Origin of the sequence: Amycolatopsis sp. cmx-11-51 (genome assembly GCF_047608665.1) — a bacterium.
GTDB lineage: Bacteria > Actinomycetota > Actinomycetes > Mycobacteriales > Pseudonocardiaceae > Amycolatopsis.
On record NZ_JADNQO010000008.1, the window covers coordinates 55,746 to 113,416 of the forward strand.

The following is a 57,671-nucleotide window of genomic DNA, read 5'->3' on the forward strand; positions in this document are numbered from 1 at the left end:
GTGGAACGAATCTTCACCGACTGGGCGACAGGGCTCGGTGTCCGGATCCACACGGGCCACGAAGTCGTCGATGTCGTTCAGGAGGACGACGCGGTCCGGGCCGTGCTCGCCGACGGTCGTTCCGAGCGGGCCGCCTATCTGGTGGGGTGCGACGGCGGTCGTAGCGTCGTGCGGAAACGGACCGGGATCGCGTTCCCCGGTACGGACGCGACGATGACCGGGCGAGTCGCCGCGGCCCAGCTCGCCGATCCCGGTGCGGTGAAGTCGTCCATGCACGGTCCCGGCGGAATGGTGCACCTGTCGCCGGTGCCGGGGGAGATCTCCACCATGGAGTTCGACGGCGGACCGGGCGACCGGGACACGCCACTGACGGCCGAGGAGATGCAAGCGAGCATCAGTCGCGCCAGCGGACTCGACGTGACGGTCACCCGGCTGGACGGCGGAATCCGCTTCAGTGACAACACGCGCCAAGCGGCCACTTATCGGCAGGGACGGGTGCTCCTGGCGGGCGACGCCGCGCACGTGCACTCGCCGATCGGTGGTCAAGGGCTGAATCTCGGTCTCCAGGACGCGATGAACCTCGGTTGGAAACTGGGCCTGGTGGCACAAGGTGCGGCGCCTGAGTCCTTATTGGACACGTACACCGCCGAACGGCATCCCGTGGGCGAGCGCGTGCTGCGCAACACCCGGGCTCAGGTCGCCCTGATGCGTCCCGGCCCACAGATCGCCGCGCTCCGCGAGGTGCTGGAGGAGACGCTGGAGATCCCGGCGGCCAAACGGCATTTCCTCGCGATGGGCAACGGGGTCGACATCGACTACGCGCCGGACGCCACCCATCCGCTCGTCGGCCGGTTCGCTCCGCTGCCGCTGGTGTCCGAAGACGGCCGTTCGATCTTGGTGGCCGGCTCCGAAGAGATCCTGGGCGCGGTGAACGGCCGGGTCCGGACCGTCGAGACGGACTCCGAGCCGTCCTTCCTGATGCGTCCGGACGGGTATGTCGCGTGGGCCGCCTCCGGCGGTGATCCGGCTGGACTGACCGAAGCACTCCGTCTCGTTGTGGGTTCCGGTCAAGCGCGTGTATAAAGTGAAACGAGTGTTCAAAATATAACGACTGTTCAAGTTTTGGAGTGTGTCGTGGCCAACCTGTACCGCGCGTTGTTCTCCGCGAAGGGCTCGATCGCCTTCACCGCGGCGGGCTTGGTCGCGCGGATCCCGGTCCCCATGATGGGGATCGGGATCATCACCATGCTGGCTCAGACACGCGGCGACTATGGCCTCGCCGGGCTGGTCTCGGCGGCGTTCACGCTGTCCATGGCGCTGCTCGGACCGCAGGTCTCGCGGCTGGTCGATCGCCGGGGGCAGGGCCGGATCCTCCTGCCGGTGACGGGGATCAGCGTGATGGCGCTCGGCGCGCTGCTGCTCTGCGCCCGGTTCGGGGCTCCCGCCTGGACGCTGTACGTGTGCGCGATCCTCGCCGGGTTCATGCCCAGCATGGCGGCGATGGTCCGGGCCCGCTGGTCACAGCTGTACCGCGACTCGCCCCGGCTGCATACGGCGTTCGCGCTGGAATCGGTGATCGACGAACTGACGTTCGTCATCGGGCCCGCGCTGTCGGTGGCGTTGTGCACCACCGTCTTTCCCGAAGCGGGACCGCTGGTCGCCGTGGTGTTCCTCGCCGTCGGAGTGCTGCTGTTCGTCGCGCAGCGCGAGACGGAACCGCCTGTCCTGCCCACGAGCGGACCGGCCGGCCGGTCGGCGATCCGGCTGGGCGCGGTACGGGTGCTGGTGCTGACGCTGATGGCGGGCGGTGTCATCGTCGGCACGGTCGACGTCGTCAGCGTGGCTTTCGCCGAGCACGTCGGGTCCCCGGCGGCCGCGGGCATCGTCGTGTCGGTCTACGCGGTGGGCTCCGCGATCTCCGGACTGGCTTTCGGGACGGTCAAGATGACCATGGCGCCGCCCCGGTTGCTCCTGATCGGCACCGCGGGCACGGCCGCGAGTGCGGTGCCGCTGCTGATCGTGGACGGCATCGCGAGCCTGTGCGTCGTGGTCTTCGTCGCCGGATTGTTCTTCTCTCCCACGATGATCGTCGTGATGGGAATGATCGAGAAAATCGTCCCGGCCGAGAAACTGACCGAGGGGATGACCTGGGCGATCACCGGCCTCAGCATCGGGGTCGCCCTCGGTGCCGCGGTGTCGGGCGAGGCTGTCGACCGCTTCGGGCCGGACGGTGGGTTCACCGTCGCGGTCGTCGCGGGCGGTTCGATCATCCTGATCGCCCTGCTCTCGTATCCTCTGTTGAGCACCGGGGTGCGTGAGAGAGCGGAGGCGGCACGCTGAACGAACCGATCACCGACGGCCGCCTTGCCAAGGGCGAACAACGGAAACGAGAGCTGATCGAGGCCACCCTGCGCATCGTCGCGAGGGAAGGGGTGTCGGGGGTCAGCCACCGTACGGTCGCGCGCGAAGCCGGCCTCCCCGCGACGGCGGCCGCGTACCACTTCCGGGGGATCGAAGACCTGCTGACCGCCGCGCTGACCCGATGCATGGACGAAGACGCCGAGCGGATGCGCGTCCTCGCCGCGGAAACCGGCGAAGACGCCTTGCCGAAATTCGCCGCCCTGCTGGCTTGGGTGGCGAGGGAACCAGGGCATCTGCTGGCGGAGTACGAGCTGTACCTGCTGGCGGCGCGGGAGCCGAAACTCCGCGAGTCGACCGATCGCTGGATGGCGGCCTTGGCGGACTTCGCGCGACGGCACACCGACGATCCGGTGCGGGTCGAGATGCTGGTCGGGCTGGTGGACGGGTTGCTGCTGCAGGCTTTACTGCGTGATGAACCGCCGACCACGGAACGGTTCGAGGCCATCTTGCGGGCCGCGCTGGGTTCGTGAAGGGTGATTCAGCCGAAGAAGCACGACTTTCGCACCTTCCGGTACATGAAGGCCTCCCTCCTTGCGCTAGTGTCGCGTGATCCTGCTTGTTTGACGTTTGGTTTCGTTCCTCGGACGGCGATCTCGCGTGATCAGACGGCGGTTACGCGTGATCAGACGGCGATCTCGCGTGATTGGACGGCGATCTCCGGAGATCGCCGTCTGATCACGGGTAAGACCTGCAGGATCACGCGACACTTGGCGCAGGGCCCGGCAAAGTCGAGGTCTTGCAGGTCAGGCGTTATTCGTCGCGGGAACACACCGGTCGCGGAGCTTGATCAACAGAGGTTCAGGGACATGCCCCTCCGGCACACGCCCGAGCGGGGAGGATTTCGGACGTTGAACGTCCGAAATCCTCCCCGCTCGACCCTTACAGGCACTAGCGATGCCAAACCCGGACTACCATCAGCAGCGCAGACCAGCTCTGCGACTTTGCCGGGACCCTGCCGCTAGTCGCAAGGCAGGGGGGCCTTCATGTACTTCAGGCAACACGGATCCGTCGCCTCAGGTAATCGCGGGTGGTGACCAGGTCAGCCGCGGATCCGTCTGTACGAAGCTACCCAGCAGCTGATCGACCTGGGTCAGCACATCGAGGTCCAGCGCCACCCCGGACGCCTTCGCGTTCTCGGTCACCTGGGCGGCGTTGCTCGCCCCGGTCACCACCGAGGCGACGGTGTTGTGCTGCAACGTCCACGCGAGCGCCAGCTGGGCCATGGTCAGCCCGGCCTCGTCGGCGACGCCACGCAGCATGCCGACGCGTTCGAGGAGGTCGGGCAGGAGCAGCGGCCGGGCCTCGCGCGAGGTCGCGGCCCGCGAGTCCGGCGGGATGTCGCCCGGCCGGTATTTGCCGGTCAGTACGCCCTGCGCGAGGGCGACCGACGCGAACTGGCCGATCCCGGCGCGTTCGCACACCGGCATCACCTGCGCCTCGGCGACCCGCCAGAGCATCGAGTAGTGCGGCTGGTTGGCGATGAGCGGGACGCCGTGCCGATCGGCGATCGGCTTGGCCTCCAGCAACTGTTCGGCCGTCCACTCCGCGGTGCCGGCGTAGAGGATCTTCCCCTGCCGCACCAGATCCGACAGCGCGAGGAACGTCTCTTCCAGTGGGGTGCGGTAGTCGAACCGCAGCAACTGGTAGACGTCGACGTAGTCGGTGCGCAGGCGCCGCAGCGATCCGTGCAGTGACGTGGTCAGATGCTTGCGGCTGAGGCCGGCGTCGTTGACACCGGGGCCTTCGGGCCAGAACACGCCGGTGCACAGCACGAGATCGTCGCGGCGCGCGTGGGCAAGTGCCGCGGCGAGGTTCTCTTCGGCGGCACCGCCGTCCCAGGCCGCGGCGGTGTGGAAGGTTGTGATGCCCGCGTCGAGCGCGGCTTGGACGCATGCCGCGCCGTCGGGGTGCGTGAGCCAGTTGCCGTAGGAGATCTCGCTGACGGACAGCCCGCTCGCGCCGAGCCTGCGGTAGTCCATGCTCACCTCTTCCGAGCGCCGGTTTCCAGGATGGTGCGGTCGATCCATTCGTCGAGACCCGCCGCCTTGCGCGCGTAGGTCTCCCGTACCGATTCGTGCGGCAGGATCAGGAACTCCTCCGACGCCAGGCCGTGCACGACGGATTCCGCGACTTCCTCCGGTTCCAGCAGTGGTGCCGCGGCGGCGATCGCGAGCGCGGCGGGGTGCCCGGCGGCGATCCCCGGTTCCAGCAACGCGGTCCGCACCCCGAGCGGGCACAGCGCGCTGACCCGGACCCCGCGCGGCCGGTAGGTGATGGCCAGCCATTCGGCGAGCCCGACGGCCGCGTGTTTGGTCACCGAGTAGGGCGCGTCGCCAGGGGTGCCGAGCAGACCGGCTCCCGAGGCCGTGATCAGCAGGTATCCCTGACCACGGCTCAACATCGCGGGGAGCGCGACCTGCGCGGCGTGCACATGCTGCATGACGTTGATCGCCCACGACTTCGACCATTGTTCGTCGGCGGCGTGCACGCCCGTCCCGAACGCGGCGCCGGCGTTGGAACAGAACAGGTCCACCGGCCCGAATTCCGTCCGCGCCTCGGTCACCAGCATCTTCAAGTCCTCTTTGGACGATGCGTCGGCGTGGCGCGCGATCGCGGCACCGCCCGAGGCCGTGATTCCGGCGGCGACCTTCTCGGCCGCGTCGAGATCGAGGTCGGAGACCACCACTCCGGCGGCGCCCTCGGCGGCGAACCGCCGGGCCATCGCGGCACCGATACCGTGTGCCGCGCCGGTCAGCACGACGACTCGTCCTGTCACTTCCACATGCGCTCCATGGTTATTGTTTCTGCTTTCGATGACGATTCGCCTGTTTTGTTACGCCGGTGAGCGACGCGGTGTCAAAATCTGGAATGCGAGTGATAAAAGTGCAGGTCAAAGGCTTGTTCTGGCGTTGTCGACATATTTGTTTCCGGCGCCGGACTTTAGCACGCGTTCCCTTGTTTTCCGAGTTTTCATGCGGGAGTATTGCGCTCTCTGCGGCAAGTAGGTTATTTCTTGGGAATCCCGCTGAAGATCGCCGAACCCGGCGAGGTTCGACCAGCCCCAGCCGAACAGGAGGTCCGCCGGTGAGTCTTGCGACGGCGCGCACGCGGGTACTGGGCGTCAACCCGCTCGGACGTCCGGATGCCGGACTGGCGGCCGCCGTCGCCAGGGGAGGTGGCCTCGGCGTACTGGACCTCGCGGGCAAGGGGTCCATAGTGGACGGAGGGTTCCCTTTCGGTATCCGGATCCCCGAGGACCGCCACGTGCGGTCCGAAGAGGTACGGGAGAGCGGCGCGGGGCTCGTCCTGCTGGCCGAAGGGGCAGTTTGGCAGGGCAGGGCCGACGTCCCCGTGCTGGCCGAGGTGACCGGTGTCGAGCAGGCCGTCCGGATGCTCGGCACCGGCGCCTCTGGTCTGGTCGCGAAAGGCTCCGAAGCAGGCGGCTCGGACCTCACCACGTTCGTCCTGCTGCAGCGGTTGCTGGAGCGGTTCGGTGAGGACGTCCCGGTGTGGGCGTACGGCGGCATCGGGCCGCGGACGGCGGTGGCCGCGATCACGGGAGGCGCGGCAGGCGTGGTGCTCGATGGACTCGGCCTGTTCCCGGAGGCCGACGTGCCCGAGGCGAAGAGGAACGAACTCGCCAGGGCCGACGATGGACTCGCGAAGTTGTTCGAGAATCGCTTCGAGGACGCGGAAAGCGCTGTCCGATCGGTCGTGCGCTCACTCGCCACGCCGCCGTCGGCGAGTCCCCTTGACCAAGGCGCCCGGCTGTGCCGGACGTTGGGGACCCGCCTCCCGGTCGTGCAGGGACCGATGACGCGGGTGAGTGACCAACCCGGTTTCGCCGCCGCCGTCGCCGCGCACGACGGGTTCCCGTTCGTCGCGGTGGCCACCGCGAACGGCGCCAAGACCGCCGAACTGCTCGGCCGCACCGCCGAAGCGCTCGGCGAACGGCCATGGGGCGCGGGCATCCTCGGCTTCGTCCCGGAGGCCCTGCGCGCCGAACAACTCGCGGCGGTCCGGGCCGCGCGCCCGCGCTGCGTGCTGATCGCGGGCGGGAAGCCCGCGCAGGCCAAGGCACTCGAAGCCGACGGGATCGCGACCTTCCTGCATGTGCCGTCGCCGATCCTGCTGCGGCAGTTCCTCGACGCCGGGATCCGCCGGTTCGTCTTCGAGGGCGCCGAATGCGGTGGACACGTCGGCCCGCGGTCGAGTTTCGTGCTGTGGGAGCAGCAACTGGACGTCTTGGGTGAACACGGCGCCAAGGACGTCGAAGTGTTGTTCGCGGGCGGTGTGCACGACGCCCGGTCCGCCGCCATGGTCGCCGCGATGGCGGAGACACTGGAGGGCGGCGGGATCGGTGTCCTGATGGGCACCGCGTACCTGTTCACCGAGGAAGCCGTGGCCCACGGCGCCATCACCGAGGTCTTCCAGGACCGGGTGCTCGGCGCCGGGTCCACGGTCACCCTGGAGACCGCGCCCGGACATCTCACCCGCTGCCTGCCCAGCCCGTACACCGACGAGTTCGCCGCGCTGAAGGCCGGGCTCCACGCGGACGGTGTCCCGCCGCAGGAGAGCTGGCAACGGCTGGAGGAGCTGAACACCGGACGGCTGCGGATCGCGAGCAAGGGGATCCGGCGCGACGGAGACGCTCTCGTCGAGGTGGACGCCGATGGTCAGCTCGCCGAGGGTATGTACATGGCTGGACAGGTGACGGTTCTGCGGGAACAGGGCACCGATATCGCCACGTTGCACCGCGAAGTCACCGAGGGTGCGGCTGAACTGCTCGCCTCCCGCGCGCTACCCGAAGAATCCGTTGTGGACGGTGACGTCGCCATTGTCGGCATGGCTTGTGTGTTTCCCGGGGCCCCCGACCTCCCGGCCTTCTGGTCCAACGTCCTGCGCGGCGCGGACGCCGTCACCGAGGTGCCGGATCAGCGCTGGGACAAGCAGGTCTACGCGGATCAGTCGACGTCCAAGTGGGGCGGTTTCCTGCCACCGGTGGACTTCGATCCGCTCGCGTACGGCATTCCCCCGAAGTCGATGGGCAGTATCGACCCCGCCCAGCTGGTGTCGTTGCAGACCGCGCGGCGCGCGCTGGAAGACGCGGGCTACGGCGACGGCGGTTTCGACCGTGAGCGCACCAGCGTCATCTTCGGCGCCGAAGCCGGGGGTGACCTGGCGAACGCCGGGGTCCTGCGCGCGCTGCTGCCCAGCTATCTCGAAGACGTCCCGGAAGAACTGCTCGCGCAGTTGCCGGAACTGACCGAGGACTCGTTCCCCGGTACACTCGCCAACGTCATCTCCGGCCGGATCGCCAACCGGCTCGACCTCGGCGGCACCAACTACACCGTGGACGCCGCGTGCGGCTCCTCACTGGCGGCGCTGGACCTCGCGGTGAAGGAACTGCGGGCGGGCACGAGCGCGATGGTCCTGTGCGGTGCGGTCGACCTGCACAACGGCGTCAACGACTACCTCATGTTCACCTCCGCGGGCGCGCTGTCGCCGACCGGCCGGTGTCGTCCGTTCGACGCGGCGGCGGACGGGATCGCGCTCGGCGAGGGCGTGGCGTGCCTCGTGCTCAAGCGGCGGGCCGACGCCGAACGTGACGGCGACCGGGTCTACGCCGTGGTCAAGGGTGTCGGCGCCGCCAGCGACGGCAAGGCGCTCGGCCTCACCGCGCCCCGGCCCGAGGGACAACGGCGAGCGCTCGAACGGGCCTACCGCGACGCCGGGGTGTCCCCGGCGGACGTCTCGCTGGTGGAGGCGCACGGCACCGGCACGGTCGTCGGCGACGCCACCGAACTGACCACGCTCACCGAGTTCTTCCTCGACGCGGGAGCCGAGGCAGGCACGTGCGCGCTGGGTTCGGTGAAAAGCCAGATCGGGCACACGAAATGCGCCGCGGGACTGGCGGGCCTGATGAAGGCGGCGCTGGCGCTGTGGCACGAGGTCGTGCCGCCCACGCTGCACCTGAGCAGGCCGAACCCCGCCTGGGACGCCCAGAGCAGTCCCTTCACCTTCTCCACCGGTGCCCGGCCGTCGCCGGTTCCACCCGGACGTGAGTTCGCGGGCGTGAGCGCGTTCGGGTTCGGTGGGACCAATTTCCACGCGGTGCTGGCCGCACCGGGAGTGCCGCCCGCCCGGCGGCACGGGCCGCGCGACTGGGACGCCGAGCTGGTCATGGTCCGCGGTTCCGATGTGGACGGTGCCCGCGCCGCGTTGCGCGAGCTCCTGTCGATGAACAAAGGTCGTCCGCTGCGGGAAATCGCCGCTCTCGCCGCCGAGCGGGGCAGGCCGGAGCCAGTGCGGCTCGCGGTCGTCGCGAGTGATCTCGCGGAACTGTGCGAGGCCGCCGAGAACGGGGGCGGGCTCACCGCGGGGAACACCGACTCCGGTGCGGTCGCGTTCCTGTTTCCCGGGCAGGGCAGTCAACGGACCGGCATGCTGACGGACCTGTTCGTGCACTTCCCGGAACTGGCCGACGTCCTGCGGCTCGCCCCCGACGTCGCCGCGACCACGTTCCCGTCGCGTGCCTTCGCCGAGGAAACACGCGCGGCGCGGGATGAGGCGCTCAAGGACACGCGGGTCGCGCAGCCCGCGCTCGGGCTCGTCGAGTCGGCCGTGTGCCGGTTGCTCGCCGACCTCGGCGTCCGGCCGGATCTGCTGGCGGGCCACAGCTACGGCGAACTGGCCGCGCTGTCGGTCGCCGGTGCCTTCGACACCCCGACCCTGGTGGCACTCAGCCGGGCCAGGGCCCGCTCGATCGCCGAGGTCGCGGGCAGCGACCCGGGGGCGATGGCCGCGGTGAAGGCGTCCCGCGAGGAACTGGCCGCCGCCCTCGACCGGTCCGACGTCGTGCTGGCCAACCACAACGCACCCGGGCAGACCGTCCTTTCCGGACCGACCGCGGCCATCGAAGACGCCGTCCGCGCGCTGCGGGAGCAGGGGATCGGGGCCAAGCGGATCCCCGTCGCCTGCGCCTTCCACAGCCCGCTGGTGGCCGGGGCGAGTGACGTGTTCGCCGTCGACCTCGACAACGCCGAGATCGACGAGCCGGGCTTGCCGGTGTGGTCGAACCGCACCGCCCGGCCCTACGAGCCCGGGAAGGTGCGCGCCGAACTGGCCGATCAGATCGGATCGCCGGTGCGCTTCGTCGATCTGATCGAGGACATGTACGCGGCGGGCGCGCGCACGTTCGTCGAGGCGGGCCCAGGGCAGGTGCTTTCCCGGCTCGCCGAGGACATCCTCGGCGACCGGCCGCACACCGTGATCGCCTGTGATCCCGGTGGCCCAGGCCTGCGAGGGTTCCTCACCGCGCTCGCGCGTTTGGCGCTCACGGGCGTCGACGTGCGCACCGAACGGCTCTTCCGTGGCCGAGTTCGCGTCGGCCCGCTTCCCACGCCGGCTTGGACCGTGGACGGCCAGACCGTCCGCGCGCCCGGTGGCGAGGTCCCCGCCCATGGGCTCGTGCCCGCCCGACGAATCCCGAGGACGACCATGAACCAGCCCGCGCCCGGTCGTGACCAGGCCGTCGTCGAATTCCTCCGCACCAGCCGCGAACTGCTGGCCGCGCAGCGGGACGTGATGCTGGGGTACCTCGGCACCGCGCCCCTCGCCGCCGCTCCGGCACCGGCCCCGGTCGCACCGGTGCTGCTTCCCCCGGTCGAGGCCCCGGCGGTGATCGTGCCCGTCATCGCGCCGGAGCCCGTCGCCGAGACCGCCGTCACGGACGTCCTGGCCACCGTCATCGGCGCGATCAGCGAACGCACCGGCTACCCGGCCGAGATGATCGACGACGATCTCGACCTCGAAGCGGATCTTTCCATCGACTCGATCAAACGCACCGAAATCGCGGGCTCGCTGCTGGCGAAACTCGGCCTCTCCGGACGGGTGCACGACGACGCCCAGGACCAGCTCAGCCGCGACCGGACGGCGAGCGCGCTCGCCGCACGGCTGCGGAAGTGGCTCGAACCGGCGGCTCCGGTCGCCGTGACACCGGCCCCCGCCGAGGCTCCGGCAGGCCGCGCGCCCGGCCGGTACCTGCTCAGCCGGGTAGCCGCGCCGCTCGGGACACCGGACCTCGCCCGGGTGGGCGGCAAAACCATCGCGGTGAGTTTCGAACCCGGTCAGGAGGAGTTGGCCGAGTCGGTCCGCGCGGTGTTCGCCGAGGCGGGCGCCGTACCGGGAGCGCTGGACGACACGGACATCCTGCTCGTGCTGAATCCGTTGTCGGAAAACGAAGAACCGGCCGCGACGCAGGTCTTCTCCTTGCTCAAAGGTGCCAAGGGCGCGGTGATCGTGGTCGCGAGGCCGGGGGCCGGGCACACCGCCGGGCTGCGTGGCCTTGTCCGCGCCGCGGCGCGGGAACGGAGCGAGCCGACGAGACTGGTCGAACTGGAGTCCACGGTGGACCTCGCGCGGATAGCGCTGGAGGAGGCGATCGCCGAAGGGCCCGCCGCCGTTCGGTACGACACCGCCGGTCGCGCCGCTTTCGAGCCGTCCGCGGGCTCTCTCGGTTCGGTCGCCTACGCGGGCGCGGGTCCCGGCGGTGGCGAGACCACCGCACTCGGGCTCGGGCCGGATTCGGTGTTGCTGCTGATCGGTGGTGCTCGCGGGATCACCGCGCGGGCGGCGGTCGCGCTGGCGGCGAGCGGCTGCCGGATCGAACTGGCCGGGCGCACCCCGTGGCCCGCCGAACCCGGCGACGAGGACTTGCCCGGCGACGCGCCGGGAATGCGGTCGGCCTTGGCCGCGCGCGGCGGTTCGCTGGTGGACATCGAACGCCGGGTGCGTACCGTGCTGGCCCAGCGTGAGATCGACAGGACGCTCGACCAGATCACCGCGGCCGGTGGTACCGCGGCCTACCGGTCGCTCGACGTGCGGGACGGCGCCGCGGTCCGGCAGGTGGTCAAAGACCTGCACACCCGCTACGGGCGCATCGACGGTGTCGTCCACGCGGCCGGGGTGATCGACGACAAGCTGATGGCGGACAAGGACGAGCACTCGTTCCGTACGGTTTACGGGACCAAAGTGGACGGTGCCCGCGCGTTGCTCGACGCTTTGGAGCACTTCGGCGTGCGGCCCGGGTTCGTGGCCTTCTTCGGCAGTATCGCCGCCGTACTGGGCAACCGGGGCCAGACCGACTACGCGGCGGCGAACGACGCACTGGAGACCCTTGGTGAGCAGTGGGCGGACCGCACCGGCTGCCGGGCGCTGACCGTCCATTGGGGACCGTGGGCGCCGTCGGACGACCACGCCGGCATGGTGTCACCGGAACTGGCGCGCGAGTACGAACGCCGGGAGGTCGCGCTGATCGACCCGGACGAAGGCACCGCCGCCCTCTTGCGTGAACTGGCCTACGGCCCGGCCGATGTCCGCTCGGTGCTGTACACGGCATCGCTGTGGTGAATCAGGAGCCGGTCGCGATCGTCGGCATGGGCGTGTTCCTCCCCGGATCGTCCACTGTGGACGAGTACTGGCGGAACATCGTCTCCGGTACCGACGCGATCACCGAGATCCCGCCGCACCGCTGGGACCCGAGCTTCCACGACGGTGACGGTCGCACCCCCGACCGCACCTACGGGCGGCGCGGCGGGTTCGTCGCCGACAGCCTGGACTTCGACGCGACGGGTCTCGGCATCGCCCCCAGTTCGGTCGCCGGGATGGAGCCCGACCAGCTGGTCGCGCTGGCCGTCGCCGCTTCCGCGGTCGACGACGCGGGCGGCCTGCGGCGGCTGGGCGATCTCGAACGCGTGGGCGTGATCCTCGGCAGGGGCGGCTATCTGTCGCCCGGGCTCCAGCGGTTCGACCAGCGGGTCCGGTCGGTCCGGCAGATCACCGGCGCCGTCCGGGAACTGCTCCCGTCGGCGCGGCCGGAGATGCTCGACAAGCTGCGGGACGCGTTGCTGGAACCGCTCGGCGAGTTCCGGCCCGACACCGCGATCGGGCTGGTGCCGAACCTCGCCGCGTCACGGGTGGCCAACCGCTTGGACCTCGGCGGCCCCGCGTACACGGTGGACGCCGCCTGCGCTTCTTCGCTGCTCGCCGTGGATCAGGCGATCGGTGAACTCGTCCGGCGCCGCTGCGACGTCGTGCTGGCGGGTGGGGTGCACCATTGCCATGACGACACGCTCTGGTCGATGTTCACCCAGCTCGGCGCTCTGTCCCCGAGCCAGCGGATCAGCCCGTTCTCGCGGGAGGCGGACGGTTTGCTGATCGGCGAGGGCACGGCGATCGTCGTGCTGAAACGGTTCTACGACGCGCGCCGCGACGGCGACCGGGTCTACGCGGTGCTGCGCGGGTCCGGGACGTCCAGCGACGGCAAGGGCGCTAGCCTGCTCAGCCCGGCCGTGGCGGGCCAGACCCTGGCACTGCGCCGCGCGTGGGCGTCGGCGGGCCTCGATCCCACCGCACCCGGCGCACTCGGCCTGCTGGAAGCACACGGGACCGCGACGCCGATCGGGGACGCGGCCGAACTGGCCACGCTCGCCGAGGTGTTCGGCCCGCCGGATGGACCGCGTGCGGCGATCGGCGCGGTGAAGGCGATGATCGGGCACACCATGCCCACCGCCGGTGCCGCCGGCCTGATCAAGGCGGCGCTCGCGCTGCACCACGCCGTCCTGCCGCCCACCCTGAACTGCGCCGATCCGAGTCCGCTGCTGGACAAGACCCGGTTCCGGACCTTGGCGACGGCCGAGCGATGGTTCGCCGGTGACGTGCCACGCCGGGCGGCGGTCAACGCCTTCGGTTTCGGCGGCGTCAACGCGCATGTGGTGCTGGAAGAGGCCGACCCGGCGCCCACGCGTCCGCGCCGGGCGAAGGTGACCGAGGAGCCGGAGCGGATCCTGTTGCTCGCGGCGTCCACTCCGGACGAACTGCGCGCGCTGCTGGACGGCCCGGACCCGGAATCCGGCGGACGGGGCCCGTGCCGCATCGGGATCGTCGGACCGACCGAAAAGCGGCTCGAAGTCGCGCGAAGGGTGCTCGCCAAGGTCGCGGCGGAGGGCAAGTCCTGGCACGGACCCAACGACATCTGGTGCAGTACGGCGCCTTTGCTGGAGCAGGACGGCGCGAAGACCGCGTTCGTCTACCCGGGGCTGGAGGCGGACGCGGAACCGCGCTGCGCCGACGTCGCCCGGCACTTCGGCCTGGAGCGGCCCGAGTGGTCGACGACGAGTGTCCTGTCCCGAGCGTCGAGTGTGTCCCAGGTCGGGCTGCTGCTCGACACCGCGCTACGGCGGCTCGCCATCACCCCGGACCTGCTCGCCGGGCACAGCGTCGGCGAGTGGACCGCGATGCAGGCCGCCGGGATGTACCCGAGTCGGTCCACAGAAGACATGTTGAGCCGGTACTGGCCGCGGGGATTCACCCTGCCCGACGCCGAATTCCTGGTACTCGGCTGTTCCGCGGAACGAGCGTCCGCGCTGCTCGCCGCCGAGCCGGAATTGATGATCTCCCACGAGAACGCGCCACGGCAGACGATCGTATGCGGTGACCCGGCGGCCGCGGCCCGGCTCGCCCGCCTGTGCACCCAGCACGGCGTCGTCGCACGGACGCTGCCGTTCCGGTCCGGGTTCCACACCCCGCTGATGCGCTCCCGGCTCGGACCGTTCACCCTGCTCGCGGCGGAACTGGACTTGAAGACACCGCGGATCCCGGTCTGGTCGGCGACCACGGCCCGGCCGTATCCCGAGGACCCGGTGGAGGTCCGCGAGCTGTACCTGGCCCACCTGGTGCGCAAGGTCCGGTTCCGGGAACTCATCGACGCGCTCCACGCCGACGGCGCCCGCGTTTTCGTGCAGGCGGGTGCCGGTCAGGTCGGTTCGTTCGTGGCCGACACGCTGGGGGAGCGGCCGCATCTGGTCATCGCGGCGTCGTCCGGCACGAAGCCCGGTCTCGCCCAGCTGCGCCGGGTGGCCACCGCGGTCTGGGTGGAGGGTGGGCGGCCCGCGTTCGACGTACTGGAGCCGCGCCGCACCCGGATCGACACGGCGGGCGGCCTGCTCTCGGTCGACGGCGACGCCAAGGGCATGTTCGACGACACGGTTCCCGAACTGGCCGACGGCGTGCCGGACGCGATCGTCGCCGAGTTCACCGCGCTGCTCGCCGAGACCAGGCAGGCCGCCGCGAGTGTCGTCAACGCGGCCGCCCGGCGCACCGACGAGTCCACTGTGGACGTCTCGCTCGCGGCGATGCCGTACTTGGCGGATCACCGCTTCTTCCGTCAACGCGGGGACTGGCCCGATGAAGCGGACTTCCGCCCCACCGTCCCCGCCACGACGCTGGTCGACCTCGCCTGCCGGGCGGCGGAACGGGCCTGGCCGGAGATGATCGCGACCGGCGTGCGCAACGCGGCCTTCTCCCGGTGGCTGATCGCCGCCCCCGCGCGGCGCGTGCCGCTTTCGATGACCCGTGAGGGCGACCGGATCAGTGTCCAAATCGGACCGCACGCCAGTATGGACGTCCAGCTGACATCGCGGTATCCCACGGCTCCCCGGCCGTCCCCGCTGCCTGGACCGGAAACCGCGCCCCCGCTGAGCGCCGCCGAGATCTACTCGCGCCGTGAGATGTTCCACGGCCCCGCGTACCGAGGGCTCGCCAGGCTCACCGGGCTCGGCGAACGGCACATCCGCGGCGACCTCGTCGTGCCGACGGCGCCCGGCGCGCTGCTGGACAACGTCGGACAGCTGCTGGGCTGCTGGCTGATGGCCACCAAGGCGGACGCGCTGCTGGCGTTCCCGACGTCGATGGGCCGGATCACCTGGTACGGCCCGGAACCGGCGCCGGGCACGTCGCTCCAGTGCGTCGTCCGGGTCCGGCTGCCGCGGCCGGACGTGCTGGAGATGGACGCCGAACTGGTGCGCGACGGCGCCGTACTGGCCCGGATCGAACAATGGCGGGACATCCGGTTCCCGTGCGACCGGCCCGCTCACCGGGTCTACGCCTTCCCTGACCGGTACCGGCTTTCCGAGGACCACCCCGGTGGCTGGACGCTGGTCACCGACCGGTGGCCGAGCCCGGCCGCGCGCGACATCTACGCCGGCGTCCACCTCGGTTCGGCGGAACGCGCCGAATTCGCCGCCTGCGCGCCCCGACGGCAGCGCGGCTGGCTGCTGGAACGGATCGCGATCAAGGACGCCGTGCGCGCGAAACTCGGGCTGGACGGCGTTTACCCGGCCGAAATCCGGGTCAGCGCCGACGGGACCACGGTGACCGGTCTTCACGGCCGGGAACTGCCGGACCTGGCGGTGGCCGTCGCGACGATCAAAGACGTGGCGGTCGCCCTCGTCCGGGAACGGGGCGCGACGCCGCCCCGGATCGCGATCCGGGCCGAGGGTGATTCGGCCGGGCTGGCCGAGGAGATCGGCGCGGGGATGGAGTTCGCCGGGATACCGGGGCACGTGGTGGCCTGGAACCGCGGGTAGGAACGGTGGGCGGAGCTGAGATGTCCTTGGGCAAAGGACCAGACGCGTGGACCCGCCCTGCCCGCCCGCCGGACGTGGTCTCCCTGGCCGCGCCCTGCCGACGTCGATCGCGGCCGCGGGTTCACCGCAAACATTGAGGAACAGGAGCAGACATGACGATCGAACAGCAGAGCCCGGCGTCGGTCTTCGGCACCGTGGCCGAATTGCTGAGAGAACTGGTGGGGGACGTCGACGTCCTCGGCATCGAGATCACCCCGCAGACCACTTTCCACGAGGATCTCCAGCTGGAGAGCATCGACCTGGTGACGTTCGCGAGCATCCTCGCCGAGTTCTTCGGTGCGGACGTCAATCTCGCGGAGTTCCTGGCGGAGAAGGATCTCGACGACGTGATCGAACTGCGGGTCGGCGACATCGCCGACTACGTGGCCGCCCGCCTCGGCGAACGGGGCTGAGACGGTGCCGACGATGACCGTCAACGGGCTGCGCACGAACGTGCACCTCGTGCCCGGCGGGGGTACCGAGACCGTGGTGTTCCTGCACGGCATGGGCACCGACAGCCTGGCGAGCTTCTACCTCACACTGGCCCCGCCGGTCGCCGCCGCCGGGGTGGACGTGATCAGCTACGACCTGCGCGGGCACGGCAAGACCGAACGTCCCGAGCGCGGGTACACGATCGCGGACTTCATCGCCGACCTCGACGACCTGCTCGCCCAGCTCGACCTCGACCGGCCGGTGCACCTGGTGGGCAACAGTTTCGGCGGCACCCTCGCGTACAGCTACGCCGTCGCGAATCCGGAGCGCGTGCGCAGCATCGTGTGCATCGAGTCGGAGCCCGCCACCGAACTGTGGGCGGACAAGATGGCGCAGATCCTCGAGCACACCGTGCGGTTCTTGAAGGTCGAGGAGAGCTTCGACTGGATCGAAGCCAACTACAGCGCCCATCACCGGCGGCTGGCGAGAATGGCGGCCGAGCGGATCATGTCCACGACGATGGCCGAGGAGGTGCCGCTCGGCCCGTTGCTGACCCTGGACCAGGTGGCGGGGATCGACTGCCCCGTACTGTCCATTTTGGGCAGTCACGGCTATCAGGCCGACGACCTCAACGCGCTGACGTCCTTGTTGCCCAGAGGCGAGTTGCACGTGTTCGAGGGTCAGGGGCATTCGGTGCTCGTCGAGCAGCACCGTGAGGTGCGGGAGCTGCTGCTGAACTGGATCGCCCGGCACGGGGGGCCGCGCGGATGAGCCGGTTCCTGCTGGTCGTCCCGCCGCTCACCGGACATGTGGCGCCGTTGCGCGCGGTGGCCGCCGAACTCCTGGGCCGTGGCCACGACGTCGCCTGGTGCGGTCCGGAACCCACGACTTCGGAGTTGACAAGGGCGGGCCGGGTGTACGCGGCCGGGGACGCGCTGGAGTTCGCCGTGGAGCGGCGTCCCGAGGGCCTGCGCGGCTTCGCGGCACTGAAGTTTTTGTGGGAGCAGTATCTTGTCCCGCTCGCGGACGCGATGGTCCCCGGGGTCGAGAGGGCGGTGGCCGCTTTCCGGCCCGACGTCGTGCTCGCCGACCAGCAGGCTTTCGCGGGCGCTCTCGTGGCGAGCCGCCGAGGTCTGCCGTGGGTGACCTCGGCGTCGACGTCGACCGAACTCGGCGACCCGCTCGGCACCATGCCGAAGATCGCCGCCTGGGTCGACAGGCTGCAGGAAGACCTCCGGACGCGGCACAAGGTGTCCTGTGGCGACCTGCGCTTTTCCCCGGACCTCGTCCTCGCTTTCACCACCGTGTCACTGACCGGGCCGATCGCCGACGCGCACGCGGTCCGGTTCGTCGGTCCGGCGCTGGCTCCCGCGCCCCCGGTGGGCTTCTCGTGGGACCGGCTCGACGGCCGCCCGCTCGTCCTCGCCACCCTCGGCACCGCCAACGCCGCTCTCGGCCGCCGCTTCCTGTCCGAATGCGTCGACGCCCTCGCCGGGATGCCCGACGTCCAGGGTCTGGTCGTCGACCCCACCGGCGAACTGCTCAGCGAGGAAGTGCTGATGGCCAGGCGGATCCCGCAGGCGGAAGTGGTGCGGAAGGCGGCGGCGGTGATTTGTCACGGTGGGCACAACACCGTCAGCGAGACCCTCGCGTCCGGGCTGCCGCTGGTGATCGCGCCGATCCGGGACGACCAGTCGATGCTGGCTCAACAGGTCGAGGCCGCGGGCGTGGGGCTGCGGCTGCGCTTCGACCGCGTGAAGGCACCGGACATCCGCGGCACGCTCACCGAAGTGCTGACCGAGCCCGCCTACGCCGCGGCGGCCGCGCGGGTGCGGGCATCGTTCGCGGCGGCCGGGGGAGTGGTGGCCGCCGCGGACCACCTGGAGTCCTTGCCGCGTTAGGCGGCGCTGCACCGGCCACACACACTGCGCTCCCCGCACCGCCGAAGTCCGTGAAGGACTCCTTGAGAGACCCAGAGTCCCTTAAGGAGTCCTTCACGGACATGCGCGGGCCACCTCACCGTGGCGCGACCTCCCCGGGTGACCGGAACGTCCTTGCCGCGATCCAACCGCCCGCCAGCGCCGCGACGGCCGCGATCGCGAGCGACACGGGGATCGACCAGCCCGACGGCCGTCCCAGCGCGAGCGCCCTGGTCGCGTCGATCGCGTAGGTCAGCGGGTTGATCGCCGAGGCCACCCGCAGCCAGGTCGGCATGGTCTCGAGCGGCATGTAGGCGCTGGAGGAGAACATCAGCGGGAACATGACCACGAAGGACGCCATCTGCAGGGTTTCGGCCTTGCGCAGCCAGGTCGTGATGGCGACGAAGATCCAGCTCAGGCACCAGCCGACGACGAGCGTGAGCAGAAGCGCCGCGGTGACACCGAAAACCCCGCCGGTCGGCCGGAAACCGAGCAGCACCACACTGGTGAGCGCCGTCACGAGTAGCTGCACCGCGAGCCGGGCGGAATCGGAGATGGTGCGGGCCACCAGGACGGCCGAAAGGCTGATGGGCATGCATCGAAGGCGTCCGGTGAAGCCACTGTAGATCTCCGCGAGCAGGCCGGCGCCCGAACTCATCGCCGTGGTCATCGCGATGTTCACCAGTGTCGCCGGGACGAGGAAGTTCACGTAGCCCTGGTAGGCCGCGACACCGGGCAGCGTGCTGACGCCGTTGAAGACCTGGCTGAACAGCAGGAGCAGCACGATCGGTTGCAGGAGACCGAAGAACACCAGCCGCCGGTCGCCGAACGCGGTCTTCAGCGAGCGCCCGGCGAGGACACGGACCTGGGTGGCGAAAGTACTCGGCTGCCACGAAGCCGGATCGGAGAGGACAACCGGCGAAGGTGCGCGGTGCCGTGCCTCGGTCATGACGGGACCGCCGGAATCCGGTGCAGGGAAAGGTAGACGTCGTCGAGCGTCGGCTCGGCGACGGTGAGGTCCTTCATCGGCGCGCCCGCCGCGTCCAGCGCGCGGACCAGCACCGTGATGTCCGAGGGCCCGGACAGCGCGACGCCGATCACCAGCCCGGAGGCCGACGTCGTGCAGCTCATGCCGAGCCGGTGCAGTGCGCCCAGCGCCCGGTGGGCGGCGAGTCCGGTGCCGAAGGTCAGGGTCGCGGTCCGTTCCCCGAGCCGGGCCTTCAGTTCCGACGGCCGCCCGGAAACCGTGACGTGCCCCAGCCCCAGCACGATGACGTGATCCGCCAGCCTGTCCGCCTCCTCGAGGTACTGCGTGGTGAGCACGACGGTGGTGCCCCGGGCGGCGAGCAGTTCGACGCCGTCCCAGAGCCCCGCGCGGCTGAGCGGGTCGAGTCCGGTCGTCGGTTCGTCCAGGAAGAGGACCTCGGGGGAGCCGACGAGACCGGCGGCGAGATCGAGCCGTCGCCGCATCCCGCCGGAGTACGTGCGCGCGGGCCGGTCCGCGGCGTCGTCGAGGCCGAACATGGCGAGCAGTTCGGCCGCACGGGCACTGGCCTGGCGCCGGTTCGCGCCCAGCAACCGCGCGACGAGCTCGAGATTGCCGCGGCCGGAGAGCGCGTCGTCGACCGCCGCGAACTGGCCGGTGACCCCGATCCGCCGCCGGACGTCATGCCCGGCGCGGACGACGTCGAAACCGCAGACCTTGGCGCTTCCGCCGCTCGGTTTCACCCGGGTGCTGAGGATGTCGATCAGCGTCGTCTTACCGGCGCCGTTGTGGCCGAGCACCGCGAGCACGGTGCCACGGTCGACACGAAGACTGACGCCGGCGAGGGCGGTCACCTCACCGTAGTGCTTGGCGAGGCCGGTCACCTCGATGGCAGCCTGCTCCATTCGCCGAACGTAGCGGTGGTTTCGGTACGGCCGCAATGAACGGTCGCGGACTCCGGACGCGCGTGACAATCCCGGCCGTCGTCTCCCGCACGCACGTCACAAGAACGCGCAGGTGACAGTTTCTCGTTCCCGTTCGCAGACGAAAGTGACAAAAGTGATTTCGGGCGGACCTCGATGCCAGTGAATTATGCACCTGACCGCATGTGGATGACAAAGAAAAGACGCCGGATTCGATGTCCTTGCCGGTGCGGGTTGGCAGAGGTAATTTACCGCTTTCGTGACGGTGCCGTTTCGGCCGTGTCACGCAATTTCTCCGATTCCCCGGGAGTGACCGTTGTGAAGTTCCCCCCACTGAAGTCGAAAAGATCCGTGCAGGCCTTGGCCGCCGGTACGGTGGCCGCCGTCGCGGCCACCCTGGGCATTGCCGGCGCGGGCATGAGCGAGGCGGCGCCCGCGTCGCTGACGTTGAAGTACACCTGTCCGTTTCCGCTGATCGGTAACCAGATCCTGGTCGTGAAGATCGACACCGTCCTGCCGGACGACGCCGTCGCGGGCAAGACGTCCACCCCGATCACGTTCGACGTCGACGTCACCGTTCCGGCGGACGCGACCGCCGGGCTCGGGCTGGTCGGCGCCACCACCGTCGAGGGCAGCGCGAAGGCAGGCGCGGTGCTGAAGTATCCGGTCGACAAGACACTGAACCTCGGCCTGCCGCTGGTCATCCCGGTCACGCCGGTGCCGGAGTCAGGTGATTTCCACGTCAAGACCAGCGGCAAGGCGCCCGCGGTCACGTTCCCGAGCGCCGGCACCGCCTCGGTGACGGTCGGGAACTTCAGCACGACCATGACGCCGAAGAACGCGCAGGGGCAGCCGACCGACCTCGGCACGTTCACCTCGGACTGCGTCGTCCAGCCTGGACAGAACCAGCAGCTGGGGACGTTCGAGATCAAGCCCGCGGGCGGTGGTACGACGACGCCCACTTCTCCGACTCCGACCTCGGAGCCGACGCCCACCCCGACGAGCGAGCCGACTCCGACTCCGACTTCGACGACGCCGACTACTCCGACGAGCGAGCCGACGCCGACTTCGACGACGCCGACCACTCCGACGAGCGAACCGACTCCGACCTCTGAACCCACGCCGACTCCGACCTCCGAACCCACGCCGACTCCGACCTCGGAGCCGACGCCCACCCCGACGAGCGAGCCGACGCCGACTCCGACTTCGACGACGCCGACCACTCCGACGAGCGAACCGACCCCGACCTCCGAACCCACGCCGACTCCGACCACGGAACCGACTCCCACCACCTCGCCCACTCCGACCACGCCGACGACGCCCACCTCGGAGCCGACGCCGACGACCCAGCCGACGAGCCCGACCACCGCGCCGACCACGACGCAGCCGCCGGGTGACACGAAGATCGTCTACGGCGTCAAGGGCAAGACCACCATCGCGGGGCTGAACGCCAAGCTGCCGCTGGGCCCCGGTGAGTTCACCGCGAAGCTGAACGCGCAGTCGGGCAAATTCACCGGGCAGCTTTCGCTGCCGCCGTCTTCGGTGCAGTTCCGCTTCCTCGGCTTCTTCCCCGCCTCGGCGACGGTGAAGATCAACCAGGTCGGCGACGTGACGGGCACCGTCAACGCCGGTGCGGTCAAGGCCGACGCGAAGGCCGACGTCAAGCTGCTCACGGTGCGGTTGTTCGGCTTCCCGATCCTGGCGAGTTCGACGTGCAAGACGGCTCAGCCCGCCGACATCCCGTTGGTTTCGTCGCACGGCTTCAACCCGATGAAGGGCGGCAAGCTGACGGCTGAGTACAGGCTGCCGCAGTTCCGCGGTTGTGGCCTGCTCACCCCGATGATCAGCGCGATGGCTTCGGGTGACGGGAACAGCCTGGAAGTGAACCTCACCAAGAAGTAGGTCAAGTCTCGTGGGTGGTAATGACGGTGGGAACCGTCATTACCACTCACGAGTCCCACTCCAAAACAGTTACCCTCATTACAACCTTTCACCGTCGCCGCCCCGCCATTCCCGAATTACTTGTTTCCCTGATCTTCCGCCAGTAGCGTGCTGGACAAGTTGGCCGTTCGGCCGGAGAAGTCGAAGTGAGGAAGCCCGAATGTCAGTGATGACCGGGCGCGTTCTGCGCGCCTTCCTGCTCCCGGCGGTGCTGGGGCTGGGGGCGCTTTCGCTGGCTTCCGCCTCCGCCGCCGATCCAGGTCAGGTCCGGCAGGCCGACCTCGAGCAGCCGCCGTCCGCCGCGCAGGCCGGGCTGAAGTTCAGTTTCTACGTCGGCGATGAACAGCAGCCCACGACGAGCCGCGTCGCGAAACTCGGTTCGGACATCACGTTCCCGCAGGGCCTGTTCGACGGCATGATCCTCGGTTTCACCGACAAGTCGCCGATCTCCGGCAAGCTCGCCATCCCGGCGACGTCGAGTTACTTCGTCTCCTTCCGGTTCATGCCCGCCACCGGCACCGTCGAACTCATCCCGGACGGCGACTCGACCGGGGTCGTCGATGTGGACACCGGCGCCACGGGCGACTGCAAGGAAGTGGGCACCATCATCTGCGCGCACACCGATGTCACGTCGAAGGTGTTCATCAAGCTGTCGAACGTCAAAGTGGACGGCAAGGTGCTCGACGTCGGCCCGAACTGCCGGACGGCGCAATCCGCCGCGGTGAACATCAAGGCGCTGGTGCCGCTCGCGTTCCCCGCTTCGTCGGTAAAGATCACCAGTACCTTCTCCACTCCGGGCTTCACCGGGTGCGGGGTCCGTGAAGATCTGAGCCCGTTGCTCACCGGTCTGGTGGCCGGGCCGGGCAACACCCTGGTCACCAACCTCAAGCTGCGGTGTGTCGGCTCGGGTGCGCCCCCCAATGGATGCGGAGCCTGACGATGGCAAATCCCGTCACCTTCCTCGCCCGAGCCCCGGAGAAGGCCGCCGCGGGAGTGCGCGAGTTCGGCCGCATGTGCGCCATGGGACTCGACGTCATCCTCGCGATGTTCCGCCGCCCGGTGCAGGTCCGCGAGTTCATCCAGCAGTTCTGGTTCATCGCCAGTGTGTCGATCACGCCGGCGATCCTCGTGTCGATCCCGTTCGGCGCGGTCATCTCGCTGCAACTCGGCTCGCTCACGAGCCAGATCGGCGCGCAGCAGTTCAACGGTGCCGCGAGTGTCCTGGCCGTCGTGCAGCAGGCCAGCCCGATCGTGACGACGCTGATCATCGCCGGTGCCGGTGGTTCGGCGATCTGCGCGGACCTCGGTGCTCGCTCCATCCGCGAGGAGATCGACGCGATGGAGGTGCTCGGCGTCTCACCGATCCACCGGCTGATCGTCCCGCGGGTGCAGGCCGCTATTGGGGTTTCGGTGCTGCTCAACGGTTTGGTCAGCGTCGTCGGTGTGCTCGGCGGCTACTTCTTCAACGTCATCGTGCAGGGCGGGACGCCGGGCGCGTACCTCGCCAGCTTCAACGCGCTGGCCCAGCTTCCCGACCTCGTCATCAGCTCGATCAAGGCCTTCATCTTCGGCTTCCTCGCCGGTGTCGTCGCGGCCTACCGGGGACTGAACCCCAGAGGCGGCCCCAAAGGCGTCGGCGACGTCGTCAATCAGTCGGTGGTGATCACGTTCCTGCTCCTGTTCTTCGTCAACACCATCCTGACCGCGCTGTATCTGCAGCTCGTCCCCGCGAAGGGAACCTGATCCCGTGACCAGCGTCCCCGAACGGGCCCGCGAAGCGTTCAAGCGCCCCGGTAACAGTCTTTTCGCGCTGGGTGACCAGCTGCTGTTCTACATCCGCGCGCTCGCCGCGATCCCGATGACCGTCACCCGCTACTTCCGCGAAGTGGTGCGCCTGCTCGCCGAGGTGACCTTCGGCAGTGGCGCCCTCGCGGTGATCGGCGGCACCGTCGGCGTGATGGTCGGCCTATGCGTGTTCACCGGCATCACGGTGGGACTGCAGGGTTTCAGCGCGCTGAACCAGATCAACATCTCCGCGATGACCGGCTTCCTCACCGCGTACTTCAACACCCGCGAGATCGCGCCGCTCTCGGCGGGGCTCGCGTTGTCCGCGACGGTCGGCGCCGGGTTCACCGCGCAACTGGGCGCCATGCGGATCTCCGAAGAGATCGACGCGCTCGAAGTGATGGCCGTGCGCAGCATGCCGTACCTCGTCACCACCCGGATCGTGGCCGGGTTCATCGCGATCATCCCGCTCTACGTGATCGGGCTGCTGATCTCCTACCTCGGTTCGCGGGTGACCACGGTCGTCTTCTTCGGACAGTCCGGCGGAACCTACGACCACTACTTCTCCTTGTTCTTGCCGCCTGAAGACGTCCTGTGGTCGTTCGGCAAGGTCCTGGTGTTCAGCGTCGGCGTCATCCTCACGCACTGCTTCTACGGCTATCGCGCCGCGGGCGGCCCGGCGGGTGTCGGGGTCGCCGTCGGCCGCGCCGTGCGGACGTCGATCGTGCTGATCAGCGTGCTCGACCTGTTCCTCAGCCTGGCCATCTGGGGCGCCACCACGACGGTGAAGGTCTCCGGATGACCGCGCGGGCACGGACGCAGGCCGCCGGGGTGATCTTCCTCGTCATCCTGGTGCTGCTGGGCTGGCTCGCCGTCGCCATCTTCAACAAGGACTTCGACCGCGCGGAACTGGTCACGCTCAAGACCGACCGGGTCGGCAACCAGCTCGCCCCGCCCGCCGAGGTCAAGGTCCGCGGCGTCCCGTTCGGCGAGGTCAGGGCGGTCCGCGGCAGCGAAGACGGGGTCGAGGTCGATCTCGCCATCGACCCGGCGAAGATCGATCAGTTGCCGCGCAACGTCTCGGCCCGGCTGCTGCCGAAGACGGTTTTCGGCGAGCGGTATGTCAACCTCGTGCTGCCGGACCGGCCCGTCGGCGGTTCGCTGCGGGACGGCGACGTCATCACCCAGGACCGATCGTCCAACGCGATCGAACTGGAACGCGTCCTCGGTGACCTGCTGCCACTGCTGCGGGCGGTGCAGCCGCAGAAGCTCAACAGCTCGCTCGGCGCGATCTCACTCGCCCTCGACAACCGCGGGAAATCCCTGGGGGACAGCATCGTCCAGCTCAACGACCTCCTCGGCCAGGTGAACCCGTTGATGCCGCAGTTCAAGGCGGACGTCAGCAGCCTCGCCGACGTGGCCGACCTCTACACCGGCGCGGCGCCGGACATCCTCAAGGCACTCTCGGATCTCTCCACGACCGCGAAGACCATTGTGGACACTCGCGCGGATCTCGACAAGCTGTACACCAGCGTCACCACCGCGAGCGGCGACCTGAACAAGTTCCTGGTGCAGAACAAGGACAACATCATCGGCGTCAGCGTGAAGAGCAGGCCGACCCTGGAACTGCTGTCCCGCTATTCGCCCGAGTTCCCGTGCCTGTTCGACGCGGTGAACCGGCTCAAGCCGGTGATGGAGAAGGCCTTGGGCAAGGGCACCGGTGAGCCCGGCCTGCACGTGACGCTGTCCGTCCACGATCCACGCGACAAGTACGTGCCGGGCCGGGACGATCCGCGGTTCGACCAAAAGGGCGGCCCGCGCTGCTACGGCGGGGGCGCGACTTCGGCGACGGTGTCTTTCGCCGCCGATGGGGACCTCGGCCCGGCCAATTCGAAGGGGGAGCGAGGGCTGGTCGCCGAGATCATGGCGCCGTCGCTCGGGATGAAACCGGCCGAGGTCCCGGACTGGAGCAGTGTGCTCGTGGGCCCGGCGTTGCGTGGAACGGAGGTGACCGTCCGATGAGGGGTGTCGCAAGCCCGGCGATCAAGGGCCTGATCTTCTTCGTGATCACCGCGGTGGCGACCGGGATCCTGGCCATCACCATCGCCAACTCCGGGGTCGGCACGACGGTCGGCTACACCGCCAGGTTCACCGACGCGACGTCGGTCAACCCCGGCGACGAGGTCCGGATGTCCGGCGTCCGGATCGGCCAGGTGGACTCGATCGGAGTGGTCGATCGGCGCCTCGCGGACGTGCGGTTTTCGGTCGAGAACAAGCGCCGGCTCACCTCGGGAGCCACGGTCACCATCAGATACCGCAACCTCGTCGGCCAGCGGTACCTCTCGATCGACCCCGGCCCGGACGGTCCGGCCGTGCTCACCGAGGGCGCGCTGATCCCACCCGAGCGGACGCGGCCTGCACTGGATCTCACCGCGTTGTTCAACGGGTTCAAACCGCTGTTCCAGGCGCTGTCGCCGAACGACGTCAACCAGTTGTCGTTCGAGATCGTCCAGGTGCTGCAGGGGGAGGGGAGCACCATCGACAGCCTGCTCGGGCACACCGCGTCGTTGACGAACACGTTGGCGGGCAAGGACAAGGTGATCGGCGAGGTGGTCGGGAACCTCAACACCGTGCTCGACACGCTGAACTCCCAGGGCGACCAGTTCGACAAACTCGTCGATGTCACCGCGCAACTGGTCTCCGGGCTCGCCGGTGACGCGAAACCCATCGGGCAGGCGATCGGCGGGCTCGGTGAGCTCACCACCGCCACCGCGGACCTGCTCCAGGACGGCCGCGCGCCGCTGAAGGCCAGCATCACCACGCTCGGCGATCTTTCGAAGAACCTCGCCGACAACACCCCGGTGTTCGAGCAGTTCCTGGCGAACCTGCCGAAGAAGCTGGACCGCATGGGCGCGATGGTCTCGTACGGCTCGTGGTTCAACTTCTACCTGTGCTCGGTCAAATCGGACGCGCCGCCCGCCCCGGGCGGCCCGCCGGTCGGCATCCCGCTGACCCAAGGACGGTGCCGGTGAAAGCGCCAAGGATCAAACCCTTCCGCAGCCGCAACCCGATCGTCGTCGGCACCGTCACGGCGGTGCTGATGGCCGCGGCCGGCTCGGCGGTGTTCTTCTCCGACGACCTCCCGTTGGTCGGCGGCGGCGTCACCTACGCGGCCGAGTTCACCGAAGCCGCCGGGCTCAAGCGCAACGACGAAGTCCGGGTCGCCGGGGTGAAGGTCGGCGAGGTCTCCGATGTCCTGCTGGACGGTGGCCGCGTCAAGGTCCTGTTCCGGGTCAAGGACACCTGGGTCGGCAACCGCACCACCGCCGCGATCAAGATCAAGACCTTGCTGGGGCAGAAGAACCTGGTCATCGACCCGGTCGGCAACGCGGAACTCGACCCGGACGAGCCGATCCCGGTGCAACGCACGAGTTCCCCCTACGACGTCACCACGGTGTTCAACGACCTCGCGAACACCGTCGGCGCGATCGACACCGATCAGCTGGCGAAGGCGTTCGGGACGTTGTCGGAAACGCTCGGTGCTTCCACGCCACAGGACGTCCGAACCGCCTTCGACGGCATCACCGCCCTGTCCAAGACGCTCGCTTCTCGTGACCAGGAGCTGGTGAAGCTGTTCGAGAACACGAACAAGGTGTCCCAGACGCTCGGCGACCGGTCGCAGCAGATCGAGGCGCTGATCCGCGACGGCAACACCCTGCTCACGGAGCTGAACGCACGCAAGGACGCCATCGCGAAGCTGTTCAGCGGCGTGAAGAACCTCTCGGTGCAGCTGAAGGGACTCGTGGCGGACAACCAGAAGACGCTCGGTCCCGCGCTCGACCAGCTGGACCGCGTCGCCACCGTGCTGCAACGCAACCAGGACAAGCTCAGCGAGAGCCTGAGGCTGGCCGGGCCCTTCTACCGGCTGCTCGGCAACGCGGTCGGCAACGGCCGCTGGATCGACACCTACATTTGCGGGCTCGTCCCGACCGGAAGCACTCCGGGCAGCTGTATGCCTTCGAGGAACGGGGGACGCTGATGGGGCGCCACTTCACGTTGTCCGATCTCGGGGCGCACGCCCGTCGCCGGGCCTGGATGCGGCGGTTCGCGCTCGCCGTCGTCGCGGGGCTGGTCGTGACGGCGGCCTGGCCGTTGCTGACCAAGCGGGCCGACCGCGTCCTGACCGGGTACTTCACCGCGACCGTCGGGGTCTACGCGAACACCGAGGTGCGCGTGCTCGGGGTCCCGATCGGTTCGGTGACCAAGGTCGAGCCGCGCGGCACGACCGTCGAGGTGACCATGACGGTCCGTCCGGACGTCAAACTGCCCGCCGACGTCGGCGCCGTCGTGATCACGCCGAGCCTGGTCGCCGACCGGTACGTGCAGCTCACGCCGGTGTACGCGGGCGGGCCGGAACTGGGCGGCGACGCCCGGATCCCGCCCGAGCGCACCGTGACCCCGGTCGAGGTCGACGAACTCCTCGGCAGCCTGAACCAGCTGATGACCGCGCTGGGGCCGAAGGGCGCCAACAAGGACGGCGCGGTCAGCGATGTGCTGACCAAGGCCGCGACCTACCTCGACGGCAACGGCGGCAAACTCGGCGAGGCGATCAAGAACCTCGGCGAATTCGCCAGGACGGCGAGCGATTCCAAGGACGACCTGTTCAACTCAGTCGACAACATCAGCAAGTTCACCGCGATGCTCGCTTCGAACGACGGCCGGGTGAAGGAGGCGATCCAGCAGATCTCCTCGATCAGCAAGATCCTGGCCGATCAGCGGGACCAGTTCTCCGGCGCGATGACCGAACTCACCGAGGCGCTCAGCGTGGTGCAGGGCTTCATCAAGGACAATCGGAGCAAAGTGAAGTCCGATGTGGACAAACTCGCTGAGATCACCAAGGTGCTCAGCCAGCAGAAGGCGTCACTGAGCGAGGCACTCGACGCCGCGCCGAACGCGCTGGCGAACGTGCTCGGCGCGTACAACCAGGGCGCGGGCACGCTGGACGGACGAGGGAACCTCACCGAATTCTCGGGGGCGAAATGAAGTCCCGGCTCAAGTGCGCGGCCGTACTGGTCCTCACCCTGGCGGCCACCGGGTGCAGCGGTGGTGTCGACGTCTACGACATCCCGTTGCCGGGCGGCGCCGCGCTGGGCGACCGTCCGATCCACGTCACGGCGAGTTTCAGCAACGTGCTGGATCTCGTGCCGCAGTCCGGGGTGAAGGTCAACGACGTCCCGGTCGGGCAGGTGCGGACGGTCGAACTCGCGCCGGACGGGCGCAGCGCGGTGGTCGGGCTGCTGCTCAACGGGGACGTGAACCTGCCTGCCAACTCCGTCGCGCGGCTGCGGCAGGCGAGCATCCTCGGCGAGAAGTTCGTCGAGCTCGCGCCGCCGGATGAAGGGACCCCGAGCGGGCGGCTCACCGACGGTGCGGTCATCCCGCTGGCCAGTTCGTCGCTGACCCCGGAGATCGAGGAGGTCTTCGGTGCGCTTTCCCTGCTGCTCAACGGCGGAGGCGTCGCGCAGGTGCAGAACATCACCCGCGAACTCAACGACGCGCTCGGCGGCAAGGAAAGCGCCGCCCGCAGCCTGCTGGCCAATTTGGACACCTTCGTGCGCGGTCTCGACGAGCACAAGGCGGAGATCACCCGCGCCATCGAGAGCGTCAACAAGCTCGCGGCGACGCTGAACGCGAACACCGAGGAGATCAAGGCGACGCTGAACGGGCTCACCCCCGGGATCGAGGTGCTGAACGAGCAACGTCAGGCGCTGGTCGGGATGCTGAAGTCGCTGGACGGTCTCACGTCGGTCGCGGTCGACACGGTGAACCGCAGCAAGGACGACCTCGTCGCGGACCTGAAAGCGCTCGAACCCTTCCTGCGCAAGCTGGCCGACTCCGGGGACAAACTGCCGAAGGCGATGGAGATGATCTTCACCTTCCCGTTCCCCGACGCCGCGCTGGAGGCCATCCGCGGTGACTACCTGAACACCTTCCTGACCTTCAAGAACAGTGGTGGCCGCTGATGCTGACCAAGTTCGTCCGTGCCCAGCTGGTGGTCTTCGTGGTCGTCGCCGTCCTCGGCGTCGCGTACGTCGGCGCGACATACGCGGGGCTGGACAAGCTGGTGCTCGATCGCGGTTACACCGTCAAAGTGCGGCTCGCCACCGGTGGCGGCATCTTCAACAACGCCGAGGTCACCTACCGGGGCGTGCCGATCGGCCGGGTCGGCGAACTGCGACTGACCGCCTCCGGGATGGAGGTGGATCTCGAAATCGAGCCTGACAGCCCGGAGGTACCCGCGGACACCGAAGCGGTCGTCGCCAACCGGTCCGCCGTCGGCGAGCAGTTCGTCGACCTGCGGCCGCGTCGCGGCGACGGTGCCATGTTGCGGGACGGTTCGGTGATCAGCCAGGCGGACACGAAGATCCCGCTGCCGGTGGACGTCGTCCTGTCCAGTGTGGACTCCTTCGCCAACTCGGTGCCGAAACCCGCACTGCGGACCGTGGTCGACGAGCTGTACAACGCGACGTCCGACGCGGGCCCGGCGCTGGATCAGCTCGTCGGGCGGGGGATCGAGTTCGTGCGGGAGGCCAGCGCGCATGTCGGCCCGCTGACCAGGCTTGTGACCGACGCGCGGACCGTGCTCGACACCCAGGTCTCTCAGGCGGACGCGATCCGCTCGTTCGGTGTGAACGCGAGACTGCTCGCCGCGACGCTGAAGAGTTCCGACGGTGATCTTCGTCGGCTGATCCCGGCCGTGCCGGCGGCGGCGAACGAGGTCAGCACGCTGCTGCGGGAGACCGGCCCGAGCCTCGGCATCCTGCTGGCGAACCTGCTGACCACCGCGGACGTGCTGGAAGCACGGCAGGACGGCCTCGAGCAATTGCTGGTCACCGCGCCGAAGGCGGTCGCCGCGGGCCACGCGATCATGGGACCGGACGGCGCGCACGTCGGCCTGTCGCTGACGTTCTTCGACCCGCCGCCCTGCGTCACCGGCTACGGCACCGGTTACCGGGACGGGCTCGATACGTCGCCACGTCCGTTGAACACCGCGGCGCGTTGTGCCTTGCCGAAGGGCAACCCGACGAACGTGCGCGGCTCGCAGAACGTGCCGGGAAGGTGAAGGTCATGACTCGTTTCGCTGCCTTGCTCGCGGTGGTGGCCACCGCTTTCGCCGCCTGGTTCGGCTACTCCTGGTGGGACGCCGGGAGAGACGACAGCGTCGCGCGGGCCACGGTCCGTGAGGATGCTTTGCAGGTGGGCAGGCAAGCGGTCGCCGCTCTGACCACTTTGGACTATCGACAGGCGGAACAGGGCTACCAGAACTGGCTGAACCTCACCGGCGGCGCACTCCACGACGAGCTGGCGAGGGATCGGGACGGCGGCCTCGGCCGGATCGGCCAGGCGAAGACCGTCACCACCGGCCGGGTCGTCGACGCCGCGGTGACCGAAGTGGACAGTGGCGGCGGAACCGCCGAGGTGATCGCCTCGGTCGAACTCGAGGTCAAGCCCGACGGCGGGGAAGCCGTGACCAAGCACAACCGGTTCCGCGCCGGCCTGAACCGGACGCCGGACGGGTGGCGCGTGACGTCGCTCGGCCAGGTGCCGGTGACCGACACCGGAAAGCCTTGAGGGAGGACGGAATGACCACGAAACGAGCCGTCAAACCCGTGCGGCGCAGCGTGAAGGTGGCCGGGAAAATGGGCGGGAGCGCCCGGACGAGCGTCCTCGAGCCTCCTCCTGAAGTCGAGGACGAGGTCCTGGAGCCCGCCGATGAGGTTGTCGAGCCCGTGCGGAAGCGTCGTCTCCCGCTGGTGTTCGGCGCGGTCGCACTGGTGATGGCGGGCCTCGCGGGGTGGTTCGCGATCGAGGCGCGGGACGCCACGGCGGTTCTGACGCACAACACCGCCCTGACCGATGTCGCCACGACCGCCGAAGTGAGCGACCAGGTCGGCAAGGCGCTCGGCACTGTCTTCTCCTACCGCTACGACGATCCCGCCAAGAGCGGGCAGGCCGCGAAAGAGGTCCTGACCGGGCCCGCGCTGGGGCAGTACGACCAGCTGTTCGCGCAGGTCCGGAGCCTCGCCGCGGAACAGAAGCTGGTGGTGACCTCGACTCCGGTGGTGTCGGGTGTCAAGATCCTCGACGGAGACCGGGCGTCACTGCTGGTGTTCCTGGACCAGACCGGGGTGCGGGGGGACGGGCAGCGGAGCACCGGTGCGGCTCAGTTGAGCGTGACCGCCGAACGCTCCGAGGGCCGTTGGCGAGTCACCGCCCTCGCCGCAGCTTAGCCGTTCGCGCCTCGAGCCGTCGGGTCCGTGAAGGCCTTCTTCCCTACTCTCAGGGTAGGGGAAGGGAGCCTTCACGCGGCGCCGTTGTGGCTGGTGGTGTCGCTGAGGCAGACGTGACAAGACCTGGGTCCGTGAAGGACTCCTTGAGGGACTCTGGGTCCCTCAAGGAGTCCTTCACGGCCTTGCGGTGGCAGGTGGCGCAACCCTCGGCCGCGCCAGCAGTCTTCAGGAAGGAGCGGCCCGCAAGGCCAGGATCATCTCGAACCGCCGCTCCGGATCCCGCAGCCCGTCCGAGAACAGCGCCTCCAACTCCTGAGCGCGTGATCGCACCGTCTGCGGGTGCACCGCGAGCCGCTCCGCCACCTCGCGGACGTTTCCGCACGTCTCCAGCCATGCCAGCAGCGTCCCTGCCAGCCGCGAATGCTGCTTCCCGGTCAGCCCGGCGAGCGGCCCGAGGCGTTCACGGAGCAGCTCGGCGGCCAAGAACGGTTCCTTGAGCAGCCACAGGCGCGAAAGATGGTCGGCGCACCACGTCACGGGTTCGTCCGCGAGCGCGCCGGAGTCGACGAGTCGCAGGGCCTCTCGCGCGGCCCGCAGGGAGCGCGCCGCGAAGGTGGGTGGGACGGCGGGGCCGATCGCGGCTCGCCAGCCCGCCAGGTCTTCGGCGAATTGTTCCCGTTCGTCCGGTTCGGGGGCGGGCAGCAGCAGACAGGGAGAAGTGCTCTCGAAGTCGGCCAGCGCGTTCGACGCGGCCGCCGGAACTTCGTCCGACGGCTGGTCGACGGCGACGGCGACGAGCAGGTCCGGCAACTGCCATCGGGCGAGGTCGGCGGCGTTCTTGACCAGTTCTGGCGGGGACGGCGGGTCGGCGAGCAGGAGTTCCATCAGCCGGTGCCGACGGCGTTCCAGTGCACCGGCGGCCTTTTCCCGTGCCTCCGCGTGGCCCTCGACCGACAGCGCCGACAGCTCGTCGATGTAGGCGAAGATGGCTTCCGCGAGCAGGCACAGCGTCGCCGAAGGCACGCCCGCGCGACGGCCGGCGTCGGCCACCCGGCGCCAGGTCACCCTGGCCCCGACCCGATACGCGGCCTGGAGGACGTCGACGTTGCGGCCCTGGTGGAACTCCTGGATGCCCAGGCTCAGGAACACGCTCCGGCGGTCTTCAGACGGCGCCTCCGGGTTCCCGATCCGCTCCAGGAACTGCAGGAACGCCATCTGGACGCCGGTCTTGAGCGACTTCCCGAACGCGCCGTCCAGCGGTCGCGCGTAGTCGGGGATGGTCCGCTGGATCTCGCGGACCACCTCCCCGGCCACGTCGGCCAGCACCGGCCGGAACACGGTCGCCAGCTCTCTTGGCAGCAGCGCCCAGAGCTGGACGGGACGCCCGCTCGCCCCGCCCGGCCGAGCGGGCGTGAGGAGCGGGCCGTACGTCGCTTCGACCCCGCTGCGACCATCCTGCGGTCGGGTCACCTCGTCACCTCGTTGTGAGTGGGAAACGCTGGTCAGTCCTCGGCGAGCAAGGCCTCCGCACGCAGGGCGATCTCCATGTCGAGCCGGTCGTCGGCGTTGTTCAACCGGTCGCCGAAGAGATCGATGAGCTGGTGCATGCGGTACCGGACGGTCTGGGGGTGGACCTTGAGTTTCTTCGCGATCTCCGGAGCGCTGCCCCGGGACTGCAGCCAGATCAGCAACGTCTCCCCGAGCCGCGCCCGCTGTTTGGGGGTGAGGTCGTCGAACGGGGCGAGGCTGCGTGTGCACAGCTCGCGAACCAGGAACTCGTCGGCGAGCAGCCACAGGGTGGACAGGTGATCGCTGTACCGGGTGACCGGATTGTCCGGCAGCACCCCGCGCTGGACCAGCCGCAGCGTGCGGCGGGCCCACAGCAGGGAGCGCGGCGCTTCGGTGAGCCGCACGGCCGGGCCGATCACCGCCCGCCAGCCGGGAAGCCGTTCGGCGAGGTCCTTCAGGTGCTTGTCGGGGTCGCCGGTGACCAGGCAGGGCTTGGGGCCCTCGAAGTCGACAAGGACGTCGGTGTCCAGGTCGGCGCTGTCGGGGTCGAGTGGGCCCTGCCGTCGTTCCAGCGCGACGACCGTGACCTCGACGGGCAGCGCCCACTGGGCGTTGGCGGCGTGGGACGCGATCGACTGCGGTGAGGACGGTGGATCGGAGAGCATCAGTTCGAGCAGCCTGCGCCTGCGCCTGGCCTTGGTGCCCGCTGCCCGTTCCTGCGCGGCCGTGTAGCCCTCGATGGACAGCGCGGAAATCTCGTCCACGTAAGCGAAGATCGCCTCGGCCGTGGTGCACAGGAGATCGGCGTCCGCTCCGATCGCCTGCCCGAATTCCGAGACGTGCCGCCAGGCGACGCGACCGCCGACGCGGTAGGCCGTCTGCAGGCAGTCGAGACTGCGCCCTTCGCTGAACTCGACCTTCCCGAGATTGCGGAAGACCGCGGTCCATTTGTCGAGTGGGGTCGTCCCCTGACCGATGGTATCGAGGCAGTGCAGGATGGCTTGCCGGATACCCTGCGTGATGATCTGTCCGAACGCGCCTTCCAACGGCTGCGCGTACTCGGGGACGGCTCGTTGCACCTCCTGAAGGATGGCTCGTGCCAAGGGGTCGGCCCGCGGCCGGAACCGCTCGCCCAGTTCCCTCGGCAGTGACGCCCACAGTCCATTCGCGCCGGTGCTGCGCACGGGTCGGTTCTCCACTGGGGTTCTCGGTGCCGGCGTGAAGGCGCGCGGTCGTTGAACCGGACCCGGTGGCTGGCGGTGCGGGGTGGCGGGGTGACGCACGTCGGGGTCAGGCCGTGCGGTCCGCAGATCGTGCCGCGAGAACCCGGTATCCAAGTCGGTCATGTTTTTATCCTTGTTAGCAACAAAATCAGCCTCTTCAACGGTGAAGCCGATCCAGATTTTGTGGCTCACGCAACATAAAATCCGGCCGAGAGGACTGTCAACGGCTGGCGGGGCCTTGATCGGCCACCTGGATGGACTACACCCGAACGGGTGGTCCGATCCAGCGGCAAGTGACATTTAGGCACGCCTGAGATGGGGTCCGGGTGACAACTTTTCCGGGGCCTTTCGGGGCGCCTCCGGCCGGTCCGCGGCCTCGCTCGCTCGAACGAGGACCGCGATGACCTCGTCCAGGCTCAGCCGGGCGGGCGCGGTCTCGGCGAGGAAGCGTTCGATCTCGCCGCCGAACCGGGCCGGGTCGGCCACATGTGGAAAGTGTTTCGCATTTTCGAACACCGTCAAGCGGCTGTCTGGCAGCAGTTCGGCGGTCTTCCGGCCGTGGACGACCGGGATGAGCGGGTCGTGCGCGCCCCAGACGACGAGCGTCGGGACCTCTTTGGCGAGGTAGAGCTTGTCGATGGCGCTCGCGCGCTGGCCGCGGAGGTCGATCAGGCTGCGGGCGATGAACAGGAACGCCCGCCGTCGGCCGGGGTCGGCGAGGGACGAAAGATGCCGGGTCAGCTCCCGTGTCTCGGGCGAGAGCTTTCCACCGAGACCGCGGCAGGCGGCGGCGAGGCCACGGGCGATCGCGACGGTGACCGGGTTGACGGTGGCCCAGAGCGTCGCGTTGGCGCCAGGCAGCGCCGTCGCGCGCAGCACCGGGGTCACCTGCGGCCCGAGTCCGGCGCTGCCCACGAGCACCAGCCGGGCGCACATCTCCGGGAACTGGTACGCGAACTGCATCGCGATCCCGCCGCCGAGGGAGTGTCCGGCGACGGTCGCGTGCCGGTGCCCGGTGAGCACGAGGACGTCGCGGACCACGCTGGCCATCGCGCCGAGGCCGTAGTCGGCCCGCGGTGAGCCCGAATCGCCGTGGCCCGGAAGGTCGGGGACGAGAACACGGCGATCGAACCCGGTCCGCTCGAAGTGGTCGAGCAACGGCACCCAGGTCTCGCCGCTGCCGGAGATCCCGTGCAGCAGCACGAGCGGCTCCCCTGCGACGTCCTTTGTGGACGGAAGGTATTCCCGCAACCGGATTTCCTGCCCGTGCAGGGTCAGCGTGCGCGTTTGGAGGGCCATGTCCCGCCTTTCCGTTGTCAGGAGTCAAAATAACGGGTAGAACGGCTGGTTCGTCAGCGTGTCGCTGGACACGTCCGGTAATTGCGACTCGGGTGACAAGAATTCCGTGACGGACCCCGAGTCGGATGCTAAAACCCCGACGGCGAGGCAGTTTCGCGTCGACATTCTCTCGCCGTCCCGGTATTCAGGAAAGCGTCGGTAAACACCCGTCACCACGGGGGGGGGAAATACGATGGCCTGCCGGGCGGACTTCCACATCGATCAGCCGAGGGCGAAGCGCGCCCGGCGTGGCTTGCGCTGGGTGCTCCCCACCGTGCGGCCACCGGAACGGCGGGTCCGGCGCGTCAGTTCTCTGATGTCCCGTCGTCGCGGTGGTGGGCCCGCATGAGCCGCTGGGCACGCAACGCGAGTTGCATGCCCAGCCGGTCGTCGGCGTCTCTGAGGCGGTCGCCGAACAGTTCTTCCAGTTGCCGCAGGCGGTTCCGCACGGTCTGGGGATGGACTCCCAGCCGTCGCGCGATCTCCGGTGCGCCGCCGCGGGATTCCAACCACGCCAGCAGGGTTTCGCTGAGCCGCTCTTGTTGCTTCCCGCCCAGCGAACTGAACGGATCGAGGCTCTGCTTCGCCAGTTCAGCGCCGAGGAAATCCTCGGCGAGCAGCCACAGCGTGGCGAGGTGGTCCCGGCACCAGATGACCGGGCCGGGCGCGTCTTCGCTGTTCAGTAGTAACGCGCGGCGGGCGGTGCGGAGGGCGGCCGGGGCGTCGGTGAGCGGCACGACGGGGGAGATGGCCGCGCGCCAGCCGTCCAGCGCGTCCTTCAGCGGCGCGAGATCGGTGTCCGGATCCGCCGTGAGCAGGTACGGCTCGGTGGTGTCGAGATCGAGCAGCACGGTGTCGTCCAAGAGGTGGGCGGGGAACTCGGGCGCGCCCGGAGCGCGCTGAAGCGCGACCATGGCCGCGGTCCCCGGAACCCGCCATCCAGCGCCGCCCGCCAGGCTCGCGATGCTGCACGCGGAGCCCTCCGGCGCCTGTGAGATCAGTTCGAGCAGGCGACGGCGCCGCAGCGGGATCGCGCCCGCGGCCTTGGCCTCCGCCTCCTGGTATCCCTCGATCGTGGTGGCGCACAGTTCGTCGACGTAGACGAAGACCGATTCCGCGGCGAGCGCGATGATGTCGGGGCCGACGCCGAGCCCGCGCACGATGGGCCGCATCGAGCGCCATGCCGTCCGCGCGCCGACCGTCACGCTGTCGTGCAACGGTTCCAGGCTGCGTCCCTCGGTGAATTCGATCCGTCCGCGCAGACGGTAGAAGTCGATCCAGCGGTCGTGGGACAGGTTCGGCTCGCCGATGCAGTCGACGTAGTGGCGCACCGCCCGCTCGCAGGAGACGACGAGGACGCGGCCGAAGACACCGCGCAACGGCAGCGAGTACGCGGTGACCGATCGCTGCACCTGCCTGATCATGGCCGCCGCGGCGTGGCCGGTATGCGGACGCAGTTCTTCGCCGAGCGAACGCGGCAACGTCGCCAGCATGCGGAAACTGCGGTACTCGACCACGAAGACCACCTTTGATTTTCTTCGAACCGGGGACGGGAAACATGAATCCCTTTGCACAACCGCGTCGGATCGACGGAACGGGCGCCGGAGTGTTTCTACTGGATCGCCCGGCGGCGTGTACCACGAATGTGACGTTGAATTGGCGACGGAAAGTCGCGACACTCCGCTCCGGTGACACGGATGGGCGTTTCGGTGTGGCTGCTTTTGACACGGATGTGGCGCCGGTTCTACGCTCCGTGCATTCGAGTGCGCCGGTGGCGCGCGGACGAAAGGGAATTGGTGCCCGTAATCGTCGGCATACTTCACATCGGGGGATCCCACACGTGAGCTGGCAGCCCGTCGGATCGTTGTGGGCACGCCTCCCGAGGGAGCTCGGTGACGCCGTCCGGCCGCGGATCCCGGCGATCGCCCGGCACTGCGTCGAAGGCGTGGTGTCCGAAATCGGCGAGTGCGCCGAAGTGTTCAGTGACGACGACGCCCGCGCCGCGGCCGTCGAGCTGACCAGGCGCGGCATCGAGCGCGCCATCGACAGGGTCGGTGTCCCCGAACTGCTGCAGAACGACCTGCTCGCGGACTTCCGCGCGCAGGGCCGGATCGCGTTCCACCAAGGACTCAGCCGTGAGGCCGCGCAGGCGGCGTTCCGGGTCTCGAGCCGGGTGCTGTGGCGTTCGATCGCCGCGGCGGGCCGCCAGCTCCAGCTGTCGGGCGACGTCCTCTACGGCGCGGCGGAGTGCCTGTTCGGCGACGTCGTCGAGGTGACGATGGCGCTGACCGAGGGCTACAACGCGGCACAGGCCGAGGCCACCGGGCCCGCGGAACAGCGGGCCAGGTTGTTCCGGCTGCTGACCGGCGGCGCGGGGTACACCCAGGCCGACGCCGGCGCGCTCGCCGTCGCGATCGGCTGGCGGATCCCGCAGCGGATCACCGCGGTCGTCTTCAGCTCGGCGCCCGGGGCGCCCGGTTTCCCCGCGGGCCTGTTGCCTTCGGCGGTGCCCGCGGATCTGGTCTCCGACGCGCCAGGCGCGCTGGTGGCCTGTCCCGAAGCCGACCTCGGCGGCCTACAGGAACTGCCTTCCGGCTGGTCGGCGACGGTCGGGGTGTCCGTCCCGATGGCGCACGCCGCCGAGTCCTTCCGGATCGCGCGCCGCGCGTCGGAGCTGGCGCAACGGGGGATGATCACCACGGTCGGCCCGGTGCTGTGGTGCGAGGAGCACATCACCACGTTGCTGTTGCTCGCGGACGAGTTCCTGCTGGACCAGCTGGCCGGAGAGGCGCTGGAACCGTTGTCGGGGCTGGCGCCGCGGCAGCACGACGAGCTGGCGGCGACCCTGCTCACGCAGGTGCAGACGCGGGGGAGCGCGCCGGAGATCGCCCGGCGGCTCGCCGTCCACCCGCAGACGGTGCGGGCCCGCCTGCGGCGGCTCACGGAGTTGTTCGGCGAGCGGCTGGACGATCCGGATCAGCGGCTGCGGATCGAACTGGCACTGCGGGCGGAACGGCTACGGCCCGCCGACGTCTGAGTCCGTAGGTGAACCCGCGACCGACGTCGGCGGGGCGGGTTCACGCGTTTGGTCGCTTTGCGAGGTCCGCCTTCGGCTCCGCCAACAGGCACTGACGGGCACCCGCCACCGGGAACACCCAGCGGCGGTAGCCCCACCAGCGGAACACCGAACCCGCCGCGGTGCCGAGCAGCATCCCGCTGACGAAGTCGGCGATCTCCTGAGTGAGGAAGCTGACCTCGGGGACCTCGAGACGCAGGACATAGCGCGAGATCAGCGGTGGGCACAGGTTGATCGTCACGGCGATCGCGTTGACGACGAAGAACAACGCAGCCTCGTGGAAACGGCGCCTGCCGCCGCGGGTGTGGAACGCCCAGCGCCGGGAAAGCAGGTACGCGAAAACCGTCGCCACGACGGTCGCGATCGCCAGCGCCGTGACCGGTTTGGTCTGCAGGACGGTGAGTTTGAGCCCGTAGTTGGTCCCGAGGGTGAGGACGAACGCGGCGAGGCCGACGGTGGCGAACCGGAGCAGCTCACGCCGCTTGCCGGTCCGCGCACCATCGGTCGCCGCGCCGTCCACAAAGGACGCCGGGGCGGTTCTGAGCACCGGGGGCTCAGCAGTTCGACGTCGCCGGGGTGCCCGCGACCCGGTCCTTGAGGAAGGCGAGCACGTCGGCGTTGCCGGTGTAGACCGCCGTGATGTGATCGGTGTCGAAGGTCTTCCAGGTCGTCTTGACCCCGGCCGCGCAGTAGGTCTTGCGGAGCGTGTCGGCCTGGGTGAACTGGACGAGCTGATCCTGCTTGGCGTGGTAGAGGAGCACCGGGACCTTGGGGGGTGTGCCGCCGAGCTTGTTCTCGTTGAGCCGCTTCACCCATTCCGGTCGGATGTAACCGGCGCTGGTCGTGTAGTCGGCGATCCTCTGGTTCGCGTAGGTGGTGAGCAGTTCGAACGTGCACGCGCTCTTCTGCATCTCCGCGAATTTCGCGCGGCCGTTGTCGCTGAGGAAGGAGTCCAGCTTCAGCTCGGGGTAAGCCTTGTCCAGGCCGAGGAGGGCGTAGGCGAAGACGCCGAAGCCTTGCTTCCCGTCGAGTTGAAGGGTGACCTGGACGAGGTCGGCGGGCACGCCGCCCGCCGCGACGCCGACGAGGTTCAGTTCCGGGGCGTACGAGGGCTGCAGTTCACCGGCCCAGGCGGCCGCCCCGCCGCCCTGCGAGTATCCGCGGAAGAGCACCTTGGCGTCGGCGGACAGTTTCGCTTCCGGCAGGCGTTGCGCGGCGCGGACCGCGTCGATCACCGCCGGGCCTTCCGAACGCCCGACCACGTAGGTCGTCTTCGGATCCTGGCGGTAGCCTTCGTAGTCGGTCAGCGCGACGGCGTATCCGGCGTCGAGCGCGTCGTCGAGACCGGACTGCTCGTAGAACGCGCCGATGTCGATCATCTTCGATGGCGTGCAGTCGAAGGCCGGACCGTGCGTACCGGCGCCGAACGAGACGATCGGCGCCTTCGCCGGGTCGGCGTTCTTCGGCACCAGCACCGTCCCGGTCACCGCGTCCGGCCGCCCGAGGGCATCCGTCGACAGGTACATCACCTGCCACGCGTCGACGGAATCCTTACGCGGCCCGGCTTTCGAGACACGCGAGCGGATGATGTCTCCCGGCTTGCCCGTGGGGAGCGGGGACGGCGGGGTGTAGAACGAGTCGTCGGACGCCACGGGGGCGGCGGAGCTCGCCGGGCTCACGCTCAGTGCGGTCAGCACGCCGGCGGACAGTGCGATCGCCAGCGCGGCGGCGAGCGTCCGGCGGGACGGGCGGGGGAACGAGATCGGCACGGCCGGGCCTCCAGGGTGCGGGACGGTTTCAGGCGTCTGTGGGAAGAGGGAGCGGCGCCATGCTCAGGCGTTGCCGTAGACCTGGCGGCAGGTCTGGGATTCGGCGAAGGCGAGGTCCAGTTCCGGGTTGGCGCGGAGGGGTTTGATCGGTCCCTCCGGTTCACTCAGCCCGCTCATCGTGCTGTCGGCGTCGGAGATCACCTTGTCCAGGCTCGCCTTGTCGGTGACCTTCGCGTCCTGCATCTTCGTCAAGGTGGCGGTCACCTTCGACTTGGTTTCGTCCAGCGTGGTGGTGGCCTTGTCCACAGCGGACTGTCCATCCGGGACCGGTGGCACGCCGGCGTTGCGAATCCCGCCCGCCATGTCGTCGAGCGCCACGGTGAGCGAGTTCAGGAAGCCGACCATCGCGGTCTTCGCGCCCTGCGGGTTGTTGGGGTCGAACGCGGGCGGTTGGGACAGCTTCGCCGAACCGGCCGCCACCCCGGAGCAGACCTTGTCCACCCAGGCGAGCGCGGCGGGGTCGGCGTGCCTGCCGGAGTCGGCGGGTTCGTCGGACCCGCAGGCGGTCAGCAGGACTGCCGTGGCGGACGCGGAGAGGGCGGCGAACGCGATTCGCGCTGCCGTGCGGCGCATTCTCTTCATGGTTTCCCCGTCGAATTCGGCGAAAGAGGGCCGGCCGCGGCACGACGCGCGGGAATCCGCGGTGGTCGGCGATGACCGGTTTGCTGAACCGCGAGGTTACTCACGAAAGATTCCCTCAGGCAAGCCGATCCGTGCGGCATGGAAGTGGGAAAAGAGCGATTGGCACGCACGAGATAATTTCGCGTGGCGTGGTTGTCACGCGCGTCAGCAGTTCCCCGTGCCGCCTCTGATGCCTCTGTACTGGGGAAACCCATGTGCCGCTACTAGGAAGCGGACGGTCGCACCGTGCCAGCGTGACAATTTACCGGCGACGCGTCAACTTTTCCCGGTAAGCCCTTGATAGCAGTGCTGCCGTCTCGTTAGTTTACTGTTTGGTTGCGATCCGTCAGACATCGTCGCTACCCGCAGAATTCTCTCGGGCCGATATTCATTGCTCTGGGGAATTGTACGCCGTTTCGTATCATCGTTGATACCACGGAAGGACGATCGTGAGTCACCGTAGAGGAACCAAGAAGGCGGTCGCCGTCGCCGCTGCCGGTGCCGTGGGGCTTGCCACCGCGGTACTCGTGGTCGGCGCACAGGCCAGTGTCGCCGAACCGATTTCGCTCTCGCTCAACTACCACTGCGATTACCCGCTCGTGGGCTCCCAAGCGCTGAAGGTGGTGATCAACACCGATCTCCCGCTGTCGGTCAAGACCGGTCAGCCGACCGGCGCGTTCGACATCAAGGCGATCTCGACGATCAACGCGGAGACGGTCAGCGGGCTCAACCTGATCAGCGCGACGACGCTGGAAGGCCAGGCGGTCGCCTCGGCGGTCGTGGCCGCTCCCGGGATGAACCTGCCGGTCAAGGTGCCGAACGAGCTGACCAAGACGAACATCCCGCCCACCGGCGAGATGGTCATCAACGCGGCGGGCAAGACGCCGTCGCTGACCTTCAACACGCCCGGCGAAGCCAAGATCACCGTGAATGACCTGCAGCTCAAGGTCACTCCGCGTAAGGCCGACGGCTCCGTCACGGAGATCACCCCGGACGGCACGATCGACGCGCCGTGCAAGCAGGACCCGGGTCAGAACAACGTTCTGGCCACGATCAAGATCGGCGACGGTCCCACCCCCACCGGTACGACCACCACCACCCCGCCGAGCCCCACCACCTCGCCGAGTTCGACCACGACCTCGCCGAGCCCCACGACCACCCCCGGTGGTGGCGGGATCAAGTACGCGTTCGGCATCAAGGGTAAGACCGACCTGAAGGCGCTCGGCAGCTCCGCGCCGATCAGCGGCGGTTTCGACGCGGATGTGGACCTCGCGTCGAAGAAGTTCACCGGCGATCTCAAGCTCGACCCGTCGAAGACCGACTTCAAGCTCTTCGGGTTCGTGCAGGGCAGCTCGGACATCGTCGTCGAGCAGGTCGGCAAGCAGTCCGGTGAGCTCATCGGCACCGGGTTCAAGGCGAACGTCAAGTTCAACGTGTTCCTGCCGAAGGTGCAGGTGTTCGGGTTCCCGATCAGCAACGACCCGAAGTGCGGGACGGTCACTCCGTCGACAAGCGAGATGACCACGGCACCGGACTTCAACCTGCTCAAGGGCGGGAAGCTGACCGGTACCTACTCGCTGTCGGGACTGCAGAACTGCGGTTCCTTCAACGACATGATCAGCCTGTTCACCAAGAGCGAGGGCAACACCCTCGATCTGGACCTCACCAAGAAGTAGTCAGGTAGCCGGTCCCCGTCGCCTCCCGCGACGGGGACCGGTGCCGTTTTCGGGAAGGCGACCATGCCCCTTCGCATCAACGTCCGGATGCTGCTCGCGGCGGGCCTCATCGTCCTGCTCACCGCCGGCAGCCTGCTGTTCGTCGCCGTCCGCAGCGCGGCGGCGGGCACCCCCGTCGACAAGAAACTGTCGTTCACCTGCCCGTTCCCGCTGATCGGGCTGCAGAAGCTCGACGTGAACATCAAGGCCGACTTCGAGGTCCCGACCGCGCCCGGCGGCACGCTCAGCACCTCCGGGCTGACGATCACGGTGAACGTGCCGGACAAAGCGGCGCGCGGGCTCAACCTCGTCGGCGCCACCACCATCGAAGGCACCGCGGCGGCGGGCGTGACGCTGGTCAACGGCGACGCGAGTCCCTTCCCGGTACGGATCCCGCTGAACGTCGCCAAGACCGGCCTCCCGCCGTCCGGCTCGTTCAGCACGGTGGCGACAGGCTCCGTGCCGACGGTGAAGATCGCGAAGCCGGGTAAGACCACCCTGACCATCGGGGACTTCACCACCCGCTTGACCCCTAAGAAGGCCGACGGTTCGTTCACCGGGATCGGTTCGTTCACCTCGGACTGCGTGCTCGACCCCGGCCAGGACGCGGTTTTGCTCTCCTTCGACCTCGGTGACAAGCCGACCGGGCGCCAGTACACGGTCGCCGGGAAGACCGGCGTCAAGGCGCTGGGCACGACCGCGCCGCTGACCGGAGGGTTCGACCTGAGCGCCACGTCGGCCACGGCCTTCACCGGCGGCCCGGTGTTCGACAAGGCGCACGCCGACTTCCGGCTGTTCGGCTTCCTGCCGGGCGCGGCCGATCTCGAGTTCGTCGCGGACGGACCGCAGGGCGGCGACTTCGCCGGGACGGGTTTCGTGGCCCGCCCGCGGTTCACCACCGTCCTCCCGCTGGTCACACTCGTCGGCATGCCGGTCAGCAGTGGGCCGGGCTGCAAGACGTCGGCCCCGTCCACGGCGGAACTGCGGACCGGGGACGGCTTCACCATGGCCGCGGGCGGCGCGCTCACCGGCACCTATGCGCTGGCGCCGCTGACCGGCTGCGGCGCGTTCACCCCGTACCTGAGCACGTTCGTGCAAGGCGACGGCAACACGTTCGATCTCGTGCTGAAGCCACGCTAGTGCCCGGATGCCGGACGTGACTCACGTGCTTGGACCCGGATCTCGCGTGCCCAGACCCGGATCTCGTGTGTGCGGAGTCTGGGCACGCGAGATCCGCCTCTGAGCAAGCAGGACTTCGGCCGGGCGGACCGACGCGCTGCGTGACACTTCCGGGTGGTTTTGTACCATCGCCCCTGACAAGGGGGCCTTCGTGAAGCCGTTGAACACCGGCGAACCCACCGGCGTGGGGCGCTACCGGGTGTTCGCCGCGCTCGGAGAGGGCGGGATGGGCCGGGTGCTGCTCGGGATCTCCTCCGACGGGCGCCTGGTCGCGATCAAGCAGGTCCACCCGGGGTTCGCGCACGATCCCGGCTTCCGCGAGCGGTTCCGCCGCGAGGTCGACACTTCGCGTCTGGTGTCCGGCGCGTACACCGCCCCGGTCATGGACGCCGATCCGAACGCGCCGACACCATGGCTGGCTTCGGTCTTCGTGCCGGGACCGTCGTTGTCCGAGGCGGTGACCGCGGGCGGGCCGCTGCCGCCGATGGCGGTCCGGCATCTCGCCGCGGGGCTCGCGCTGGCGCTCGGCGACATCCATCGCGCCGGGCTGATCCACCGGGATCTGAAGCCGAGCAACGTCATCCTCACCGGTGACGGTCCCAGGGTGATCGACTTCGGGATCGCCCGTGCCGTCGAGGGCGATTCGGAGCTCACGCACACCGGCGCGATCATCGGCTCGCCCGGGTTCATGTCGCCGGAGCAGGCCGAAGGGAAGCCACTGACCCCGGCGAGCGACCTGTTCTCGTTCGGCGCGCTGCTGGTGATGGCCGCGACCGGGGCGAACCCTTTCACCGGAACCTCCACTCCGCACACTCTGTACAACGTCGTGCACGTCCAGCCCGACCTGCGTCACCTGGCGCCGGAGCTCCGGCAGCTCGTCGAGCCGTGCCTGGCGAAGAACCCGGCGGACCGGCCGTCTCCGGCCTGGGTGCTGGAGAGACTGGGCCCGATCCCGCCGATGGCCGGCCCGTGGCCGCCGGTGGTGCCGCACCTCATCGAGGCACAGCAGGCCGAGGTCCGTCGGCTGCTGAACCCGCCTCCGCCGAAGCGATCCCGGCGTGGCTTGTACGCGGGACTCGCCGCGGCCGCCGTCGTGCTGCTGGCCGGTGGCGTCGTCACCGCGGTCTCGTTGAACAAGGAGGATCCGCCTCCTGCCGTCGCCGCGCCGAGTTCGTCGCCGCCGCTGGACGAACCGGCCGCCACCCCGGTCAACCAGGATCCGCTCGGCCCGGACAACCTGCGACGGGTGAACCTGTGCAAGGTGCTCGAAGGGCGCGACGTGCCCGGATTCGGCAAACTGAGCACGGCGATCGACATCCATTTCGATTCGTGCACGTACTCCTCGCCCGCGGGCAAGTGGCTGGAGCTGGGGGTCGGCGGCGATCTGATCGAGGGCGAATCCGGTGGCGAGCTGGAGGGGCTTCCGTTGCGAATCAAGGGTTCCGACGACTCGTGCGCGGTCGCGGTCCCCGTCACGGGGCTGCCGAACACCAAACTCGGCGCCGACGTGAACTCGATGTCCACAAAGGACGAGGCCTGCTCGGTGGTGAAGGCGGCCCTCACCGACGCGGTCAAACGGATCCGGGCCGGTGGCCAAGATCGCGAGCTTCCGGCAGGCACCCTCGCGCCGCTGGACCCGTGCGCGCTGGTCGGCCCCGCGACCACGGACCGGCTGATCGGGCCGGTGGTCGAAACGATCCGCGAGCATCTGCACCAATGCCGGTACGACGCGGCGGGCAACATCCGGGTGAGCTTCGTACGGTCCTACCCGCCGGTCCAGACGAAAGACTCCTACTACACGGGTTCCGCCACCCTGGATCTCGGCGGTACCAAGGTGTACCTGGCGAAGAAGGACGACGGTGTCGCTCGCTCCAGCTGTTCGCTGACCTGGCAGCACCGGTCCGTCAGCGACCGTGACGGGGAGAACGTCGAGCTGACCGTCGGCACCAGCGGGACGAAGATGACCGCCCACGAGGCGTGCGAGAAGGCGAAAGGCTTCGCCGAAGCATTGCTGCGAAAACTTCCGAAACCCTAGGGCTGATCAGTGAACCCGTTGAACCCCGCCGAACCCCGACAGATCGGCCCGTACCGGATCATCGCCGAACTCGGTGCGGGTGGCATGGGCCGGGTCGTGCTGGGTCTGGCCCCGGACGGCAGGCTTGTCGCGGTCAAACAGCTGCACGCCCAGTTCGCGCACGATCCGCGCTTCCGTGAACGGTTCCGGCGCGAGGTCGCCACGTCGCGTCTGGTCTCCGGCGCCTACACCGCCGCGGTCATGGACGCCGACGCGGAGGCGGAAACCCCGTGGCTCGCGTCGGTCTTCGTCACCGGCCCCTCCTTGAAGGAGGCAGTGGACGCCACCGGGCCGCTGCCCGCCGAGCCGGTGCGTCTGCTGGCGTCCGGGCTCGCCGCCGCGCTGACCGAGATCCACCGCGCCGGGCTGATCCACCGGGATCTCAAGCCCAGCAACATCATCCTGACGAGTGATGGACCCAGGGTGATCGACTTCGGCATCGCGCGGGTGGCGGAGGAGGCACAGGACCTCACCGGCACGGGCGCGATCATCGGGTCGCCCGCGTTCATGTCGCCGGAACAGGCAGGCGGCGGGCAGGTCACCGGGGCGAGTGACGTGTTCTCCCTCGGCGCGATCCTGGTCATGGCCGCGACCGGCCGCGGCCCTTTCACCGGTCCGACCGCGCCCCAGACGCTGTATAACGTCGTTCACGCCGCCGCGGACCTCGCCGACGTCCCGACAGAGATCCGGCGGCTCGCCGAGCCGTGCCTGGCCAAGGATCCGGCCCGCCGCCCGACCCCGCAACAGATCCTCGACTACCTCGGCCCGGTGCCGACGGCAGCCGCTCCCTGGCCGCCCGCCGTGCACGCTCGGATCCAGCAGCAAGACGCCGAAGTGCGCTCGGTGCTGGCCTTGCCGTTACCGGTCTGGCGGCCGCCTCCGAAGAAGATGGCACCGCGGACGAAGAAGATCCTCTTCGGCGCGCTCGCCGGAGTCGTCCTGCTCGTCGTCGCGGGGATCGTCGCGCTCGGCCTCTCCATCGCCGACTACGCCGAACCCCAGGATCCCGGAGTGACGTCGCTGGCGGCGTCCGAAGCGCTCAGCCCGGATCGGCTGCGCCTCGCCGACCCGTGCAAGGTGCTCGCCGGCCGGTTCGTGCAGGAGTTCGGGACCCTGAAGCCGGAAACGGATCCGATCCACCCGGCGCGCTGCAAGTACACCGGCCTCGACGACGTCTCCTTCGATGTCCAGCTCGGCGAAGGCGTGACCGCCAGCAGCCTCGAGCGGACGGACCGGACCGCCGAAGGACTTCCGTTGGTGCGCAGCACGATCAGCGGCGGATGCGACTCGGTGGTCCAGCTTCCGACGGATCGGCGGCTCGGTGTCGTCGTCTCCCATTCGAGCAGGGACGGTGACCCCTGCAAGGCCGCCGATGATCTGTTGACCGCCGCTCTCACCCGGCTGCGCACGCACGAGGTCGACCGCGCCGGTGACCCGGCGAGCCTGCTCCCGCTCGACCCGTGCGCGGTCGCCGATCCGGCGGTGCTCGTCAAGAACATGCCCAACGCGCAGCCCGTTCCGCGGACGCTGCGTATCTGCGAGTGGCAAGGCGGCGGGGACATGCTGACCGTCGAGTTGCAGCGGGGCGCCTACGCGCCCGAAGGGTCACCGGTCGACCTCGGCGACGGCGTCACCGGCGACCTCCGGGAGTTCGGGGACTCGAACTGCGTCGTGACCTGGACGCACCGTCCGCTGACGGACCGCGAGGTCGAACACGTCGCCGTCCGGCTGCTCGCCAGGGAGAGGAGCGGGAGCCCCTGCGACCGGACCAAGGCGATCGCGGGCTCGGTCGCTTCACGGTTGCCGAAACCCTGAGCCGCCTTGGTTTCGATCGAGAGGGGGATCCCCTGTGCGGGCCCGGAAACGAGTCCGCTAAACTGGTTTCAGTACGAACAACTTCACCACGCGCGTTTAGCTCAGCGGGAGAGCGCTTCCCTGACACGGAAGAGGTCACTGGTTCAATCCCAGTATCGCGCACCAGGTTCGCTTCCCCGGCGAACCGGAGTTCGTACCGCGGGCGATTAGCTCAGGGGGAGAGCGCTTCGTTCACACCGAAGAGGTCACTGGTTCGATCCCAGTATCGCCCACCGCAAGCAAAGCCCCATCCGGTCAGGGTGGGGCTTTTTGCGTGCGTCGGTCTTTGCGTTGCGCGGGTGGTGGGTCTCGCGAGTGGTAAGGACGGTTCCAACCCGACTTGCCACTCACGACCACCCCGACCGAAGCGCGGCCGCCCCTGGTGTCGCGAAAGCCACTTTCGCGACACCGGCCAGCCGACAGTAGGTATCCACGAGTCCAGATCAGATGCGCCTTCAGTAGCTTGCATCAACGCGTCGCGCGTCTGACGGAGCCGTTGTCCGGCCTGCTCGAGCTGGGCTACGGGCAGCTTGGCGACCGACTCGGTGACAGCACGTACGACGTCTAGAACCGACTTAGGCATCCTCGCGGCAAGATCGCTTAGAAACAACGAAGCGGGTCGCTACGCCGCAAGCCAGCCACGAGAGCCCTTCGCGGTTCAGCCGTGAGTACCGGCGGCTCTTCGGCGCACCGTCCCGGCAGGACGCTTGCCTCAGCGCAGTGACTCGAGCATCGGTGTGAGCGTGTCCATCGTCGCGGCGAGGTCGGACTTCGGGTCGGGGGAGTGGGCGAGCCAGACGGCGGCCTCGTTCATCGCCCCGGAAAGCAGGCGTACCAACGGTTCCACCGGACGCTTCGCCAGGACGCCGTCGGCCATCAGCCCGGTCAGCGCTTCGGCGAGGTGCCGTGCGGAGTACTCGTCGTCGAGTTCGCGCCAGTCCTGCCACCCGAGCACGGACGGGCCGTCCAGCAGCATGATCTGCTGGATCTCCGGCTCGGTCGCCGCGGCGAGGAAGGCGCGGCAACCGGCCAGCAGTCCCGCCCACGAGTCCGGCGCGGCATCCGCGGCCAGCGCGACCTGCTCGCCGACGGAGTGCTGCACGACGGCGAGGACGTGCCGGAACAGGTCCGCCTTGCTGCTGAAGTGGTGGTAGAGCGCGCCTTTGCTCACGCCCGCGGTCTGGGCGATGCTCTCCAGTCCGACGTTGCCGTAGCCGTGCTCGGCGAACAGGCGGCGTGCGGTGGCGGTCAACGCCTCCCTCGTTTCTTCGCGCTGCTGCTGCTTCGTGCGGGCCATACCGGAATCTTGACATACCGACCGTCGGTTGGCTAATTTCGAAGAAGCAAACCGACGGTCGGTATTGTTACTGAAAACTAGGCGGCTCCATGCGGCTGACCAGCTTCTATCCCGTCCTCATGACCGAGCGGCTCGCCGAGACGCGCGACTTCTACCGCGACCACTTCGGCTTCGAGTCCACCTTCGAGGCCGACTGGTACGTCAGCCTCAAGCGTGGCGAGTGGGAGCTCGCGATCCTGGCCCCCGGCCACGGCACCATCCCCGGCGGGTTCGGCAAACCGGTGCAGGGGTTGTTGCTGAACTTCGAGGTCGACGACGTCGACGCCGAGCACCGGCGGCTGGTCGTCGATGCGCGCCTGCCCGAGGCGCTTTCCCTGCGTAGCGAGGAATTCGGGCAGCGGCACTTCATCGTCGCCGACCCGAACGGCGTGCTGATCGACGTGATCCAGCAGATCCCGCCGACCGGGGAGTACGCCGAGCAGTTCACCGACGAGGCGCGCCCGCGCTGACGAGCACGCCTAGATGAGCCGGGACGCCGCCAACCTCGTTCGTAGGCGCGCGAGGGCGCGATGCTGAGCCACCCGGACGGCGCCAGGGGTGGACCCCACGGCCTCCGCCGTTTCTTCGGCGGACAATCCCACGACGACACGCAGGACCACGATCTCACGCTGTTTATCGGGAAGGACACGCAGGAGTTGCGCCATGCGCTCGTTCAGCTCGCCTTGCAGGGCGCGCTGCTCGGGGCCGACGTCACCCTCGATCTCGTCGGGGACCTCGGCGACCGGTTCGGCACGGTTACGGGCCGCGGCGCGATGCGCGTCGGCCACCTTGTGCTGGGCGATCCCGTAGACGAAGGCCAGGAACGGGCGGCCCTGATCACGGTACGAAGGCAATGCCGTGAGCACCGCGAGACACACCTCCTGAGCAACGTCGTCTGCGGAAGCGAACGAACGCTCCTGCCTGCCAACCCGAGCGCGGCAGTACCGCACCACCAAAGGACGGATGGCCGCCAGCAACCGCTCGACCGCTTGAGGATCACCCTCGACAGCAGCGGCGACCGGCTCATCCAAGCCATCGGTGCCTCGGCGCGTCGTCTGGCCTGCGGCGATCACCTGGCGTGTCAGCGCGCGGCTTTTGACTCGCGCCAATGTCTTGTCGAGGTCCGATCCGCTGCGGAGGGAGTCGTCGAAGGCATTGTCGCCCTGGAGCAGCCAGTTCGGCAGATCGCGGGTGTCAGTCACTGGTGTTGCCTCCCTTCGAGTGCCCAAGCGATGACGTCACGTTGCTGCGGGGGCAGTCGGTTCACCAGGCTTCCCGGTCGACGGGCTGGGATCGAACCCGCGTCCGGGCGATTCGGTGAGCCGCCCGTCGCGCCGAGCATCACCACTCCCTCCCCTACGGTCGTATATCACCAGTAGGGTTTCTTCGGGCAATCTCAGACCACGCGCTGACGAGCACAGCCAGCACAAACAACCCGCAAGCTGCGGCCGCCGATATCTGGAGCCCGGTGGTGCACGCGGCTTGTGCGGCTTCGAGCAATTCGTCGGCCGAACGCGACGTGAGGCCCGAGGCGGCTGCTTCCGCTTGAGCCGGCCCGGACAGGGCGAGCTGCCGCACCGGTTCGGGCACGCCGGGCGGGACGGCCAGGTGTCCCGCGTACACCGCGGCCGCCAGTGAACCGAACACGGTCGTCCCGAAACCCGCGCCCAGTTCGTAGCCCGTTTTCTCCACGGCCGCGGCGCCCCCGGCCTGATCCGCCGACGTCGCCGAAAGCAGGGTGTCGGTGCTCGAAGTGAGCGCGAGCGCCATCCCCAGCCCCAATCCCGCCAGTCCGGTACCGAGGAGCACTGGCGACGTCAGCGCGGCCGAGCCCGCCGCCGGGACCAGCAGTGACACCGCCGCGACGGCGAACCCGGCCGTACGGACGCGAGCGTTGCCGAACCGCTCCAGCAGCGAAGGCGTCACGACGCTGCCGACGGCCGACGCGCCGAGCACCAAGAGCAGCCGGGCGGCGGCCGCTGTCGGGGAGAGGCCGAGCACCACCTGCAGGTATTGGGCGAACAGCAGGCCGAGTCCGACCAGTGTGCTCATCACCAGCAGTACCCCGCCGACGGCGGCGCGCACTCCGGGAAGCCGGAACAGGGAGAGGTCAAGCAACGGCGGATCGGTCCGGCGCTGGCGGCGCAGGAACAGTCCGACGAGGACACAGCCGGCCGAGCCCGAAGCGACGGCCGGGAGCCAGGAACCCGGCTGGCCGACGGCGAACGCGATGCCGAGGACACCGCCCGCCGCGAGGGCGGCGCTGAGCGCGTCCCACGGTCGCCGCCCCGGCGGATTGCGGGGCAGCCACCGCAGCGCCAGCACCACGGCCGCCAAAATCACCGGCGGATTCAGCAGGAAAGTGGCGCGCCAGCCCCACGTTTCGACGAGCAGTCCGCCGAGGATCGGCCCGAACACCGAGCCGGTGCCCGCGATCCCGCTGCACACCGCGATCGCCGTGCGGCGGTGTCGCTGCTCCGGGAAGAGCTCCCGGAGCAGCGACATCGTCACCGGCATGATCATCGCGCCGCCTGCCCCGAGCACCGCGCGGAAGCCCAGCAACACCGGGACATTCGGCGCGAACGCGCAGCCGAGTGACGCGATCCCGAACACGACGTACCCGGTGACCAGGACGCGTCGCCGCCCGTACCGGTCGCCGAGGGTGCCGAACGGCAGCAGCAGCGGTGCGGCGGTCAGCGGGTAGATCGCCACGATCCACACCTGTGCCACCGCACCGGGCCGCAGGTCACGGACGAGGTCGGGCAACGCGACGTGCAGCACGGTCGCGTCGACCGCCACGAGGAAGAGCCCGGCGCCGAGCACCGCCAGCAGCGGCCAGGCGCGGATGACCGCTCGCTCGGCCCGGGCCGTGGTCACAGGAGCCCCGCCAGATGCCTCGCCACGACGTCGACGTGAGGCGGGTCGACGACCGACAGGTGATGGGCCTCGACCGGCACGATCTCCAGGCCGGGGCACAGGTCCGCCCAGCCCGCCGCGAGATCCGTCCGGGAATAGCGTGGTTCCATCGCCAGCCCGGCCGCGTACTGCTCGACAGCCCGGTAGAGCACAACCCGGCCGTCGTAGCGGCGGGGCGTCCCGCGTTCGGCCGCCAGTGTGTCCAAAAAGGACTGACGCTGGTGCCGGAGCACGCCGGGGCTGAGCAAGCCTGCTTCGGCGACCCTCCGCATGGTCAGCTCGATCTGTTCCTCTTCGGGCAACGGTGCCAGTTCCTCGTGGCCGAGCCGGACTTCGCGACCATAGGTCCCTTCGACGTAGCCGGTGAACCGCAGGAATCGCCGGGCGGACGAGGCGCGCGGATCGAGGTCCGGCTCCGGCAGCGGGAGCATGGTGTCGATCAGAGCGACGAATTCGACCTCCTCGCCTTCCTCCGCGAGCCGTGCGGCGACGCCGTAGGCCAGCGCCCCGCCGAACGACCAGCCCGCCAGCCGGTACGGCCGGTCGCGACGCTGCGCCCGCACCAGTGGCAGCAGCTGTTCGACGCGTTCCTCGATGCCGACACCGGGAACACGTTCGAAGCCGATGCACGGCACCGACGTGGGCAGCCGGTCCAGCAGCGGCCGGTAGACGGTGCACGTGCTGCCGCCGGGGTGGAACAGCAGCAGCGGCGCGATCCCGTCCTCACCGGACGTCAGGACGTGCACCGGTCCCTGTTCCTCCCGCGTGTCGAGGACGGCGCGAGCGACGTCGGCGATGGCGGCGAGCGAGTCGTGCCGCCGGAGTTCGGCGGCGTCGACCGGGGTGGCGAGTTCGGTGCTGAGGCCCTCGGCTAGTAGTTCGGCCAGCCGATCCGGGGTGCCGGTCTCGGTCAGCCGGACGTTCGTGCCACCCGCGTCGGTCCCGGTGTGCTCCTGCCACAGGCGCAGCACCAGCCGGTCGGCCGCGTCCCAGGCCCGGCCTCCGGCCGGAAGCGGAGCCTCGTCTTCGCGCGGCGCGAGGTCGCGGCTGAGGTCGGCGAGGGTGGCGCCCCGGAGCACGCTGGCCGCGTCGGGTTCGGTGCCGAACTCCCGGCGGACGGCTTCGCGGATCCGGTTCGCCATCAGGGAATCCAGCCCGAGTTCGACGAGCGGGACATCGGCGTCGATGCGGTCGGGCCGCAGCCCCATGACGGCGGCGACGATCTCGGTCAGCCGGTTCCCGCCGGTGCTCCGCACGGGTTCGGGTTCGGTCGTGCGTGCCGCGAAAGACGGCGGTTCCTCGGCGGAGGTGTACCAGTGCCGCTCGTGCCGCCACGGCATCGGCGGGACGTCGACGAGGCGGGCGCCGTCGTCCGGATCGGCGGGGGTGATCCGCGTTCCCGCGCAATAGAGTTCGGCCGCCGCGGCGCCCAGCGCGCGGACCTCGTCCTGACCACGGCGCAGCGTTCCGGTGACGACGGCGTCGTGGATCCCTTCGGCAGCGAGCGTCCGCGCCACCGATCCCCGCAGGATCGGATGCGGTGACACCTCGACGAAGACACGGTGCCCGTCCGCGGCGGCGGCCGCCACGGCCTGCCGGAACCGCACCGGACGGCGCAGATGCGCGGCCCAGTACCCGGCGTCGAAGTCCGGCGGATCCGCCGGATCGGCCGAAACCGTGTCGTACCAAGGCACTGTCGGACGTCGTCCGCCCAGTTCGGCGAGCGCCTCCCGGAGTGCGGGCAGGACCGGATCGACGCGGGCGGAGTGCCCGGCGACCTCGACCGGCAGCCGCCGCGCGGTCAGCCCGGCGGCCTCGAGTTCCGCGACGAGCAGGTCGAGGACGGTGGCATCCCCGGCAACGGTCAGCTGACCCGGCGCGGATTCGACGGCGAGTTCGATGTCCGGGTACAGCTCGAGTTCCTCCGGCGCGAGTTCCACCGCCGCCATCGCTCCTCCCGGACCGATCGTGCCAAGGAGCCGGGCACGGGTCGCGACCAGGTGGACGGCCTCGTCGGGGGTGAGCACACCGCTCACCACGGCGGCGGCCGCGGAGCCCAGCGAGTGCCCGATGACGGCCGACGGCCGGACCCCGAGCGCCTCCCATTGGGCGGCCAGCGCGATCTGCGTCCCGAAGATCGCCGCCTGGGTTTCGGGCAACGGCAACGGCTCCCCGGTGGTGAGCAGGGAACGCAGCGATCGGCCGGTGTGCTCGATGAACAGATCACCGAGTTTGTCGACCTGCGCGGCGAAGGCGGGCTCGGCCGCGAGCAAGCCGAGGCCCATGCCAGGCCACTGGGAACCGTGGCCGGAGAACACGAACACCGGGCCGTCGGTGGTCCGGGTGGCACCGACGGCCGCGCCCGCGGGCAGCGGATCGGCACCGGAGCCTACGGCGCGCAGCAGCACCGCCAGTTCCGCGGTGTCCCCGGCGACGACGGCGGCGCGGTGCGGTCCGCCGTTGTCCCGCCGGAACAGGGTGTGGGTGACGTCGGCGAGGAAATTCGACGGCGTTGCCGAGGATTCCAGCCAGTTCGCCAGTTGCGTCGCCCGTTCGGTGAGGCGGTCGCCGGTGCGGGCGGACAGCAGCCCGATCCGGACGTCGGCGCGGTCCGGCGCCGGTTCCAGTGCCGGGGCCTGTTCGAGGACGACGTGCGCGTTGGTCCCGCCGAACCCGAACGCGGACACTCCGGCCGTGGCGCGGCCGGACCGGCGCGGCCAAGGCGTCGGTTCGGTCACCACCCGGAGTCCCAAATCGTCGAACGGGATGTGCGGGTTGGGCGCGGAGAAATGCAACTGGGGCGGTAACTCGTCGTGGGTCATCGCGAGGACGACCTTGATCAGCCCGGCGATCCCGGCGGCCGCCTCCGCGTGCGCGATGTTCGTCTTCACCGAACCGATCAGCAGCGGGGCGTCGGCGGGACGGTCCTTGCCGAGCACGGCGCCGAGCGAGCGGGCCTCGATCGGGTCGCCGAGCAGGGTGCCGGTGCCGTGCGCCTCGACGTAGTCCACAGTGGACGGATCGAGCCGGGCACCGTGGTAGGCCGTGCGCAGCATGTCCTGCTGGGCGACGGGATTCGGCGCCGCCAGGCCTTGGGACCGGCCGTCGGAGTTGACCGCGGTGGAGCGGATCACCGCGAGCACCCGGTCGCCGTCGTACTCGGCGTCCGCCAGCCGTTTGAGCACGACGACGCCGCAGCCCTCAGCGCGCGCGATGCCGTCGGCGCCCGCGGCGAACGTCTTGCAGCGGCCGTCCTCGGCGAGCAGTCCCGCCGCCGCGAACGCGGCCGTCGGCCCGGGCAGCAGCATGAGGTTCACCCCACCGGCCAGTGCGAGATCGGCCTCGCCGTCACGCAGCGCCCGCACCGCGTGGTGCACCGCGACCAGTGACGAGGAGCAGGCGGTGTCCACCGCCATGCTCGGCCCGCGCAGGTCGTAGATGTAGGACAGCCGGTTGGCCGAGATGCTCCCGGCCGCACCGGTGGCCGTCCACAGGTCCACCCCGCCGCCCGCCATCGTGAGGTGCCCGTAGTCGTGGGTGGAGATCCCGGTGAACACGCCGGTCCGGCTGCCGCGCAGGGAAACCGGGGCGATCCCGGCGTGTTCCAGTGCCGCCCAGGCGACCTCCAGGAGCATCCGCTGCTGCGGGTCCATGGTGGACGCCTCGCGCGGGGTGATGCCGAAGTGGTCGGCGTCGAAACCGGCGACGTCGTCGAGGAACCCGCCGACGACCGGTGCCGCGTCCGCGGTCCACCGTCCGGGCGGCGCGGTCCGGACGGCGTCCCGCCCGCTGCTCAACAGGTCCCAGAACTCTTCGAGACCGTTCGCTCCCGGCCAGCGGCAGCCGAGGCCGACGACGGCGATCGGATCGGTCCGGCGACGGTCCGTGCCGGTCACCTCCGGTTCCGGTTCGGTGCCGCCGGTGAGGGAGCGGGCAAGGTGGTCGAGGGTCGGGCTTTCCCACAGCAGGGTTGCCGGGAGCGGGGTGCCGAGCAGGTCTTCGAGGTCCGCGGCGATGCCGACGGCCTGCCGGGAGGACAGGCCGTAGTCGCTGAGCGGACGGTCGGGTTCGAGCCGGGTGGGGTCCACGCCGATGTGCTCGGCGACCGTGTCGAGCAGCCAGCGGCGCAGTGCGGGGGTGTCGAGCGTCGGGTTTCTCATCGCACCAGGGCCTTTCCGTAGTCGCCTGCGAGGTAACGGTCGCGGCAGGCGCTACGCGCGATCTTGCCGCTGGAGGTGCGCGGGACCAGGCCCGCCGGGACGAGCACGACGTCACGCAAGGAAAGGCCGTGCGCGTCGGATACGAGGCGCCGGATCGAGGCGGTGAGGGCTCGTTCGTCCTCCGTCGTCAGTTCACTGTGGCCACGGTGTTCGGCGACGATGACCGCGGCTTCGGTGTCGGTGCCCTCGACAGCGAACGAGGCGACACTGCCGGGGCGGATGTCGCGGTCGGCAGAGGCCGCCGTCGCTTCGACGTCCTGCGGGTAGTGGTTGCGGCCGTCGATGATGAGCAGGTCCTTGATGCGGCCGGCGATGTAGATCTCGCCGTCGTACCGGACGCCGAGGTCGCCGGTGCGGAGCCAGGGCCACTCGGGAATTCCCGGGTGGTCGCCGGTCAGCCGGGCGCCGAAGGTCTCGGTGCTCTCCAGGGGTTTCTGCCAGTAGCCGGTACCGACGTTGGGGCCGTGGACCCAGATCTCACCGACCGAACCGTCTTCCAGCGCCACCCCGGTTTCCGGGTCGACGAGCGCCACATGCTGTCCGACGGGGACACCGCAGGCGACGAGCTTGAGGCCGTCATCGGCCTGCCGCGCGATGCCCGATCCGAGGGCGGCGCGG

42 protein-coding genes and 2 tRNA genes (2 of these 44 cut by a window edge) are annotated in these 57,671 nt (G+C 69.4%); 28 read left to right on the forward strand and 16 right to left on the reverse strand.

From position 1 onward, the window contains the following. The 3 genes in view from ACM6LU_RS25345 to ACM6LU_RS25355 are tightly spaced (at most 56 nt apart) and all read left to right on the forward strand, a layout consistent with a single transcriptional unit that may run on beyond the window. Positions 1–1,083 carry the 3' portion of an FAD-dependent monooxygenase gene (locus ACM6LU_RS25345; protein WP_414940260.1) on the forward strand. 348 nt of this gene lie to the left of the window's left edge, so the window shows 1,083 of its 1,431 coding nt (coding positions 349–1,431); its start codon lies beyond the left edge, outside the window; it ends in the stop codon at positions 1,081–1,083. Between the two features lie 51 nt (positions 1,084–1,134). Beyond that, the gene (locus ACM6LU_RS25350) at positions 1,135–2,340 is read left to right on the forward strand and encodes an MFS transporter (protein WP_414940261.1); all 1,206 of its coding nucleotides are present in this window, start codon (positions 1,135–1,137) and stop codon (positions 2,338–2,340) included. 56 nt (positions 2,341–2,396) lie between these two features. Further along, positions 2,397–2,891, forward strand: coding sequence for a TetR/AcrR family transcriptional regulator (locus ACM6LU_RS25355; RefSeq protein ID WP_414940449.1), 495 nt, complete (start codon positions 2,397–2,399; stop codon positions 2,889–2,891). Positions 2,892–3,434: 543 nt separating this feature from the next. Here ACM6LU_RS25355 and ACM6LU_RS25360 read toward each other — a convergent pair. Both ACM6LU_RS25360 and ACM6LU_RS25365 read right to left on the reverse strand, forming a co-directional pair. Then, positions 3,435–4,400 carry an aldo/keto reductase gene (locus tag ACM6LU_RS25360; RefSeq protein WP_414940262.1) on the reverse strand — a complete coding sequence of 322 codons (966 nt, stop codon included), beginning with the start codon at positions 4,398–4,400 and terminating at the stop codon, positions 3,435–3,437. 2 nt (positions 4,401–4,402) lie between these two features. Further along, a complete protein-coding gene (locus ACM6LU_RS25365; RefSeq protein ID WP_414940263.1) occupies positions 4,403–5,203 on the reverse strand; it encodes an SDR family oxidoreductase in 801 nt (266 codons plus the stop codon). A 302-nt stretch (positions 5,204–5,505) separates the two neighbouring features. Here ACM6LU_RS25365 and ACM6LU_RS25370 point away from each other — a divergent pair, with 302 nt between their 5' ends. From ACM6LU_RS25370 to ACM6LU_RS25390, 5 genes are all read left to right on the forward strand, one after another. After that, entirely contained in the window at positions 5,506–11,832 is a 6,327-nt protein-coding gene (locus ACM6LU_RS25370; protein ID WP_414940264.1) for an SDR family NAD(P)-dependent oxidoreductase, read from the forward strand. Further along, entirely contained in the window at positions 11,826–15,848 is a 4,023-nt protein-coding gene (locus tag ACM6LU_RS25375) for a beta-ketoacyl synthase N-terminal-like domain-containing protein (RefSeq protein ID WP_414940265.1), read from the forward strand. Before ACM6LU_RS25370 ends, ACM6LU_RS25375 begins: the two co-directional genes overlap by 7 nt. Positions 15,849–16,000: 152 nt before the next feature. Continuing rightward, positions 16,001–16,300, forward strand: a complete 300-nt coding sequence (locus ACM6LU_RS25380; protein WP_414940266.1) for a phosphopantetheine-binding protein — start codon at positions 16,001–16,003, stop codon at positions 16,298–16,300. 4 nt (positions 16,301–16,304) lie between these two features. Then, positions 16,305–17,090 (forward strand): alpha/beta fold hydrolase, encoded by a 786-nt coding sequence (locus tag ACM6LU_RS25385; protein WP_414940267.1) that lies wholly within the window; start codon positions 16,305–16,307, stop codon positions 17,088–17,090. Then, positions 17,087–18,220: a glycosyltransferase gene (locus ACM6LU_RS25390; protein WP_414940268.1), complete on the forward strand. Its 1,134-nt coding sequence runs from the start codon at positions 17,087–17,089 to the stop codon at positions 18,218–18,220. Before ACM6LU_RS25385 ends, ACM6LU_RS25390 begins: the two co-directional genes overlap by 4 nt. Positions 18,221–18,335: 115 nt before the next feature. On the opposite strand, the gene ACM6LU_RS25395 is transcribed toward ACM6LU_RS25390, so the two are convergent. Next, positions 18,336–19,187: an ABC transporter permease gene (locus ACM6LU_RS25395; RefSeq protein ID WP_414940269.1), complete on the reverse strand. Its 852-nt coding sequence runs from the start codon at positions 19,185–19,187 to the stop codon at positions 18,336–18,338. Then, positions 19,184–20,128, reverse strand: a complete 945-nt coding sequence (locus tag ACM6LU_RS25400; protein ID WP_414940270.1) for an ATP-binding cassette domain-containing protein — start codon at positions 20,126–20,128, stop codon at positions 19,184–19,186. The genes ACM6LU_RS25395 and ACM6LU_RS25400 overlap by 4 nt, the downstream gene beginning before the upstream one ends. 336 nt (positions 20,129–20,464) lie before the next feature. Here ACM6LU_RS25400 and ACM6LU_RS25405 point away from each other — a divergent pair, with 336 nt between their 5' ends. From ACM6LU_RS25405 to ACM6LU_RS25460, 12 genes are all read left to right on the forward strand, one after another. After that, entirely contained in the window at positions 20,465–22,048 is a 1,584-nt protein-coding gene (locus tag ACM6LU_RS25405) for a DUF6801 domain-containing protein (protein ID WP_414940271.1), read from the forward strand. A 199-nt stretch (positions 22,049–22,247) separates the two neighbouring features. Beyond that, entirely contained in the window at positions 22,248–23,024 is a 777-nt protein-coding gene (locus tag ACM6LU_RS25410) for a hypothetical protein (RefSeq protein ID WP_414940272.1), read from the forward strand. Between the two features lie 2 nt (positions 23,025–23,026). Further along, complete coding sequence (locus ACM6LU_RS25415) at positions 23,027–23,830, forward strand: MlaE family ABC transporter permease (protein ID WP_414940273.1); 804 nt, start codon at positions 23,027–23,029, stop codon at positions 23,828–23,830. A gap of 4 nt (positions 23,831–23,834) precedes the next feature. Beyond that, a complete protein-coding gene (locus tag ACM6LU_RS25420; RefSeq protein WP_414940274.1) occupies positions 23,835–24,674 on the forward strand; it encodes an MlaE family ABC transporter permease in 840 nt (279 codons plus the stop codon). Beyond that, positions 24,671–25,894: an MCE family protein gene (locus tag ACM6LU_RS25425; protein ID WP_414940275.1), complete on the forward strand. Its 1,224-nt coding sequence runs from the start codon at positions 24,671–24,673 to the stop codon at positions 25,892–25,894. The genes ACM6LU_RS25420 and ACM6LU_RS25425 overlap by 4 nt, the downstream gene beginning before the upstream one ends. Next, a complete protein-coding gene (locus tag ACM6LU_RS25430; RefSeq protein WP_414940276.1) occupies positions 25,891–26,904 on the forward strand; it encodes an MCE family protein in 1,014 nt (337 codons plus the stop codon). The genes ACM6LU_RS25425 and ACM6LU_RS25430 overlap by 4 nt, the downstream gene beginning before the upstream one ends. Beyond that, positions 26,895–27,911, forward strand: coding sequence for an MCE family protein (locus ACM6LU_RS25435; RefSeq protein WP_414940277.1), 1,017 nt, complete (start codon positions 26,895–26,897; stop codon positions 27,909–27,911). The genes ACM6LU_RS25430 and ACM6LU_RS25435 overlap by 10 nt, the downstream gene beginning before the upstream one ends. Beyond that, positions 27,911–28,915, forward strand: a complete 1,005-nt coding sequence (locus tag ACM6LU_RS25440) for an MCE family protein (protein ID WP_414940278.1) — start codon at positions 27,911–27,913, stop codon at positions 28,913–28,915. Before ACM6LU_RS25435 ends, ACM6LU_RS25440 begins: the two co-directional genes overlap by 1 nt. Next, entirely contained in the window at positions 28,912–29,895 is a 984-nt protein-coding gene (locus ACM6LU_RS25445) for an MCE family protein (protein WP_414940279.1), read from the forward strand. Before ACM6LU_RS25440 ends, ACM6LU_RS25445 begins: the two co-directional genes overlap by 4 nt. Next, positions 29,895–30,995, forward strand: a complete 1,101-nt coding sequence (locus ACM6LU_RS25450; RefSeq protein WP_414940280.1) for an MCE family protein — start codon at positions 29,895–29,897, stop codon at positions 30,993–30,995. The genes ACM6LU_RS25445 and ACM6LU_RS25450 overlap by 1 nt, the downstream gene beginning before the upstream one ends. Before the next feature lie 5 nt (positions 30,996–31,000). Beyond that, positions 31,001–31,504: a hypothetical protein gene (locus ACM6LU_RS25455; RefSeq protein WP_414940281.1), complete on the forward strand. Its 504-nt coding sequence runs from the start codon at positions 31,001–31,003 to the stop codon at positions 31,502–31,504. An 11-nt stretch (positions 31,505–31,515) separates the two neighbouring features. After that, positions 31,516–32,163, forward strand: coding sequence for a hypothetical protein (locus tag ACM6LU_RS25460; RefSeq protein WP_414940282.1), 648 nt, complete (start codon positions 31,516–31,518; stop codon positions 32,161–32,163). 225 nt (positions 32,164–32,388) lie between these two features. Here ACM6LU_RS25460 and ACM6LU_RS25465 read toward each other — a convergent pair whose 3' ends face one another. The 4 genes from ACM6LU_RS25465 to ACM6LU_RS25480 form a co-directional block, all read right to left on the reverse strand. After that, entirely contained in the window at positions 32,389–33,633 is a 1,245-nt protein-coding gene (locus ACM6LU_RS25465) for a PucR family transcriptional regulator (protein WP_414940283.1), read from the reverse strand. A gap of 32 nt (positions 33,634–33,665) precedes the next feature. Beyond that, positions 33,666–34,856, reverse strand: a complete 1,191-nt coding sequence (locus ACM6LU_RS25470) for a helix-turn-helix domain-containing protein (RefSeq protein WP_414940284.1) — start codon at positions 34,854–34,856, stop codon at positions 33,666–33,668. A gap of 339 nt (positions 34,857–35,195) precedes the next feature. Further along, positions 35,196–36,194 carry an alpha/beta fold hydrolase gene (locus tag ACM6LU_RS25475; protein ID WP_414940285.1) on the reverse strand — a complete coding sequence of 333 codons (999 nt, stop codon included), beginning with the start codon at positions 36,192–36,194 and terminating at the stop codon, positions 35,196–35,198. 344 nt (positions 36,195–36,538) lie between these two features. After that, a complete protein-coding gene (locus tag ACM6LU_RS25480; RefSeq protein WP_414940286.1) occupies positions 36,539–37,759 on the reverse strand; it encodes a helix-turn-helix domain-containing protein in 1,221 nt (406 codons plus the stop codon). Positions 37,760–38,073: 314 nt separating this feature from the next. Between ACM6LU_RS25480 and ACM6LU_RS25485 the strand changes: the two genes are divergently transcribed. Continuing rightward, positions 38,074–39,270 carry a helix-turn-helix domain-containing protein gene (locus ACM6LU_RS25485; RefSeq protein ID WP_414940287.1) on the forward strand — a complete coding sequence of 399 codons (1,197 nt, stop codon included), beginning with the start codon at positions 38,074–38,076 and terminating at the stop codon, positions 39,268–39,270. Between the two features lie 40 nt (positions 39,271–39,310). Here the strand turns inward: ACM6LU_RS25485 and ACM6LU_RS25490 are convergent, their stop codons facing one another. The 3 genes from ACM6LU_RS25490 to ACM6LU_RS25500 form a co-directional block, all read right to left on the reverse strand. Beyond that, positions 39,311–39,856: a GtrA family protein gene (locus tag ACM6LU_RS25490; protein ID WP_414940288.1), complete on the reverse strand. Its 546-nt coding sequence runs from the start codon at positions 39,854–39,856 to the stop codon at positions 39,311–39,313. Between the two features lie 7 nt (positions 39,857–39,863). Beyond that, entirely contained in the window at positions 39,864–41,078 is a 1,215-nt protein-coding gene (locus ACM6LU_RS25495) for a lipase family protein (protein ID WP_414940289.1), read from the reverse strand. 63 nt (positions 41,079–41,141) lie between these two features. Beyond that, positions 41,142–41,711, reverse strand: coding sequence for a hypothetical protein (locus tag ACM6LU_RS25500; RefSeq protein ID WP_414940290.1), 570 nt, complete (start codon positions 41,709–41,711; stop codon positions 41,142–41,144). A gap of 497 nt (positions 41,712–42,208) precedes the next feature. Here ACM6LU_RS25500 and ACM6LU_RS25505 point away from each other — a divergent pair, with 497 nt between their 5' ends. The 6 genes from ACM6LU_RS25505 (at position 42,209) to ACM6LU_RS25530 (ending at position 48,814) form a co-directional block, all read left to right on the forward strand. Further along, entirely contained in the window at positions 42,209–43,435 is a 1,227-nt protein-coding gene (locus tag ACM6LU_RS25505; RefSeq protein WP_414940291.1) for a DUF6801 domain-containing protein, read from the forward strand. A 63-nt stretch (positions 43,436–43,498) separates the two neighbouring features. Continuing rightward, complete coding sequence (locus tag ACM6LU_RS25510; protein ID WP_414940292.1) at positions 43,499–44,614, forward strand: DUF6801 domain-containing protein; 1,116 nt, start codon at positions 43,499–43,501, stop codon at positions 44,612–44,614. A gap of 190 nt (positions 44,615–44,804) precedes the next feature. Continuing rightward, positions 44,805–46,688, forward strand: coding sequence for a serine/threonine-protein kinase (locus ACM6LU_RS25515; RefSeq protein ID WP_414940293.1), 1,884 nt, complete (start codon positions 44,805–44,807; stop codon positions 46,686–46,688). 9 nt (positions 46,689–46,697) lie between these two features. Continuing rightward, on the forward strand, positions 46,698–48,542 hold the full coding sequence (locus ACM6LU_RS25520) for a protein kinase domain-containing protein (RefSeq protein ID WP_414940295.1): 1,845 nt from the start codon (positions 46,698–46,700) through the stop codon (positions 48,540–48,542). A 90-nt stretch (positions 48,543–48,632) separates the two neighbouring features. Beyond that, positions 48,633–48,707, forward strand: a tRNA-Val gene (locus ACM6LU_RS25525). A 35-nt stretch (positions 48,708–48,742) separates the two neighbouring features. Next, a tRNA-Val gene (locus tag ACM6LU_RS25530) sits at positions 48,743–48,814 on the forward strand. A 479-nt stretch (positions 48,815–49,293) separates the two neighbouring features. Here ACM6LU_RS25530 and ACM6LU_RS25535 read toward each other — a convergent pair. Then, positions 49,294–49,878 carry a TetR/AcrR family transcriptional regulator gene (locus ACM6LU_RS25535; protein WP_414940296.1) on the reverse strand — a complete coding sequence of 195 codons (585 nt, stop codon included), beginning with the start codon at positions 49,876–49,878 and terminating at the stop codon, positions 49,294–49,296. 89 nt (positions 49,879–49,967) lie between these two features. On the opposite strand from ACM6LU_RS25535, the gene ACM6LU_RS25540 reads away from it, so the two are divergent. Beyond that, complete coding sequence (locus ACM6LU_RS25540; protein WP_414940297.1) at positions 49,968–50,387, forward strand: VOC family protein; 420 nt, start codon at positions 49,968–49,970, stop codon at positions 50,385–50,387. Positions 50,388–50,396: 9 nt separating this feature from the next. Here the strand turns inward: ACM6LU_RS25540 and ACM6LU_RS25545 are convergent, their stop codons facing one another. The 4 genes from ACM6LU_RS25545 to ACM6LU_RS25560 all read right to left on the reverse strand — a co-directional run. Then, positions 50,397–50,987, reverse strand: coding sequence for a sigma-70 family RNA polymerase sigma factor (locus ACM6LU_RS25545; RefSeq protein WP_414940450.1), 591 nt, complete (start codon positions 50,985–50,987; stop codon positions 50,397–50,399). Positions 50,988–51,273: 286 nt separating this feature from the next. Continuing rightward, complete coding sequence (locus ACM6LU_RS25550; protein WP_414940298.1) at positions 51,274–52,794, reverse strand: MFS transporter; 1,521 nt, start codon at positions 52,792–52,794, stop codon at positions 51,274–51,276. After that, a complete protein-coding gene (locus ACM6LU_RS25555; RefSeq protein WP_414940299.1) occupies positions 52,791–56,993 on the reverse strand; it encodes a beta-ketoacyl synthase N-terminal-like domain-containing protein in 4,203 nt (1,400 codons plus the stop codon). Before ACM6LU_RS25555 ends, ACM6LU_RS25550 begins: the two co-directional genes overlap by 4 nt. Further along, positions 56,990–57,671, reverse strand: partial view of a fatty acyl-AMP ligase gene (locus tag ACM6LU_RS25560; protein ID WP_414940300.1) — the end only. 1,061 nt of this gene lie beyond the right edge of the window; 682 of the gene's 1,743 nt are visible here — the last part of the coding sequence; its start codon lies beyond the right edge, outside the window — the gene reads right to left on this strand; it ends in the stop codon at positions 56,990–56,992. Before ACM6LU_RS25560 ends, ACM6LU_RS25555 begins: the two co-directional genes overlap by 4 nt.

Coding starts and splice junctions, on each gene's coding strand:
- ACM6LU_RS25410 (WP_414940272.1), top strand. CDS start 22,248: ATGTCAGTGATGACCGGGCGCGTTCTGCGCGCCTTCCTGCTCCCGGCG.
- ACM6LU_RS25360 (WP_414940262.1), bottom strand. CDS start 4,400: ATGGACTACCGCAGGCTCGGCGCGAGCGGGCTGTCCGTCAGCGAGATC.
- ACM6LU_RS25380 (WP_414940266.1), top strand. CDS start 16,001: ATGACGATCGAACAGCAGAGCCCGGCGTCGGTCTTCGGCACCGTGGCC.
- ACM6LU_RS25510 (WP_414940292.1), top strand. CDS start 43,499: ATGCCCCTTCGCATCAACGTCCGGATGCTGCTCGCGGCGGGCCTCATC.
- ACM6LU_RS25460 (WP_414940282.1), top strand. CDS start 31,516: ATGACCACGAAACGAGCCGTCAAACCCGTGCGGCGCAGCGTGAAGGTG.
- ACM6LU_RS25415 (WP_414940273.1), top strand. CDS start 23,027: ATGGCAAATCCCGTCACCTTCCTCGCCCGAGCCCCGGAGAAGGCCGCC.
- ACM6LU_RS25475 (WP_414940285.1), bottom strand. CDS start 36,194: ATGGCCCTCCAAACGCGCACGCTGACCCTGCACGGGCAGGAAATCCGG.
- ACM6LU_RS25400 (WP_414940270.1), bottom strand. CDS start 20,128: ATGGAGCAGGCTGCCATCGAGGTGACCGGCCTCGCCAAGCACTACGGT.
- ACM6LU_RS25440 (WP_414940278.1), top strand. CDS start 27,911: ATGGGGCGCCACTTCACGTTGTCCGATCTCGGGGCGCACGCCCGTCGC.
- ACM6LU_RS25390 (WP_414940268.1), top strand. CDS start 17,087: ATGAGCCGGTTCCTGCTGGTCGTCCCGCCGCTCACCGGACATGTGGCG.
- ACM6LU_RS25500 (WP_414940290.1), bottom strand. CDS start 41,711: ATGCGCCGCACGGCAGCGCGAATCGCGTTCGCCGCCCTCTCCGCGTCC.
- ACM6LU_RS25445 (WP_414940279.1), top strand. CDS start 28,912: ATGAAGTCCCGGCTCAAGTGCGCGGCCGTACTGGTCCTCACCCTGGCG.
- ACM6LU_RS25430 (WP_414940276.1), top strand. CDS start 25,891: ATGAGGGGTGTCGCAAGCCCGGCGATCAAGGGCCTGATCTTCTTCGTG.
- ACM6LU_RS25555 (WP_414940299.1), bottom strand. CDS start 56,993: ATGAGAAACCCGACGCTCGACACCCCCGCACTGCGCCGCTGGCTGCTC.
- ACM6LU_RS25540 (WP_414940297.1), top strand. CDS start 49,968: ATGCGGCTGACCAGCTTCTATCCCGTCCTCATGACCGAGCGGCTCGCC.
- ACM6LU_RS25425 (WP_414940275.1), top strand. CDS start 24,671: ATGACCGCGCGGGCACGGACGCAGGCCGCCGGGGTGATCTTCCTCGTC.
- ACM6LU_RS25395 (WP_414940269.1), bottom strand. CDS start 19,187: ATGACCGAGGCACGGCACCGCGCACCTTCGCCGGTTGTCCTCTCCGAT.
- ACM6LU_RS25450 (WP_414940280.1), top strand. CDS start 29,895: ATGCTGACCAAGTTCGTCCGTGCCCAGCTGGTGGTCTTCGTGGTCGTC.
- ACM6LU_RS25535 (WP_414940296.1), bottom strand. CDS start 49,878: ATGGCCCGCACGAAGCAGCAGCAGCGCGAAGAAACGAGGGAGGCGTTG.
- ACM6LU_RS25455 (WP_414940281.1), top strand. CDS start 31,001: ATGACTCGTTTCGCTGCCTTGCTCGCGGTGGTGGCCACCGCTTTCGCC.